This window comes from Streptomyces sp. MS06, assembly GCF_047200655.1.
Lineage (GTDB): Bacteria > Actinomycetota > Actinomycetes > Streptomycetales > Streptomycetaceae > Streptomyces.
Genome location: NZ_JBJZOJ010000045.1, coordinates 1 through 56,558 on the forward strand (window position 1 = coordinate 1; position 56,558 = coordinate 56,558).

Sequence of the window (56,558 nt, forward strand, 5' to 3'; positions counted from 1 at the left end):
GTATGTCCTATGGTTCCCTTGACGCCGGCTGGGTGGGGGTCCCCCCCCCCCCCCCCCTGGACCGCCCTGCCGTGCCGGTGGTCTGGGCGGGGGCGGGCTGCTGGGTGTAGGGGATGCGCGGGTCGCTGGTCGGCGTGTTCAGGGACAGGTCGTCGGCCGTGGTGTGCGGGTCCGTGACCGTCGTGGGCGGGGCGGGAGCAGGCGGCGGGGTGGCGGCTGCCTGGTTGCGTTTGATCAGGGCCAGGATCTCGCGTTCGGTGCGCTTCAGGGTCTCGCGCAGGTCGGCGGTGCGCTGGTCGCCGCGGGCCACGTTGCGGAGCGAGTCGAGCAGGGCCGCGCCTTCCGCGCCGAGCCCGGTGGCGAGTTCCAGGGTGTGCCAGGACGCCTCGGTGACGGCGCGGGCGACGCTGCCGGCCTGCTTGATCGAGGTGCCGTACCGGTCGGCGCTGACCGCGCCCAGGTCGAACCCGGCGAGCGCCTCGACGGTCTTCTTGGCCCCCGCCCCGCCCTGGACCGCCACGCCGGTGAGCTTGTCGAGGAGTTGGAGGGAGCGCCGGGCGAGGGCGAGGCGTCCGGTGTCGTCGGTCTCGTCGAGGCCGAGGAAGGCGGCGTGCTCCTCCAGTCGGCGGACGAGTTCGGCGGCGTCCTCCTTGTGGGTGCGGGCGGACTCGGTGATCTGGCGGGCGAACTGGTTGACCATGCGGCCACGCCGCAGGGTGGGTGCCTTCTCCCCGAAGATCGTCTCGTAGCGCTGCCGTGCGGTGGTCCAGTCGTCCTCGCCGGGCAGCGGCTGGCTGCGCAGCGCGTCGTGGTCCTTGACCGCCGACAGTTCGGGCGCGGGGTCGAGGACGGTGCCGCCGCGCACCCAGACCCGGTCGTCCGTCTCGGCGAAGGAGGCGACGACGAGGCGGGTGAGGAAGTCGGGCAGGCCGCGCGGCTCGGGCTGGTCGGTCCAGTCGGTGAGGGTGATCAGGGTGAGGTCGCCGGTGACGCCCTGTGCGCTGGCGAGCTGCCGGAAGTGGTCGCCCCAGTAGCGGGACAGCTCGAAGTACGCCTCCTTCTGCTGGCCGAGGCGCAGCGGGCCGGCGATGCGCTGCATCAGCCTGCGGTCGCCCGCCGGGACCTCGACGCGCCCGTCGCGTGCCTCGGCGGCGGCCCGTACGTGGGTGAACACCTTGCGCGCGTCGGCGGGCCTGACGGCGGTGCCGGTCGCGTCGGGGTCGAGGTCGGGGTGGGCCGGGTACTGGTGGGCGAGCAGCTTGCCCGCCACGTGCCGGATGCCGTCGTGCAGGGACTGGCCGAAGGAGAGTGTGAGGTCGTCGACGTCGGGCAGCGCCACCAGGTGGTCGTCGAAGTCGACGACCACGTCGGCGGTCTGCTTCTGCGCGAGCCCGTACGCCTGCTTGAAGGCTCCCTTGACCTGCTTGAGCAGGGCGTCGCGCTGGGTCTCCAGCAGGCCCTTGGCGCGGCTGCGGTTGTCGGCGTTGAGGTGGCCGGCGTACTGGGTGTCGAAGCGGTGCTCGTCGGCGAGGGCCTTGTCGATGACGACGAGGCGCCGGAAGTCCGCGAGGCGCTGCGCGGACAGGTGGGCGGGCAGCCAGGCGAGGGTGCGGGAGCGTTCGCCCTGCTGCCGTTCGCGTACCCGCTGCATGCGGTTGACGTCCTCGCGGGGGCCCCACTCCCCCTCGTCGAAGGGGAGGTCTATGGCGATCCGCCAGTAGCCCTCCTGCTGCGGCACCAGGTCGTGGTCGGGCAGCTCGTCCTCGTCGGCGACGTTGCCGAAGACGACCTCGGCGGTGCGGGCGGTGCCGCGCCAGGTGAGGTTCAGCTCGTCGGCGAACTGGCCGTGCTCGACGCCGAGTTCCTCGGAGAGGAGTCGGCGGGCGAGGGCGGCCCGGTTGCCGGGGTTGTCGTTGACCTGGGCGTTGGCGATGACGGAGTCGACGTCGACGCCGGACAGCTCAAGGCGGACACCCGGGTTGGTGTCGGTGCCGGTCTCCTTGATCTCGGGGAACCGGGCCGCCCACTCCGCGACCTTGTTCTTGATGATGCCGACCTCGCTGCCCGGGATCGGCGCGGTGACCGAGCCGTGGTTCAGCGCGCCGAGCCGGCGGATCGTGAGTTCGGAGAGCGCGGGCACGCTGGGCGCGAGGGCGGACAGGAGCAGCGTGCACACGAGCTGGTTGTCGCCGGCGAAGAGGCGGCAGCGGTTGGCGAGTTGCGGGTCGCCGAGGGTGTCGGGCCGGTGGAGGTACTGGTCGACGTCGTCCTCGGTGACGTCGTAGGAGCTGAGGAGGTACGGACGCAGCTTGGTCTTGTAGAGCTTGTCGGCGGCCTCGAAGACGACCTTGAGGCTGTCGGTGAACGGCTTGTCGCCGCCCTCCGCGATCACCGGGTACAGGTCGCCGACCGGGATGAGCTGGCCGAGGCGGATCTCGTCGCGGTGGTCGGCGAGGAGCTGCCCCATGAGCTTCAGACCGGTGCGGGAGCGCTGGAGGGCGGAGGAGATGTGGACGAGGGTGTCCATGAAGGCGGGCGAGAAGGGGTACGTCAGCCGGAACGACTCCGCGTCCGCGCCGGTCGTGCCCTTCTCGGAGCCGAGGAGGGTGTCCCAGACCTGGGTGCCGACCCGTTTGGTCTGCGCGAAGGCCGCGTCGACGAGGCGTTCCGCTTCGGCGTCCTTCGGCTTGAGGAGGCGGGCGTGGGCGATCTGCGGGAGGTTGCGGTCCTCCAGGGTGATCTTGTCGAAGCGGCCGGAGGCCAGGTTGAGGGTGTCCTGGATGGAGGACTCGGCGGCCCCGGACACTTCCTCGCCGACCAGTTCGCGCAGGTCGCGCTGGCGGGCGATGAACGACACGACGGGGATGGCGCGGCGGGCGTCGCCGCCCTCCACGAAGTTCGTGATCTTGCTGGCCTCGCGGGCGACGAACTTCTGGTCGTGGATGAGGGTGGCGAGCCAGAGGATCAGCTCGTCCATGAAGAGGATCAGCCCGTCGTAGCCGAGCGACTTGGCGTGCTCGGCGATGACGGAGAGACCGGCGTCGAGGGAGATGAACCCGTGCTCGTCCTCGGCGGCGTTCTTGGCGAAGCTCGGGGAGAGGTGCGTGATGGCGTCCTGGACGAGGCGGGCTCGCAGCTCGGAGGGGGTGGAGGGGGTGACCAGATTGAGCGCCTCACCGGCCTCGTGCACCTCTTCGGCGGCCAACGCCGTGTCGAGGAGTTCGGGGGTCCAGGTGAAGCTCTCGCCCCACTCGTCTTCGTCGTCGTCGGCACCTGCTGAGCCGAGGCGCCGGATGACGGCCTCGTCGCCGTAGCTGTCGCGGTCGGCCCGGATGTCGTCGAAAAGGCCGTCCGTCCGATACACCTGCGGCGTCGGCGCGTCGGGGTGCAGCCGCTTGACGTGCCGCACGTATCCACCGAGGACACGTTGTTCCAGGGCCTTCGCGCCGAGCATGTGGTACGGCACGAGCAGGAACGTCTTGCCCTCCGTGGCCAGCCACTCGTGCCTGGTCAGCAACGGGTCGAACTCGGTGCGGGCGCGGGCGGCCGGGTTGCCGCTGAGCAGTGCGTACAGCACGGCCATGAAGTGCGACTTACCGGAACCGAAGGAGCCGTGGAGATAGGCGGCCTTGGAGCGGTGCCCGTCCAGGGCTGCCTTGATCAGGTCGAGCGCCTCGTCGAAGTTCTCCAGCAGCCGCTCCGTGACGACGTAGTCCTTGAGCGCGTGTCCGGCGCCCTCGGGTGTCGTGGCCTCGGAGAGGGACAGCACGAAGTCCGAGGTGGAGATGGATTCCTTGATGTCGATGACATCGCGGAGGAGGGGCGGCTGCTGGGCCATTACCGGTCACGCTCTCCCTCTGGTGGCCTCCGCCACCGCTCGTACTCGATCGTTCGGGTGCCTGGGTGTCGGTCGGCTGCCCGATCGGCCCCTCGGTGGTCAACGGTATGGCAACCGAGAAGTACACCGTGACGCTTCCCGAGGAGCCCGCCGAGGCCATCCGGGCCGAGGTCGGCCCCGGCGGCTTCAGTCGCCACGTCACGCACCCCGCAGAGCGCCGGCGGGAGCCGGATCGTCCGGGGGAACCCGTCGACTGGCCGGAGGCCGAACACGGCCCGCCCCCTCTCACGGTCTGCGCTGGTCACCGCCTCCGGACGGCGACGACAGGACGCCTTCCGTGCCGGGAACGCCCGTCCGCCGAACGGGCGCCCGCTGTCCCTTACGCTGTATACCCCCTCGGTAACGATCGATCAACCGACAGCGTCCGCACCCTGGACGGCCGGAGCCCCGACCAGGGCCGTCGGACCGGTGCCGGGCCGGTAGGGCGGGCGACGGGTCACGCCCGGTGGAAGACGTCGAGTGGGCCGTAGGCGGTCGGCTTGCTGTCGGCCAGCTCGGGGTGGCTGCCCACGCGGTCCCGGACGATGCCGACGGTGTCGGGCCACACGGTGAAGTGCCCTCCGTCACCGACGAGGATGCGGATGGGCGCCGAGCGCGAGATCGAGGTCAAACACCAAGCTCAGGGGCTGGAAGCCAGGTGAACGCCGGTGCAGCCGCGCAGTTTCGCCTCGTGGGCGGCGAAGGTCTTCAGCGCCGCTCGGGCGAACTGGTCGGAGTAGTGAGTGACCGGGTAGCTGTCGGTCTCCCTGTCATAGAGGCGGTAGAGCACGAAGACCGCCTCCTGTGCGGAACGGGGGCAGTGTGCGGTGGCCGAGGCGTAGTCGTCCGTGTGCTCGAGGGAGTCGGAGGACTGGAAGTCCTTGGCGAGTGCTCCGTAGTAGGCGTACAGCCCGTAGCCCGGCTTCTTGTCCGGGGTGAAGAGGTAGCAGTTGACCTGTGGAGTGTCGGTGTCCTCGGGGTATGCGACGGCATCCGGCACCCCGGCTTCGGCCGCCTGGCCGGCGATTCCCCGAAGCCCGGTGCAGGAGCCCTGGGCCGTGGCGAGGCTCCGGGGAGCCATGCTTCGAGGCGGGGTCGGCTCCGAGACGTGGGTGAGCCGGGTGCCGCCCTTCGCCAGGCACCCGTACTTGTCCGCAGCCTTCTGAGCAGTCTCGGTGGTCACGCGGCCGAGCCCAGTGAGGACAGGGCCGGTCGCCTCGGCGTCCTCCGGCCAACGGATGAGGTCTCCGTATGCCAGCAGCGCCTTGCCCTTGGCGTTCTGGCAGTCGAGCGCCACCACGACCTGCGCGGTTCCGTCGTACCGGATGACGCCCGGCCAGCCGCTGCCGAGCGGTGCCGCCTGCCCCTTGACGCCGTTGGCGTTCTGACCGAACGGTGCGAGGGCCGCGAGAGTGGCCGACTGGTTGCTCCAGCGGAGCCTGATCTGCAGGGCGCCACCATGCTGACGGGTGTCCGGCCTGTTGATCAGGCAGGAGGCGAGGTAGTCCGGGTCATCGGCCCTGGCACGCGCATGCGTCGAGTTGAGGGCCGCATCGAGTCCTCCTTGAGCCAACGTGCCGTCGCACGCCGAGTCGAGGGAGCGCTGGTCGCGCCAGGAGGCGTACGCACCCGTGCTGTACAGAGTCAGTGCCGCAATCCCCAAGGCCGACAGGATGCCTCCCAGGGCCCAGGCGACCCGGCCCCTCCGACTCGCAATGATCTTCATTGTGCTCTTTCTCTCTCGAACGGAGCCAGGCCCCGGTGTCACCGGTCCGCGCGGAGGACATCGAGCGCGCGATCACGCCCCCAGTCGTAGTCACCCTGACCGGTGTGGACCAGATGTTTTGTCCACTCGCTATTGATGTCATGGCCACGACTGTTTCCCCAGGCCCTGACCAATTTCTCAACATCATGCTGACCGGCGCCGTAGAGTCTGACATTGTCGGCCGTGGCCTTGAGGTTCGCTTCGGCGGTGTGCTCCTTGTTGGATTCATACGCCCACACATCGATCGCCTTGGAGCCGAGGTCTCCCACGGGAGAGAGATCGGCCACGGGGTTGAACATCAGAGCCGTGCTGTACGCGGTGCCGATTCCGTGGTTGAAGTCGGCGGCCCACTGTGTTTTGTGGAACCGTTCGTCGAAGATGATGTCCGCGCGAACTCCGTCGTAGGCGCCCATGGCCCGCGAGCAGTCGCTGATGCGGTTCTCGATTTCCGTCTTCCCGGCTTCCTGCGGAATGGCCGCCAGTACGTCGTGAGCGTGGCGCTGTTCCGCCCCGTACACGTGCCCGAAGGCCGTGGGATCGTCGGCGATCCCCCGCATCACCTTGGTGAGGTGATCGCGCGCTACGGTGATGTGTGCCCCGTTCTCGTCGCTCCAGGTTGATCCCGCCGTTCCCAGAGGATTCTCGAAGCGGGAGTCGCTCTGTGCGTTGATCTCATGCGTGTCCGACGTGTATGACGTCAGGATGTGGGCCAGCGGGTGATTGAGGTTCGTCGGCAGTTTCTGTGCCAGGTCCTGCTTCGGGTCTGGCGAGTTCAGCGCGTCGATGGTGCTCTGCAGGATTCGTGCCTGCGGTTCGGTGTGCCGTCCGACCGGGTGATAGTAACCGGGGGTCTCCCCGGTCGTGGCGGCCTCCAGGGCCGCGCCGAAACCCTTCCGCACGTCGCCGTCCTCCGCCATGACCGGCGGGCCGATGGTGGTGCCCCCCGGCGGAGTCGCGAAGTGGTCGACGACGGTATCCCAATCCCGGCCGCGGAGCGCGTACTCCAGGTTGTCGCTGTGCGCCGGGTCAAAGTACTCGGTGCTGGTCTCGGGGTCCTTGGACATGATGCCCAGGACACCGTCGTACGGGTCGTTGGCGAACCAGCCGCGGTCCTTGCCGCTGAAGTCGTCACGCAGAGCCCAGATCGACTGGAGGTTGCCTTTCGCCTCGTAGGACTCCTCCGCGTGCCGGATGTCGTCCGCGGTATCCTCGAGGAACTGCCCGGAGTACCCGTGTCCCTGCTGCATCAGCGTGGCCAGGCTCTGATAGCCGCGAACCTTCTCGTCCGGAATCGGGCTGAGGCCGTCGATTTTGAAATGCCCCACCCCGGCCTCCTGCATCTCCGCACGGAAGTGCTTGTAGAAGGCCGAATGCGGGTTGCGGGTCGCGGTGGCGAGCGTCGTCGCGAGGCCGTGCTCGAGCTCGCCGTACCGTCCGGCGTGCTCCTTGTCTCCGTAGTGGCCCAGGCTGGTGAGGTTGTTGGAAAGCTTCAGCGTGCCGCGTGCGCCGAGTTCATCCAGCAGTGTCTGACTGAACGCCTTGCTGCCCGAGTTGTCGTCGAAGAGTCGCTTCAGTTCCTTGTAGTCGGCTGCCGTCGCCTTGCCGGAGTCGATGCGGGTGGCGATGTCCTTGGCTTCGTCCGCCTCGTACTTCTCGATGTCACCCTTGGCTCTGCCGTTGAAACCGTTCGTCGTGCCGTCGGTCGCGTCGGAGTCCTTCACGACGGCGGCAAAGGCCACCTGGACGCCCTCGTCGGCATCGCTCACGTTCTTGACGCACCCATTGATGCGCTGCTGCCAGGAATTGACGGACTTGCTGATGCTCTCCTGGTACTCGGGATCGTGTGCCAGGGCCTGATGCTCGCCCTGCGTGAACCCCGAGGTGTCATACGAGACGAAGCCTTGCTCCGACACTCTCATGCCGGCTTCCACGGCTTCATCTCGGGCCGTTTCCAACTTCTTGCGGAGGTCCACGAACTGCGTGTGCGCGTCTCGGAAGAGCGAAGCGATTCCCTTGGCCTCGGTCTGCGCGTTCTGGAACTCCTTGAGTGTGATGTCGAAGGTGCGACTCGCAACGTCCGCGCTCAGCCCCACCCAGGTCCGTCCCATGGATATGCCGTGCACGTCTCGCCGGTAGGCCTTCTCCTGCTTGTGGAACTCCTCGGCCATGCCGTCCCACCGCTCGGCCGCGGTAGTGAGTGTGGAGAGGTCGGTCGTCATGATCTCGTAGTAGGTCGGCATGATCCCCCTGGTGCTGCTCGTCGACAGTGAACTTCGGGCGGCTGGACTGATCGCTGTCAGAAGTCGTCCAGCGTTGACGAGGCGCGCACCTGCGAGCGCACTCCGAAATCCGTCCCCTGCAAGACGTTGTTGACACTGCGCAGGGCAGCCTTCTCCGATGCGAGCCGCTGCATAAGGCTCTCAACCTGGTCGCCCCACTTCCCGTGGGCCTTCTTGACTGCCGAGGACGTCACCCAACCGTGGCCGTCCTTGGCATCGAACGCCCTGACGACCTCGGCACTCTGCTCGTCAGCCCAGTTCCCGGCCTTCTTCGTGTCCGGCTCGATGTGCTGCTCGATCGCCCGGGCCGCGGCCTTCTTCTCGGCGGGCGAGGACGCGAGATCCTTCTGTCCCCCGGAAAACCCCGAGGGGCTGCCCTCGCTGCTCGGGTCGATCGGCACCTGGTTGAGCTTCATCTGCGTCGACTCGCGACCCGTTGTCATGGTTCCCTGCTCTCCACTGCCGTGTTGAACCTCGCAGGTTCGCTCGCATGCCTGTAGTGCCCTGGCCTGAACGGGCTCGTCGCCTGGAGCTGCCGGACCCCGACAAGAGCGCGCCCGACGGCGAACACCGGACCGCACCCGAGAGGGGTGCGACACAGTGGCGTCACTGCAGCCGTGCGACGTGCCCAGCCTCCGTCTCCCGCAGGCGTTGACCATGTGCTCACCGGGTGAGGTTGTCATGGAGGCCTGGGGACCGTACGGGTACTCGTTCGTCCGCGGACATCTGGGTGACGAGGTCCTCGATGGCGCCCCTCGCCCCTCGAAACTCCCCGAAGTCGAGGGCGACGAAGTCCCACCCCGCCCGCCAGACTCCCGCCACCGTCACGCTTCCCCCGTCATACGCCCGTTTCACAGTCAGGCGCCGAACCGACGTACGAATCTACAATACGAAACTCTCCCGAGAGTGGACAGCGGGTGTCCGAGTACGCACGGTGGTTCGCCGCGCCAACAGGGTGTCCAGGCGCAGTCCGTCGCGGCGACGCTCGATGAGCGAGCCGTGGTGCCTGTAGCGGCCCTCGTTGCAGGCGTCGCAGAGTGCCCACCATACGGGCGTGTCGAGGATGAGTTGGTGAACGCCGATGTCGACGAGTCTGCCGACTCCGAGGGGGACCTCCGTCACCACGGACCGGCAGGTGCACCTGACGAACTCAGGCTGCGATGACCTGCTGGGCCAGCAGCAGTGCCAGCGGTCCCCCTTGCAGCAGGAAGCGTCCTTCGGTGGCGGCCCTGATCGCGTCCGGCACAGGCCACCACATGAGTGTGAAGCCCTCCTCGCCGGGCGTGAGCTGTTGCGGGCCGCAGGTGAGACCTTCGGCCAGGTAGAGGTGGACGCGGGCCGTGGAGTTCAGGGTGATGGCGTAGGAGCCGAGGGGCTGCCAGGTCCGAGCGGTGACGCCGGCTTCCTCGCGCAGTTCGCGCCGCGCGCATTCTTCCGGTGTCTCGCCGTCCTCCCGGCGCCCTCCGGGCAGGAACACGTACTCGCCGCCGTGCTGGGGAAATTCGGCGGTCAGGACGGCGACCGTGCCGTCCGCGTCCCGGGCCACGATGACGGCGGCGTCGCGCATCGCCCCTCGTCGGGATGAGTCGGTCATGGACGGGGAGCGTAGCCGCCTACTCTGACAGCAGAGCCGCGAACGGCACGTTCAGCACGGTCGGGTGGGCGATGCCACGGCCGTGGTAGCCGTCCTCGCCGAAGGCGTCGCCGTGGTCGGCGTACATGATGATCAGCCATCTCTTCCTGCAGGTGAGCCCGTCGACCAAGCGGCCGAGGTGTTCGTCCGCGTACGCGAGCGCGGCGGCCTGGGACTACCAGGAGTCGCCGCTCTCACCGGTGTAGTGGCCGTGGGTGGCGGAGACGTTGACGAACAGGAACAGCGGCCGGTCGGCGTGCTGCTCGGCGACGGTCAGGGCGTGGTCGACCTGGTGGCGGGTGGAGTCGGGCTCCGGGGAGCAGAACTCGGACCGCCGGTCGTCCTCGTGGAACATGTCGGGCAGCACCGAACCGAGCGGCGTGTCCCGCGAGAAGTAGGTCACGCCGCCGATGGGGAGTCTCTCGGCCGCGTCCGTCACGGAGCGACCGCGCGAACGAGGAGCGTCCCGATGTGCCCGGGGTGAGGCGCGTCGAGAACCCGCGCGTCGGCTGTGGCGAACCCGGCCCGGGTGAGCAGGCGCTCCCAGACGGCCGGGCGGTAGCTGTAGCGGTAGGTGAACATCGCCTTTCCGGCGAACCCTCCCTTGTACATGCCCTGCGGCCCGTACGCGCCGGGGATGGCCGGGGGCTGCGAGAACACGAAGACGCCGCCGGGTTCCAGCCGCCGGCGGACGAGGGGGAGGAGACGGCCCGGGTCGGTGAACCACGCGGCTCCGAAGACCGAGTAGATCGCGTCGTACGTCTCCTCGTGCCCGCTCAGGTACTCCAGCACCTCGGAGCACACGAACTCCGCGCCGGTCCCGGCCCACTTCACGGTGGTCTTCTCGACCATGACGGGAGACAGGTCGACACCCCGGGTCGCGAGGCCGCGCTGAGCGAGGTGGGCGAGGGCGCGGCCGGTGCCGCAGCCGATCTCCAGCACGGTGCGCGGGTCGCCCAGTAGCTCCGGGCCGGGTCCGTGATCGGCGTACTGGGTCCAGCAGAAGCTCGGCTCCACATCTTCCTTGAAGGCGGAGGCGGCGAAGGTGTCCCACAGCTCCGTCTCGGCGGCGATGTCGTGTGGTACGGGCAAGGCGACTCCTCTTCGCAAGGGCCGGCCCCCGTCCTCCTGGGGACCGAGGACAGGGGCAGGGCCGTAGGGCCGGTCAGTGGCTGTCGGGGACCTTGTTGTCGCACGGCGAGCAGTCCGTGCCGTCGATCGCCCACAGCTCCTCGTCGATGTCGAAGCCGACGGACTTCAGGAAGTCCGCCGTGCGCAGGCACAGGCCGTCGCGGCGGCGCTCGATGAACGGGGCGTGATGCTTGTACCGGCCCTCGTTGTAGGCGTCGCAGAGTGCCCACCATACGGGCGTGTCGAGGATGAGCTGGTGAACGCCGATGTCGACGAGTCTGCCGACGCCCAGGTGGACCTCGGGATGCTCCATGCAGCCGATGGTGTACATGACGGCGTTGCCGAGGACGCGTTCGGCCATCTCGCGGACCATGGTGTGGTCGCGCAGCAGCAGGGCCACCTCGCGGTCCCAGAGAGTCATGCCACCGTCCAGCACGTTGATCGTCAGGTGCTTGATGCGCGGCTGGACGGCGTTGAGGAGTTCCTTCGGATCCCGTGTGCGGGTGCTTACGGGCCGGTCGAGTGTGACGGTCATGGATCACTCCTTCGGAAGCGGGTCGTGTCGTTCGGGTTGCAGCCCGTTCCGCTGCCGGCCTGCCTGGGGGCTTGACGCGCGGTTCGGGCGCCTTGCTGATGCCGTCCCGGCAAGAGCTACCGGGTGACCTGGCTGGAACGGGCAACTCGGGTGGTTCTCTGACGGTTGTAGCCGTGGCACAGGCAAGTGCAGCGGTGGACGAGCAGGAGTCCGACGGCGTAGGGCAGGGGAACGTCCTCCGTCTGGCGGCACCGTGCGTGCAGGTCCTCGTATCCGGGGCGGACGGCGACACCACATTCCGGGGACATGAAGGCGCTCTCGGCGTTCGCAGCGCTCATCGTCCTGCCCTCACGAACCGGTGGTGTGGGGACGCGCAGGCCGTGATCCCCTTCCGAAACAGGTCACTGTCCCGGCTTCGCCGCCCTCGAAGCCATGCCTGCCCGAGTCGCTCGGGACGCGGCCCGCACGGTCCACGGCCAGGAGGAGAGGACAAGTCGGCATCGACGGCGAACGGCGGCAGCACGATGTCGGCCTGAGAAGGGGCCGACCTCAGACACTCGGTAGTCACGGAGGGATCGGCGTCGCACGCCTGGTGAGCTCCAGCCATGAACCCGACGGTAGAGAAAAGCTGTTGTGCGGCGCCATGAGAGTTGCGCGAAGTTGCTCCACTCTTCGGCAAGGTTGCGTGCAGTTGCTGATTGGGCCAACCGAAGCCCGAGCGCAGGGCGGTCGTCCCGTGGAAGCCTGGGAGATCAGTCCCCGAGGGAAAGTGTGATCATGACTCGACGACTGCGTTTCAACGGCACGGGCAGCGGCGTCAACGGATGCCCGTCCATTCATGAAGACCTCGACACGGGCGAGGTCATCGTGCACGGCCCCGCCCTCACCGACCCCGACGACATCGCCCGGCTCCGGCACCTGGACGAGGGCGAGGTGCCTATCGTGGTGCCGCGCGAGCTGCTGGTCGACTTCGGCCCGAAGGAGGTCGTCCGCGTGCCGAACATCATCGGGCTGGAAGAGTTCGACCGACTCTTCACACAGTTCGAGCACACTGCGTGGCGCCTGGAGTCGCGCCGCCGATACGCGTCGGACGAGGTCACTGACACCTACGCCCAGTTCACGCGCGGTGAGCCCGTCAACTGGGAAGGGGTCAATGCGGAATGGTGCGCCGAGCGGCGCAAGCAGAGCGCGCTCGGCAAGCGGTTCGAGCGTGTCCGCATCGTCGACAACCCGCCTACGGCAGGCCAGCTGTATCTACTCGACAACGCGCGTCGCAACAGCGCCGTCGGTGAGAAGATCCTCAATCTGTGGCGAGAGGACGCCGACCGCCTCGGGCTACCCGGCGAAGATTTCTGGATCTTCGACTCCCGGCTGGTCGCGCTGCTCAACTTCGACGAGGCCGACAACCTGGTCAGCGTCGAGCTGATCACGGAGCCCGCTACGGTACTGCGGTACGCCATGACGCGCGACGCGGCGCTGCATCGCGCCGTCCCGTACGAGGAGTTCGCGGCACGGCTGACCGCGAAGGAGGACTGAGGCAGGTGCACTCCGGTGAGCACGGACTACCAGCAGGCACGAGAAGCACTCGGGGTACGGCTGCGCGAACTCCGGCTCTCCGCCCCTGGGGGCCGGCTCACCGGTACGGAGCTGGCCGAGCAGTACGGGTGGAACAAGTCCAAGGTCAGCAGACTGGAGAACGGCAGGCAGACGCCCACGCCCGATGACCTGTGCAAGTGGGCGGACGCTACCGGCCGGCCCGAGGCGTACGACGAACTGCTCGCGCGCCTGAGGGGCTTCGAGTCGCACATCCGCTCATGGCGGCGGCAGCTCGCCTCGGGGCACAAGGCCGTCCAGGACACCCACCTCAGCGCCCATGCCGACGCATCCGTGTTCCGTGGCTGGGAGTCCTCCATGGTCTTCGGGATTCTCCAAACCCCGGACTACGCGCGGTCGATCTTCTCGAGATACGCGGAGCTCCAGCGATCACCGCGCGACACCGAGGCGGCGGTGCGGTCACGTATGAAGCGGCAAGAGGTGCTGTACGACTCGTCGAAACGTTTCCACCTCATCCTGTGGGAAGCCGCCCTTCACGCTTTGATCTGTCCGCCGTCCGTGCTCGCCGCACAGCTCGACCGCCTCGCGGGAGCCGTCGGCCTGGACACGGTGGAGCTGGGGATCATCCCGCTGTCCGCTTCGCTCAAGGTGCCCCCCGCCACCGCCTTCTGGATCTACGACGACCGTCAGGTGATCGTCGAGAACTGGCACGCGGAGTTGTGGATCGACGACGAAGCCAGCGTGGACACCTATCTGCGCACCTGGAAGACACTCCGGGAGTCCGCCGTGTACGGCACTGACGCACACCGTCTCATCAGTGCGGCACGACGGGCGTTGCACTCACCGACCGGGACGACAGACCGCTCGGCAGAGGAACGCCGCTCATGATCACGCTCACCGACGCCCCAGCGGGGCGGCTCTTTCCCACACCGGACAAGAGCCCCGCCGCCCTCCGGGTTGCCGTCGCCCGCCTCAGCGCCGAAGCCCTGCCCAGGTTCGACACGCACCGGGCCGAAGCCATGAACCAGGCCCGCGACGCGTTCAGCCTTCTGTCCGGCCGCCATTCGTCGATCAGGTGAGCAGGGGCTCCCAGACGGCCTGGTGGTAGCGGTCCTCTTTGTAGGCGTCGCACCGGGGTGGTGCATGGACCACAGGCGGGCTTCAGGATGTCGGCGCCTCAGCATGCGGGACAGGGGAGGGCCGGGAGGTGCCTCCCCCTTCGCCTCTCACAGCGGGTGGGCTACGAGGACCGAGGACGCTCTGCGGTGAGGGCAGTCCCCTCCGAGGCACGGCTCTCGGCATGTTCGGCGACGAAGGACTCATGAACGTCCTCGGCTTCCACCACCACGATTCGGTACGTCGGCTTCGCCAGTTCCGAGTCGGCCAGGTGCTTCTTCAGCCGCTTGGCCATGGGACGGTAGGTGGCGAAGGTGAGCGTGCCGGACACAGCGGCCCCGACGACGGGGATGGCCTTCGAGACGCTCTTCGCGAAGGTCTGCTTCGTCATCTCGGCGCCGACGTAGGCCGCGACCTTCTTCACCACGGGGTAGATGACGCCCTTGGTGAGTGCCTTCTGGGGCAGCTTCTTGGCGACCTGCTTCGCCATCATCTCGGCGACCTTCCCCACGGCGGCGTTCGCCGTCTGGGTACCGAACATCACGCCGAAGAACAGCGTGAGCACCCCCATGGTCGCGTCGTCGACGTCATCACCGTCGTCGGCGAACAGGTCGGGCCAGCTGTAGAGGTAGGCGAGCTTCTGCGCGATACGCAGCATGTGGCCGAAGTACTGGGCCAGGTCGGCGGGCACGGTGGCGGGGAGGGCCATGAAACCGGGCAGTCCGGCGGCGGCGGAGAGCGCGCTGACCTTGGTGGTTTCGAAGCGGATGGAGTCGTTGGCCGCCTTGTCCAGCACGTCGACGGAGATGCCGGCCGCCGCGGGGGTCTCTTCGACGGCCACACGGATCTCGTCGTCGGAGCAATAGCGTGCCAGCGCCTTCCGGAGGTACGCCTCCCGGTGGATACGGACGCCAGGAAGCCTGGCCGCGCTCACCAGCGCCACAGAGAAGCGGGACTCGGGGTTCTCGCTCGCTTTGCCCTCATTCATAGCGGGAACTTACAGTAACTCCGCTCTCTGGGCGCCAAGTTGTACAAATCCGGTTCGAGCGGTCCCCAGAGGAGGCGCACACGTGCGGAGGCCCCGGCAAGCACCGCGCCTGCCGAGGCCTCCGCCCTGTCAGAGTGCCGCGAACTCGACGAACGCGGTCCACGCCGTGGGAGCCACAGCCAGTGTGGCTCGGGTGGTGTCCTTCGAGTCGCGGACGTGGACGCTGGCGGGGCGGGCGGCGACCTCGACGCATTCGCCGCCAGCCCCACTGCTGTAACTGCTCTTGAACCAGGCCGACTCAGGTACAGGCTGTTCGACGTTCATCTCTCTCCAAGCAACTTCTCGACGACGGCCAGCGACTCGCGCGGAGTGAGCGCTTGGGCCCGAAGGAGCCCGTACTGCTCCTCGATCTCCCGGACTGGCTTCCGCGCCGTGTAGAGGCGGCTGTCCTGCTGAGCCTCCACGTACGCGATCCTCCGCCCTTCCTTCGTCTCGATCAAGGTGAACGGACCAGCCAATCCTGCGTGCTCGTCCCGCTCGGTCGGCAGCACCTGAACTTCCACGTTACGCCGCTGGCCCTGGAGCAGGATCTGCTCCAACTGCCCCCGCATCACGCCCCACCCGCCCAGCGGCCTCCGCAGGACCGACTCCTCGATGACGAAGCTGATGGTAGGCAACTGCCTGCGGCAGAAGATCTCCTGTCGGGCCAGGCGCGCTGTCACCCTCTGCTCGACCACGTCTTCGTGCAGCAGAGGCCGCCAATTCGTGAACACCGCTCGCGCGTACTCTTCAGTCTGCAGCAGTCCAGGCACGGCCTGGTTGGCATATACGTGAAGCTCGACCGCCTCAGCCTCCAATTTGGCCGCGTCCCGGAAGAACGCCGGATACTGGGCCCGAGCCACCTCCTCCTTGCTCGCGCTCAGCACCCCGCCCGCTCCCAGCACCTCATCCGCCTGGTCGATGAACCTCGGGGGCGGAATACGTCTCCCTTGCTCGAACGACGCGATCGTTGCGGCCGAGTAGCCGGTCCGTGAACCCAACTCGGCACGGTCCATTCCGACCCGCACCCGGAACAGCTTCACCTGCCGCCCGAACACGCACAGCATGCCCGTCCCGACCTCGTACTCCGGCTGCTGAACCTCGTCGTCCACGCCGCAGCTCCTCCCGTACGACCACCACAGTCACCCGACTCCGCCCGCCCAACGCACGGCCCGCGAAACGGTCACGCCAACCACCAGGTACAAGCGCGCCGCCCACGTGTACAGCCCGCACCCGTCAGTACGTCGCTGCTGGTCAACGCTACGCACAGTCCGCGACCGTTGACCCCATGAAGTCAGCAACTCCCCCGAACGGGCATATGCCGGAGCACCTCACACCCGAACACGAGTTCACCATGCGCTTCACCTCGACCCCACGCGGTGCCCGCCTCGCTCGCCGACTGGTCACCCACCGCCTCAACAACTGGGGCTACCCGTACACGACGCCCGTCAACGAAACGCTCACCCTCATCACGGCCGAACTCTGCGCCAACGCAGTACGCCACGGCCACGTCCCCGGCCGGGACTTCCACGTCCACCTCACCCTGACCGAGGGGACGTTCCGCATCGACGTGACGGACACCCGCTCCGAGCGGCAGCCCCTGTCCGCTCCCCCGACCCCCGACTCCACATCCGAGTCCGGCCGCGGCCTGCTCCTCGTCGCCGCCCTCGCGGACGACTGGGGCGTCACGCCTCGCCCGGCCGCCCCCGGCAAGAGCGTCTGGGCTGAATTGCGCGTACAGCACAGGGGCCACCCACGCACACACCCGGTGGCCCCTGGTCCGACAGAAGTCGATCTACTCCTGGCTACCGCTTCGCTGCTGCGCGACGGCCCCGGGTAGCGGCCGGGGGCCGCCAGTTGCGGAGGTCGTCGTCGGTGAGTCCGTGCTCGCCCTGCTTCTGCTGGCGGTAACCGGCGAAGAAGTCCGCCGGGGAGCCGCTGTAGAGCATGTCGAACTCGTTGTGCCACTGGTACAGCCAGGGCTGGAGTTCCAGCAGGCCGGCGAGGAACGGGGTGATCTCCTCGGTGGTCAGCGCGGTGTTGGTGAAGTACGTCGCCAGGGCCTGCGCCTGCTCGCGGTGGTCCCAGCCGGCCCAGCCGTACAGCTCGGGGGTGGCGGCGTTGGTCTGCCCGTAGGAGACGAACCGCTCCTTGGGCACGTCCAGCTTGCCGCGCGCCCTCCAGAAGGAGGGGCGCAGGAAGTCGGCCGAGGTGTACTTCGGCGGCACGGGGATGGAGTCCCGGATCTTCCGCTTGGCCGACTCGTCGGGCGCGGCGTCCTCCTTGCGCTGGAGGTCCCACACCTCCTCCCAGTCCGCGCGCTTCTTCAGCCCGGAGGGCTTGTACCGCAGGGCGGAGAGGAACGGCACGTGCTCGTCGCTGATCAGCTCGGCGACGACCCTGGGGAGGTCCTTCCGGGGCGCGTACAGCTTGGCGACGGAGACGAAGTCCTCGTCGCGGGAGAGGGCATCGGTGAGGCGGGAGAGGGTGAGGATCGTCGGCTGACCGTTCTCGTCGAACCAAAGGTCGCGGTTCTCCATACGACCGAGCAGCCAGGAGCGCAAGGCCTTCTCCTGGAGGGCGTCCCACCCTTCGGTGGCCCAGCGTCGCTTGTACTCGGGCCGCTCGACCATGCCGATGGCCCGATTCGACTCGATGGCGTCGATCCGCTTCTGAACGACCTCACGGTAGGGGGCAGGCCAGTGGGCGGGGATCTCGGTGATGGGCGTGGAGTTATGCCGCTTGAACCACTCGTCACTGGCCTCGCCTGCGGCTACGCGGCGGGCGAGAACGATCTCGAAGGCACGCTCACCGAGGGCGAGTCCGGGGATGTTGGGATCGTCGGGGTCCTCGGATACGCGCAGGTCTTCGGGATGGAGATCGTAAAGGGAGTAGACCCGCCAGTCGAGTTCCTCTTGCAGGGCGATCATACGGGCACGGGTGGACTCCCAGCGTGTCTTGGCTTCGCGGAGAACGGTGGCGTTTAGGGTGGACTTGGTTGCCACTCCTGCAGGACTGGTGACGGTGAGCTGCTGGGTGAGGGTGTCGAGGGCAGCAGCAAGGCTGGCGGAGTGTCCGGCTGGGAGAGGGAACTCCTGGAGTTTGGTACCAGTGAACTCATAGAAACGCTCCCACACCTGCGACTTGTAGCCCTCATTCACGCCCTGACTGCCCTTGTCGTGGCTCACCATCTTGAGCCAGAACCCAGCCGTGGAGCTGTTCAGCAGCCCAAGCAACCGCAGGTGCTCCTCCTCAGTCGCCCCCTCCCGCAGCTTGATCACCGGCGCATGACGGTTGAAGACCTTCCCCCCACGTTCCAGCGCGAAATGGCTATGGGTAGAAACAAACGGAAAGGAAATACCGAGCGGAATCGAGTACCGCTCCGGATGCCACCGACTCCATTCGTACCAAGTGAGTCCAATTTCATCATGATTTCCCCCTGGCTCACGACGCTCGCGCAGCAGAACCCGAAAGCGCCAAAGCAGGGACGCGAGGCCTGGCGAAAGCTCCGCCTTGAGATCCTTTCCATACGGGAAAAGTGACTCAGTCTCAGCAGAAATGTCCCAGTCGCGCACCGCCTCTCCACTGACAAGTGGAGCAATATTTTCAGATTGCACACCGAACCGCCGCCATGTGCCGGTGGGAGCAAAATAGCCATCATCCAGCCCAGTGTGCGTGTAGCGACCGATGACCCTCTTTACGTCTGCAAGTCGTTCCACCTGCACGCACTTGAGCTGTTCGACCATTTCGAGGCCACCATCGGCCAGAATCCACGGCTGTTTATCGAAGAATCGCCCTCGCTCCAGATCGCCCACTGACACCCACTGACTCACCGAACCTGGCTTGTCAACTTGGTCCACGATGGCGTTCCATACAAGACCGTCCTCACCGTTCGCCGGCGCGGCAGGCTCTCCCTGGACGCTTCGCACGGTACGAATAGTCTGCGAACGCCCGCTGCCATCACGGCTCTTACCCACCAGGATGACCGTGGGGGTTCCGTGCCCCGGAATATAGGCACCGGAGGTGTCAATGACCTCCATCAACTCAACCTTGCGCGCGAAGAAGTCCTCGATTAGCTTCGTGCCGAATTCCCGCTTCATGAAGGAGTTCGCGGTGATCTGCCCGACCATGCCGTAGCCACTTCCCTCAGCGTCCCCGCGTTTAGCCAGCTCGAAGAACCTCTGAGCGAAGGGAACTGAGAGCGCGTACTGCATGGCGCATGCGTTGTACAGTTCCCGGTAGAGCGCGTTGAGTTTCTTGTCCTTCACAGTGATGTACGGCGGATTCCCCACCACCACGTGATACCGCCCCTGCTGCAAAATATCAGGGTGTTCGAAAACGTCTTCAACGACATATGTAAACGAGGCCAACTGGTCATCCACGCCGTCCGCGTCCAACGTCAGCTCCAACTGCCGAGCCTTCATGAGTGAGTCCCCCACCGCCAGATGAATCGGCCACTCATACTTGCCCGCCTCCCCCAGCGTACGCACCCCGCTCGCCGCCATCCCCGCCACCAGCAACCGGAACCGAGCAATAGCCACCGCGAACGGGTTGATGTCCACCCCGTGCACTGAATCCAGCGCTTCCCGCACCCGCTCGTGCACATCGCGCCCCGGCTGACCCTCCGCCCACAGCCGGACCAGCCGCCGAAACGCGCCCAGCACGAAGTGGCCCGACCCACACGTGGGGTCGATCATCTTCAGGCCTTCGTAGCCGAACTCCCGCACCGCCGGGTTCATTGTGCGGTCGAGGATGAACTCCTCCACGAACTCCGGCGTCTGGAGCAGCGCGTACGTCTTGCGCGCGGACTCGCTCAGGTCCTGGTACAGGTCGCCCAGGAAGCGCGTGTCCCAGCCCTCGGTGCCGTCCTCGTTCAGCGGATCGGTGAAGTCGTGGACGAGGACGCCCGACTCGTCCCGCTGCCGCCAGAACTCGACCAGTTCCCGGGCGCCGTCGTGTGACAGCGGGATCTGGTACAGCGGGTTGTGCCGCCTGTCGAAGAGGAGCCGGCCCGCCTGGCCCGCGCCCAGTTCGTCGAAGGCCTTCTCCAGCCAGCCGCGGTAGGTCGGGTCCTCCTCGGTCTCCACGTAGGCGTCGTACCGCGCCTCCGCCAGCTCGCGCCGGTCCCCGTCCGCGCCCGTCAGGTACGGCTCCGGGATCAGCCGGTTGTCCTCGCAGAAGCGGACGAACACCGTGCCCAGCACCCACGCCACCGCGACCTGCGTGACCCGCTCGTCCAGCCAGGAGTTCCAGGTCGCCGCCGTGCGCCCCAGTTTGCGCGCCCGGTCGTACTCGGTGCGCAGCCGGGCACCGATGTCGCCCAGCGCCCTGACCTGCTTGCCGAGGTCGGTCTCGACCGCCTTGACCTGCTGCTTGAGGTCGTCCAACAGAGCCTTGCGGTCGATCACTTCGCGTCTCCCTCGACACCGCGCGCCACTACCTTGCCGGAGCCTCGGTGGACGTTGTCCACCCAGGTGTCCGGAAGCTGGATCCACTCCCCCAGGCCGGCCTGGTACGGCACGGCCGCCTGCCCGAGCCGGGGCTCGCGCGCGGGGTCGCTCTGGGGAACGAGCAACCACAGTCCCCGGGCACCCTGCCGGGCCGCCGAGGCCAACCGGTCCAGGACGCCCATCGCGCCGTACCGGGCGAAGACCGCCGCCTCCGTCAGCAGCAGCGGTCCGCTTCCACCCGCCAGGCGTTCCTCGATGCGCGGGGCGACCGTGCCCCACGCCGTCTGGACGTAGTCGGCGAAACGCAGCGCGCCCGTGGAGCCGGGCTTGGCGATGTCCGCCTTGAGCAGCGTCTCCCAGGTCGGTTTGGTTCCCGGGGTGACCTGGGCGTGCAGGGCCTCGATGAACAGCCCGGTCACCGAGACGGGTTCGGCGCCCAGCCGTTCGCCGCCCAGTTCCCGCACGGCGTTCGGCACCAGGCGCCGGCTCACCGTCAGGACGCGGTAGCCGTCCCGTCGGGCCGAGGCGAGGAGCCGTTCCTCCGCGCGGACCGCGCTCGCGAGCAGTGGGTCGTCGGCGTAGCGCGTCACCGCGCCGGTGCGGGTGGACTGTCGCCAGGCGCCGGTCGTGAGGTAGCTGGACGCGTCGTCCACCCGCGTGGGCAGGTAGCGCGGCGTGTTGGTGTCCCCGCGGGTGCTGAGTGTCAGCTCGAAGCCGGCGTCGCGCAGGGCCTTGGTGAGCGGGCCGCCGGTCGGCAGGTCGTGGGTGAGGCCGCCGCGGCCGTCCGGTACGCCCAGTTCGGGGAAGCGGGCGCGCAGCCGCTCGTGGACCTCGTCGCCGGTCAGGCCCGGCTGGGTCGCCTCCGGCTTGCCCGGGATCCAGCGCACCAGGCCGGCCTGGGTGAGCCGCAGCGCCCGTACCAGCGACAGGTCGCGGGGGTAGATCTCCAGGCGCGGGGTCGCCGCCGCGTTCAGGGAGGCCGCGGCGGCCAGTTCGACCATGCGGCGCTCGTCCCAGTCGAGGGCGCCCGGTGGCAGCTCCAGGGCGCCCAGTTCCGCCAGGACCGTGGCGGCGGTCGGCAGGGTGTCCAGGCGGGCGAGCCGGTCGGCCGTGCGGCCGAGGCGGCTCGCGTAGTCCAGCAGGCCGGGCGCGGTGGGGGTGTCGGGGGCGTCGTCCTCGCGGACGTCCAGGGCCAGCAGCCCGGCCCCCAGCGCCTCCTCGGTGGCTTTGCGGTTGGGCTGGTGCTGGAACTCGGCCTCGTCCGGGACGAGTTGTTCGACCTCGACCACGGCCCGTACGGCAGCCAGTGCGAGCGCGCGGCGCTGCTCGCGGTCCGCGAGCTGGCTGCCGCGGCGGACGGCGAGGGCGTCCGCGATCTCCACCGCCGACGCCACCCGGCCCATGCCCGCCAGCAGTTCGAGGATCTCGGCGCGCAGGGCCTGGACGGTCCGGTCGGCCTTCCAGCGCTTGCGCTCCTCCTTGAGCATCTGCGGGATGCGGCCCGCGCTGAGGCCGAGCGCGGCGGCGACGTCCTTCTGCTTGGGCCAGACGCCGATCTCCGGCAGCAGGCCGTGCGCGTCGGGCAGGCGCAGCAGCAGCCGGACCATCTCGGCCTTGTTGCGGTTGGAGCCGTTGTTGTTGACGACGGGGACGAAGATGGTGGCCAGGGCATCGAGGCTGATGGAGCGCAGGGCGCGCGCCGAGAGGCCGCCGGCGGCGTCGCCGGTCGCCAGGTCGTCGGCGAGGGCGGATTCGGCGGCGGTGAGCTGGTCCAGTTCCTCCCGGGCATCGGCGCGGCCCTCGGGGGTGAGGGGTGAGGCGGGGGCCGCGCGCAGCTTCTCGCCCCACTCCCGCTGGCGCTTCTGCACCTCGTTGCGGGTCTTGGCGCCCAGGCCGGGGGCGTTGACGAGTTTGCGGCGGCTGTAGTCGAGGAGTTCGCCGACGGTGGTGATGCCGAGGCCGTAGAGGAAGGACTGGGCGGCGCCGGTGAGGCCGGAGACCGTCAGCGCGGTGTCGGGGCCGACCTTGGCGGCCAGGCGGTCGCGCTGCTGTTCCGCGGTCTCCGGCTCGGCGTCCGCGATGGCGCCGAGCTGCGCGGGCCCGCCGTCGGCCACGCCCGCAGCGCCTGCGCCGGGGGGCTTGGAGTGGCGGGTGCGGTGGCTGGACGGGACGGTCTGCGAGGCGTCGAGGAAGATCTTGCGCCAGGCGTCCCGCATGGGCTTCAGCTCGGGGAACCGCTTGCCGGCGTCCCGGTGCAGGGCCTTGTGGAAGAAGGCGACGAGGCCGTCCCGTACGGCGGGGTCGAACGCCTCGGCGGCGATCGTCGGGTACGGCCACTCCTGCGGGTCGGTCATCCGGGGCGGCACGCTGCCGTCGCCCCACTTGGGCAGCTCGCGGCCGGCCATCTGGTGCAGGGTGACGGCGACGGCGTAGCGCTCGGCGTGGGAGTCGTAGGAGCCGCGGGTGATGACGTCGACGAACGGGTCGAGGTAGCCCTCGGTGCCCGCGTCGGTGTTCCTGGCGGGGTAGCCGGCCAGCGAGAAGTCGATCAGGACCAGCTCGCGGGTGCGGTTGGGGCGGATGCGGATGGCGATGTTGTCCGGCTTGATGTCGCGGTGCCAGACGCCCTCGCCCTCCAGGAAGTCGACGGCGCCGAAGAGGTAGTCGCCGTAGGCCTCCAACTGGTCGACGGGGAGCCGGCCGTCCTCGCGGAGCTGGCGGGCGACGGTCTCCTCGCGGCGGCGCGGGGCCTTCCGCTCGCCGGTCGCGTCCGCGCCGTCGTCGCGCTCGTCGCCGACGTACTCCAGCGCGAGGACGGTACGGCCCCCGATGTTCAGCGGCTCGGGTTCGACGAGGCGGATGATGCCGGAGTGGGGGCGCAGGCGGCCCATCGTCTCGGCCTCGCGGATGAGGATGTCGCCCCGGTTGTCGGAGAGGGCGACCTTGAGGACGGCCAGCGGGCGCGTCCTGCGGGCCTCGGCCTCCAGGTCGCGGACGAGGAAGGCGCGGCTGGTGGAGCCGGTGCCGAGGCGGCGGCGGACCTCCCAGCGGCCGGCTAGCACGTCGCCGGGGACGGCGTCCAGCGGGTCCTTCTCCGGGGCGTCGGCCGTGTCGGCGGCGGTCGCGTCGGTGGCCGGGGCGGTGAGGGAGTCCTCGACGACCTCCAGCATCTCCAGGAAGTCGTCGACGCTGTGCAGGCGCTGGTGCGGGTTGTAGGCGGTGGCCGCCTGGACGAGTTCGTCGACGTCCTCGGACAGGCCGTCCACCAGGGAGCTGGGGCGCAGGCCCTCCCCCGCCTCCAGGCGGGCGCGCAGTTCGGCCTGGCTGGCGGCCGGGGCCTTGCCGGTGGCGAGGAGGTAGGTGAGGACGCCGAGGCCGTAGACGTCGAGGGAGACCGGGTCGGGGCGCAGAGCGGTCAGCTCGGGGGCGAGATAGGGGTCCTCGTAGTCGGCGAGGTGCATGGCGGACAGGGCACTCGGTGCGAGCCGCGTCGCGCTCTGCCCCTGGGAGGAGTCCCCGGTGCGCTGGGTGGCGATCTGCCAGTCGGAGATCTGCAGGCGCGGGCTGAGCCAGGCGGCCTCCTCGCCGATGGCCCTGCCGGGGCCGCCGTCGGGGCGGGGCAGCACGTGGATGGAGCGGGCGGCCAGAGCGCGGTGGTGGATACGGCTGGCGTGGGCGGAGCGCATGGTCTCGGCGAGCTGGCGGACCAGGGCCATCCGTCCGAGGATGTCCAGCTTCTCCCCGTACCGGACCAGGTACTCGTCCAGTTTCATGGTCCGGTCGTCGTGGTCGAAGACGAGGGCGGGGCCCGAGGGGTGGCCGGTCGGGAAGTACTGCCGGTAGGTGACGGCGCCGGGGTGGCGGAAGCGCTGCAGGACGGCCGCCTCACGGCGGGCGGCGTTCTCCACGGACTGGCGCAGGGAGGCGTCCGAGCCGCGTTCGCTGAGGTAGACGCGGACGCGGGCGCGCTCGGGCAGCTCGGTGTGCTTGGCCCGGTAGTCGGCCCAGGTCTCGCCGGAGTCGAAGGGGGTGCGGTCCAGCTCGTAGGGGCCGACCTTGTACTGGGCCTCGCTGCGGCGGATGCCGACGCGTTCCAGCGCGGCCTTGATCTCGCGGGAGCCGATGGCGGTGATGCGGCGCCGCTCGTCGCGCGGGGGCTGCTTGAGCGTGTCGACCAGCTCGGCGATCGTGTGGACGCCGTTCTGGTCGTGGGCGGGCAGGCGTACCCGCAGGGAGTCGTCGGTGAAGCAGACCGCCTCGCCGACCCAGACGCGGCGGGCACCGTGGCCCTGGCCGAGCAGGCCCGCCAGCTCCTTGGCCTTCTTGTTGACCAGGTGCAGCGCGTTGCCGTGGGTGCGGCGGCGGCCACCGGGCGTGGTCTGCACCCAGGTGCCGTTCTCGGAGGTGACCGAGCCGTGCCAGTCCTTCAGCTCGATCATGTACACCCCGCCGGGCGCGACGACCAGCAGGTCGACCTCGCGGACGTGGCCGGTGTTCGCGGTGAACGTGAAGTTCGACCAGGCGCGCCAGGGGTCGGAGTCCGGCAGCTGTTTCCTGATCGCTTCCAGGCCGCGGTGTTCGTGATCGAACTCGGACTCGGTGACCGTGACCCACCGGCCTTCCCGCATGCCTGTCCCCACTCGTCCCGTTCCTCTCAAGCCCGCCGTTCCCCGAGGTCGGGCCTGCCGCAGATCCTAATGGTTGCCTGGTACATGGGAAGAGTCCGTGAAGGACGGGACTACCGGACATTCCAGCCGCAGGAAGGGAACGGCCCGCTCCACCTGACGTGCATGCATGCGGCGGGGGCTACCCGGCCGGCAAACCGCGCACAAGGGGGCAAACCTCTACACCCTCGAAGCAGAAGCAGGTCAGCTTCACGGGCCCCTCCCGTTGTACGAAACGTGTCCGAGCGCACACACTACGCCCGACCGCGAGCCCGACGACACCGTCATCGGCACACAGGTGGGCCGAGCCTCCTTCCCTCGCGAACGTCATGAAGCGGGCCGTCCGGACGGACGGCAACCGCGAGTGCGGACCACACGCGTCGCAGCCGCGACCGCAGACGAAGCCGCAGCCTCAGCGCCGCGAAGACAGCGAGGGGGCACTCCTACTCCCCTTCGGCGGGCGGGCTACGTCCGCCTGTGCAGTGGGGCGTGCTCGGCGGTACCGCATCCGGCGTAAACAGGGACCGTTCGGGGGCTCGGAGCGCGGGGAGCGGGCACGGTGCGGGAGGTTGCTGAAGTTTTCCGGGGGACGGGGGAGATGCGATGACGGAACCCATGACGTACACGGTGGTCACTCTGGGGCCGTCCGGTGCCGGCAAGACGGTCTATCTGGCGGCGCTGTGGCAGGCGTTACGGCTCCAGCACCCCACGCTGTGCTGCTACCTGACGCTCGACGACCCGGAGCAGGAGCGGCGGCTGGTGCGCACGTACCAGCAGGTCGCCGGACCCGGGGAGTGGCCGCTGCCCACCGACGGCAGGGAGTTCCCCGAGTGGGTGTTCTCGGTGAAGGTGAACAACCAGCAGGGGCATTTCACCGCCATGCGCGTGCGCTACATCGACTACGCGGGGACCGGCTGACCGACCCCCAGGAGGGGAGTCCCGAGCAGCAGCGACTGGACGAGACGATGCGTCACGCCGACGCCTTGCTCGGCCTGCTGGACGGCCGGAAGGTGCTGGAGACCATGCGGGGCAACGGTGACTTCCTCGACCAGGACATGGCCCGGGTGTTCGGCCTGCTCCAGAGCTGCAGCGGCCCGATCCACTTCGCCATCACCAAGTGGGATCTGCTGGCAGGGCATTACTCGCTCAAGCAGGTACGTGACCGGCTCCTCGAGCATCCGGACTTCGACGTCCTGGCCACCGGGCGCCGGGACTGGAAGACGGCGGGCATGCCCGTGCCCCCGGGCCGGATCCGGCTGATCCCGATCAGCTCCGTCGGCAGCAACTTCGCCTTCCTCGGCGCGGACGGCGCCATGCACAAGCGGGCGAACGCCCGTCCCCGCCCGCTCAACGTGGACGTGGGCTTCGCGGCTGTGCTGCCCGACCTGCTCGCGAGGGCCGTGTCGGCGACGAGGGAGGAGGAGAAGCGGGAGAAGCGGGAGAGGCGAGCCGCTGACCGGGCGCGACGGAACGCTGAGCACCAGGGCCCGATGCGTGCCCTGACCAATGTCCTCGCCACTCCTGTCGCGGACCTGCTCACCTCCCGGGGGATCCAGGTCCCCGCACAGGCCCTGGCCGCGTTCGTGGTGGCCACCGTCGAGAGCGCGTCGGACATGATCAAGCTGCCGCCGAACGAGCTGCGCAGGGCACGGCATCTGCAGAAGAGCTTCCGCAGGCGGAGCGTGAACGCCGTGAAGGACGACGCCTCCGCCGCACAGTTCGTCACCCATAAACTGGTGGATCTGCTCGTGGATTTCGAGAGGAGTCCCCAGAACGATGGTACGAACCTCAGTTGACGCGCACGAGCCGACTCCCTTCTGGCCGTTCGTGATCAGTCGCGGACGGACCGCCACCTACCGGGTGGTCGTCGCCCCCGATTTCCTCTGCGAGGCGAGACTGACCGGCGTGCTCTGGGATCTGGCCGGCGGGGAGCCGACCGAACCGGGCCACGCCCGCTACCGCGTGGTCACCGGCACCCGCGCCGGGGACTTCGTGCTCATGTTCCGGGTGCTCCTCGCCAACTCGCTCGCCGATCCGGCGCTCGGCGCCCCCGGGCGCGACGAGCACGGGCGCCGCATCCCCGTCATCAGCGGAACGATCGAACGCGGCACCGCCTTCTCGTCGGAGACCCGCACCGGGGTACTGGACGAGGCACACCGGCGCTGCCTGCCGGCCCTGCGCGGGTTCTGGAGGAAGGACGACAGCGCGGTACGCCCCGAGCCGGCCCAGGCCTTCCTCGGTGCGCGGGGCGAGGGCGAGAGGGTCGCCTGGGAAGAGCTTCCCGCCTTCAGCATGCCGAGCGACGACACGGCATCGGACGACGGATGCGAGAGCAAGGGTCCCGGCTCTGACGAGAGCGACGGTCAGGAAGAGCCGCAGCTTGCCTCGGACCCGCGCCGCTACGGCCGGCGATGGCGGGTCGCGGCAGGGTTGGCGGCGGGGGCGGCGGCCGGTTGGGCAGCCGTCACCCGCCGGGGCTGGAGATGACCGACTCGGACGGCCGGATCCCGGGCTCCCGTCCGCGGTGACGGACACGCCGTTCCCGGCCCTGAGCAGGCACCGTCGTCGCCGCTCGGGCTGCGTGAGCCTTCCCGGCGCCTGAAGGTCGGGAAGGTTCGCGGCCTGCAAGGCCGGGGCACCTCGGCCGAGCCGGTGACGGTTCCGCACCCCACTGGCTGGTGGGGAGAGCGGCGCGAGGCGACGGCGGACGCACCCTCTGGAACGCGAGGGAGCGAGGCCGCATCCGCAGGGCGCCGACACCGCGAAGAGGACAGTGCAGTACGTCCTGATTTGCGGCATTCATGGCGCGATGCGGACGTGACTCCCCCGACCGCCCGAGGAGTTTTCATGATCGTCAAGAAGTTGCACGAGGCCGGTGTCCGCAGCGAGCACGCCTATCTGGCCGCTTCCGTGTCGATCGGTCTCTCCCTCGCCTCCTGGCTCACCTCCAGCAGGAACGAGAGCCTGGAGCGCGCGGACCGCTGGGGCATCTTCGTCGGCGAGTGGGCCCCGACGTTCTTCGGACTGGGCCTCGCCCTCGCGAACTACGAGGACGGGGGGCCGTCGGGCGCCGCCTCCTCCACCGGTACGGAGGTGTGATCATGGCTCGTCCGCTGCCTCCTCCCGGCGAGACTCCCCCGGCGGAGGGCTCGACCTCCGGAGCCCACCGCGAGCGCCCGGACGGCGGCGTCTGGGAGCACCCGGGTGCCTGGCTGGCCCTCGTCACGCTCGGCTGTCTGATGGTCGCCGGATTCTTCCTGCTGCGGCTGTTGTCCCTGTGAGGTGATCGCACACTCCGGCGTCGGCCCGCTCTCGTCCCGAGGGCGGGCCGGCGTACGTCTCGGACAGGGACGTCGTCTCGGAGGGTCAGACCCCGGCTGCCGCGTCGGACAGGCAACTCCCGGCTGCCGCGTCGGACAGGCAGCTCCCGGCTGCCACGGCTGCCACGGCGACCGCCGGTCGGGGGCCGGCGGTCGAGGGCCGCCGGTCGGGAGCCGCCGGTCGGGAGCCGGCGGTCGGGAGCCGGCGGGAGTCGGTCGGGTCGGCCGGCCGTCACAGGCAGGCGGCGGTCAGCGCTCCGTCGGCGGTCTCCGCGTACACGTCCGCGAGGGAGCGGGCCATGTCGGTCACCGAGAAGCGGCCGGTCACCGTGTCGTGCCCGGCGCGCGCCAGTCGGGCGCGTTCCGGCTCGGGCAGCGCGGCGAGTCGTCGCAGGGAACGGGTCAGCGCGGCAGGGGTGGAGGTGTCCAGGAGCAGGCCGTTGACGCCGTCGCGCAGGTAGTGGGCGACGCCGCCGCGGCGCGGTCCCGCGGCGGGAAGTCCGGCCTCCATGGCTTCCAGGACCGCGATGCCGAACTCCTCCTTGGCGCTCGGGCACAGGTACCAGCTGCGGATCCGGTGTGCCGGGTCGGCGAGGGCGTGCTCCAGGCGCCGCACCCGGTCGTTGGGCATGGCCGGCACGACGGCGAGGCGACGGGCGGCCGAACCGCGCTGCGCGACCAGGCCGCGCAGCCTCGCACGTATGCGCTGCTCGTCCGCGCTGGGACGCGCGACTGCGCCGCCGACCAGCACCAGGGTGGTCGTGCGCCACAGGTCCGAGGCGAGCCAGGCGTGCACGAGCTGCTCCTGCTGCTTGACCGGATGCAGACGGCCCACGCTGAGCAGCAGGGTCAGGTCCCGGTCGGCGGGAGCGAGCGTCTCCGGGCGGTCGCCCCCCGCGAACAGCTCCGCTAGCAGTGCCCGGCGGGCGCGGTCCTCGTCGTGCGCCGGGGTGTAGGGGGCGATGCCCTCGGACGGTGCCGGCGGCCCGGCGGGACCGTAGCGGGGGCCGAGCGTCGGGAAGTGCCGGACCAGTTCGCGGGGCCCTTCGGGGCCGGGTATCCCGATCACGGTGTCGGCGCGGTCGACGAGCCGGTCGGCGAGGAACACCCGGTGCAGGTCGTCGCGGAGCCGTTCGCCGCGGTCGGCGTCGCCCGGGGCCGCCGCGCCGTACGTCTCGGCGAGCCGCCGGTGCGGGTCCGGCGCGGCGGTGAAGACCAGGCGGGTGCCGAGCCGGTCGGCGGCCTCCGCCAGGGCGAGGCTGCCTTCGTCGGCGTACCGGACGTGCACGACGTCCACCGGCCGGCCGAGGCCACCCAGCAGCCGGGCCGCCCACCAGGCGAGCGCCGGGCGGTGCGCGGCCATCCGCTGCTGCGGAGGCGGTACGGCGGCGTCCACCGGCAGCCGGAGGACCCAGTGGCCCGGCCGGCGCTCACGCAGCAGTCGGGGGTCGGCCGCCAGGTCCTCGTGCCCGGCGGCCACCACGGTGATCACGCCGGCCACGCCGTCGGTGCCCGCGAGCGCCTCGCCCAGGGATCCGAGCAGTACGGACAGCCCGCCGCTCTGTCCCTGACCGGGCGTGTCCAGACAGCCGAGCAGCATGCTCTGCGCCACCAGCAGGCCCGGCCGGCCGGGGTCGACGGAAAGGGGGGCTCGCGGGCCGAGCAGCAGGGCTTCGTACGGGTCGGCCGCCGCGGCCGGCGGCGGGAGATGCGGATCACCGAACGGGTGGTCGTGCAGGTAGCGCCATACGGCGTGCCGGGTGGTGCGGTCTGCCCGCTCGGCCAGGCGGGCCGCCTCCTGCGGGTCGAGCGGCCGCAGTCCGGACGACGTGGCGAGGTCCAGCAGGAGCACCGTGCACGGCGTGCGGAGCATGGCTCCGGCGAGCGCGCCGCGCAGCGCCTCGCGGGCCCACTCCGGGCCGTGCGCGGCGACGGCGCCGGGCCACATCTCGGTGAGTGCCGCGGCGAGCCTCGGTCCGCCGTCCGCATGGGCCAGCAGCGCCTCCGGGGTGAGGGGGACGGCGAGTCGGCAGGCGTGCCGGAGCGAGGCGACCACGGCGTCCTCGCGGCCGAGGCCGGAGGCGGGCGCGGTGGCGGGCGCGGGCGGTGTGCACCGGGGGCGCGGCCCGTACTCGGCTCGGAGCAGGAGGGCGAGGTCGTCGCTCGCGGTGTCCGGCGGTTCCGGCGCGCCGGGGATACCGGCCGGGGACCGGGTGAAGAAGGCTTTGCGGGCGGCGACCAGCGGATCCTCCGCCGCGCCGTGTGGTGCCGGCACGGTGCGGTCGTGGGGCCACGGGGTTCCGGCGGACACGGCGACAGACACATCGGCTCCCTCGTTCGGGGGTGGTCGCCAACGTTTTCGCCCGCCGCGTACCGGCCGGATGCACCGCGGGGGCCATGACCGGCGGGTCCTGGGGACGGGGCGTCCGCCGCACCGATGCTTCCGGCCTGCGCGCCGTGCGGGATGCGGTCCATCGGGGCGCTGGACCGTGCATCCGGGGGTCAGCGTGCCGGAGAAGGGAGGGGCATGGCACGTGTCGTCGTCGTCAGCCCGCCCTTCTCCTCGCACGCCGTCCCGCTCGCGGACCTGGCGGCGGCGCTCGTCGCCGAAGGGATCGAGGTGCATTTCGCCTGCGCTCCCGCGTTCGAGGAGGTGGCCGCGCGGGCCGGCGCCGCCTTCGTCCCGCTCAGGGTCACCGCCAACGCCAACACCGGCGTGGCGGAGGCGACGGAGCAGGGCGCGCGGGAGGCGGCCCGGTTGGCGGAGTTCCTGGCGGCGACGCGCGGGGGTGCCGTTCGGACGCTCCTCACCCAGGCCCGCCACCGGCAGGCGGACCTGCTCGCCGATCCGAGCGGCGTCCACGCGGCCGTGCGCGGGGTGCACGCACGTCTGCGCCCGGACTGGTACGTCGTCGACCAGCTCAGCTACCCGGTGACGCTGGCCCTGCACTGCCTGGGACTGCCGTACGCCACCTTCTGCCCGGGCCACCCGACGTACGTGCTCTCCGGTTCCGAGGCGTTCTTCGGAGTCCCCTACGACTGGCCGGACGCGCTGCGCCCCGGCACGGCGCGGCTCACCGCGCTGGAGAACCTGGCCCGGGAGAACGATCTCCTGTTCAACGCCCTGTTCTCCGCCTTCGCCCGGGAACGGGCGCCCGGTGCGCCGGAGCCCGGCAGGGCGTTCGCGCTGACCTCACCGCACGCCGTGGTCTACGGCTATCCGGCACTGCCGTGGCTGCCCGGACGGCCCGACGGGCCCGTGCACCTCTTCGCCGGGCACATGGCCGGCACCGCGGGGGAACCGGACGCCGACTGGGCGGGGCGGCTGGCACGGCTGCGGGCCCGTGCCCGGCGGGTCGTACTGGTCGCGCTGGGCACGTTCCTGTCCGCCCGCGACGACGTGCTGCGCACCGTGGCCACCGGCCTGCTGGACGGCACCGACGACACCGCCGTCGTGGTGGCCGCCGGGAACCGCCGCGACGCGCTCGCGGACCTCGAGGGCGAGCGTGCCGTGGTCGTGCCGGAGGTGCCCCAGCGGCAGTTGCTGCCGCAGGTGGACGCGATGGTGCACCACGGCGGCAGCAACTCGTTCACGGAGTGCGTGGCGGCGGGTGTGCCGGCGCTGGTCCTGCCGATGTCAAGCGACCAGTTCAGTGTGGCGCGGGACGCCGAGCGGGCCGGACTGGGAATCGTGCTGGATCCGAACGCGCTCAGGCCCGATCGGCTGCCGGCGGCTTTGGACGCGCTGCCCGCGCACACCTCTTCGGCGCTCGCCCGCTGGACGCCCGAGGTACGCGGTCGGGGCCCGCGTTGGGCGGCGCTGCGGTTGCTCGACGCGATGGCCGAGCGCCCCGCGTACGGCGAGCGGGCCGCCGGCTGATCCGGGACCACCGGGGGTCTCGGGGTCGCCGACCGATCCGGGACCGGGGGTCCAGCGGATGGGGTCCGGGCAGACGGCGGTCCCGCACGCGGACGGCTTCCGCGTGCGGGACCGGTGCTCACCCGGAGGGAGCCTGGTGCGGGGTCAGCCGATCGTCAGGGCCGTGTCGTCGACGACGAAGCTGGTCTGGAGCGAGTAGTCCTCCACACCCTTGAACTTCAGGGTGACCGTCTGGCCCGCCAGCGAGGACAGGTCGAAGGTCTTCAGGTGGTACCCGGAGGCCTCGTCGAGGTTCGAGTACGTCGCCAGGGTGGTCGAACCCGCGGTCACCGTCAGCTTGTCGTACGCGGCGCTGCTGGTGTACTCGGAGGAGTCGATGTGCAGGTAGAAGGTGAGGGTGGCGCTGCAGCCGGCCGGGATGGTCACCGACTGGGACAGGGTGTCGGTGTGCGAGCTGCCGTACCCGTCGAGCCACGCCTTGTAGGAGCCGCTGCGGGCGGGCTCACCACTGGAGGTGGTGATGACACCGCTGGTGGCGCTCCAGCCGGAACCGCCCGACTCGAAGCCCGGGTCGGACAGCAGCTGGGACGAGGTACAGCCGCCGGAGGAGCTGACGGTCCAGGTGAACGACGTGGACCCGGAGGCGCCGGTGGAGTCGGTCGCGGTGACCGTGACCTGGTAGGTGCCCGCAGTGGACGCCGTGCCGGAGATCAGGCCGGTGGAGCTGTTGATGGAGAGCCCGGTCGGCAGGCCGGAGGCGCTGTAGTCGAGGCTCGCGCCGGCGCTGTCGGTGGCGTTGATCTGCAGGCTGACCGAGCTGCCGGCGGTGGTGGACTGGCTGCCCGGGTTGGTGACGCTGACCGTGTTGCCGCTGGAGGTGCCCGCGGTGAAGGCGGCGGTGCCGTTCGGGGTGCCCCAGCCGGTCGGGCCGTCGTATCCGGTGCCCGCGGTGCAGAAGTACGAGGTCGAGCAGGAGCCGTTGTTGCCGCTGGTGACGTCGTACAGGTTGCCGGTGTGCTGGTACGGGTACTGCGCCGGGTAGTCGCCGCTGCCCGGGGTACCGGCGAGGGCGTAGACGCCGGCGATGATCGGGGCGGAGGCGCTGGTGCCGCCGTAGACCGCCCAGCCGGAGCCGCCGTAGGTGTCGTAGACCGCCACGCCGGTGGCCGGGTCGGCGACCGCGGAGACGTCGGCCTCCATGCGGCGCGAGCAGCCGCTGTCGGTCTGCCAGCTCGGCTTCGGGTCGTAGGCCGAGCAGCCGGAGCCGGTGCCCTCGGTGGAGTTGGTCTTCCAGACCGACTCGCTCCAGCCGCGCGAGTTGGAGGACGTGGTGAGTGCGGTGCCACCGACGGCCGTCACGTACTGCGAGGTGGCCGGGTACTCGGCGCCGTAGGCCGAGTCACCGGAGGAGACGGTGATCGCGACGCCCGGGTGGTTGAAGTAGGCGGAGTCGTCGCTGGTCTGGGAGGAGGACTCGCCGCCGCCCCAGCTGTTGGAGACCACGTCGGCGCCGAGCGCGACCGCTTCGTTCTCGGCGGCGCCGAGGTCGGCCATGGTCGCGGAGTCGGCCTCGACCAGGATGATGTCGCAGTTGGGGCAGACGGCGCTGACCATGTCGATGTCCAGCGCCTCCTCACCGGCCCAACCGGAGTTGTTGGAGGGCAGGTTGGTGGTCGAGCCGGTCTGACTGACCTGCTTGAAGCAGCCGTTGGACTTGGTGCAGGAGGACAGGCCGAACTGGGACCGGTAGGTGGCGAGGTCCGACTCGGCGTTGGGGTCGTTGTAGGCGTCGACGATGGCGACCGTCAGGCCGGAACCGCCCGTGCTGGGCAGGTTGTAGGCACTGTGCAGGTTGGCCGGGGAGAGTCCGGAGGGCGCGGCCGCGAGGGCGGCGGACAGGCGCTGCTCGATGTCGGTGCGGCGCTGGGCGAAGCAGGACGCATGCCCCGGCGCGGCGGTGGCGCACAGGTGGGTCGTGGGGACCCGCTGGCCGGCCTTGCCGGTGGAGTGGTACGCCTGCCGCGCGGGGGCGGTCAGTGCCTTGGCGTTCTGCGCGGTCTTGGCCGCGTGGGGTGCGGGGGCGGCGGCCGGGGCCGCCCCTGCCGTCGGTGCGGCGACGAGGCCGGCGACGGTGAGCGCGAGTGCGGGGAGGGCGACGGCGGCGAGTCTTCGCAGACCGGGCCGCGGACTGCTCGGGTGGGGCTCACGCATGGGGTACTGCCTCCGGTTGACGTGGGGATTCGCACTGGATGGGCAGGCCCGTGACACGCGTAGCGGCGGCGAGACCGCGTAGTCATGAGCATGACATTCACGCCTGCATGTCGAGTGACTGAGACATGACAGGGCGTGCCAGGAACATAGTTCCGCAGCGCGCCGACCGGCAGTACCGCAGCGAATTCTTTGCTACTCCATAGGATGCGGTTGGCCGCTTCATTGGCTGGATCTGGTGTGGACTTGACGCGGTGTATCCGGGGGTCCGGCCGGCAGACCGGCCCACGGTGACCGCGAGCCGGTTCCGCGCCCCGCGTCAAGGACCGAGGTCCAGGACGGAGCACCGAGCACCGAGCACCGAGCACCGAGCACCGAGCACCGAGCACCGAGCACCGAGCACCGAGGAGGGTGACCGGACCGGCGTCCGGAATGCGTGCCGCGTCACCGGCCCCCGGCAACCCCCTCCGTCAACCTCGTCAACCCCGCACCGCGGGACGGGCAGTGTCGGCGATGAAGCGGTTCACCACCTCGGCGAACTCGGGCCCCCGGTCCTCCTGCAGGAAGTGCCCGCCGTCCTCGATGGTGGTGTGCCGCTGCCCGCGGGCCCCCGGGACCTGCTCCCGGAAGATCCGGTCCAGGCCCGACGTGATCGGGTCCTGGTCGCTGAACGCGCACAGGAGCGGCTTGTCGAAGCCGTGCAGGACCTCCCAGGCCTTGCGGTTCGGTCCGGCGGCGGGATCGTCGGGCGAGATCGGCACCAGGACCGGGAAGCGGCGAGCGCCCGCCTTGAAGGAGTCGTCCGGGAACGGCGCGTCGTAGGCCGCCGTCACCTCGGGGGCCAGGTCGCTCCGGCATCCGGAGTTCACGATGGATCCCACATGCAGCTCGGGCGTCTTCTGGCTGAACTCGCGCCACTTCAGGAACGCCTCCGACGGCTCGCCGTCCCCGGTGGGCAGGAAGGTGTTGGCCACGACGACCCGGGAGAACCGGTCGGGGTGCTCCGCCACCAGGCGGAGCCCGATGAGCCCGCCCCAGTCCTGGCACACGAGCGTGATGTCACGCAGGTCGAGACGGTCGAACAGGGCCTCCCGCATCCAGTCCACGTGGCGCTGGTAGGTGTAGTCGGAGCGGGCGGCCGGCTTGTCGGAGCGGCCGAAACCGACCAGGTCGGGAGCGACGCACCGATGCCCCGCCCGGCTCAGGGCCGGGATCATGTGCCGGTAGAGGTAGGACCAGGACGGCTGACCGTGCATCAGCAGCACCGTCTCGCCGGAGCTGCCGGCGCCCTCGTCCACGTAGTGGACTCGCAGCGTGTCGCCGCTGCCGTCCCCCGCCGCCACGTCGGCGTAGCCCGGAGCGAAGGGGTAGTCGGGCAGGTCGTCGAAGCGCGCGTCGGGCGTGCGCAGGATCTCCATGATCGGGGTGCCTCCTGTGGATTCCGGGTACAGCAACTCGCCGCAGGACAACCGGACAACCGGACAACCTGAACAACCTGACAACCGGACGACGGGCAACCGGCCGCCCGGACGCCCGAGCAACCGGATGCCTGGGCGGACACGGAGCGTCGGGCCGGCCGGCACCCGGAGCGTCGGAGCGGGTCGCCTCATGGAACGGCTCCGGGAACGACTCCTGGAACGATCGTTTCAAGATACAGGCGGCAGGGCGCCCGCACCAGGGCCGCCGAAGATATCCTGGAATCCTCAGTCCAGGATCGCGAGGTGAGACGTGCCGAACATCAAGCACTTCGACACGGAGGCGACGCTGGACACGGTGGTGCGCCTCTTCTGGCGCAACGGGATGGTCGCGACCGGAATCCAGGACGTGGTCACGGCCACCGGGCTCAACAGGTCCAGCCTCTACGCCACGTTCGGCGGCAAGCAGGAGCTGTACCGCGCGGCGCTGCAGCGCTACGCCGACCGGCTTTCCCGGCCGAGGTTCCGGCGCGTCGCCGAGGACGGGCGCGGACTTCCCGCGGTGCTCGACTTCTTCACCGAGCTGATCGAGGCGACCTGCCACGGGGAGTACGCCCGCTGGGGCTGCATGGTCTCCAACGCCCACGCGGGCACCGAGAGCAGCGACCCGGAGGTCCGCGCCCTCCTCGACCGCCAGTACGTCGAACTGCGGGACTCCTTCCACGCGGCGCTCACCACGGCGGTCCGCCTGGACCAACTGGATCCGGGCGTCGACCCGGGTGCCGTGGCGGAGGCCCTCGCTCTGCTCACCCACGGGGTGAACCTGCGCTCGCGGGCCGGAGTCGACGCCCGCACCCTGCGCGGCACGGTGGCCGCGACCCTGGACGCGATCGCCGGCCGCGGAACGGCCGGGGAGAACTTCACGGCGGACCCGCCGGCACCCGCCGGCTGACCTGGCGCCGGTCTGCCGACCGGGCAACGGTCCTCCCGCCGGCCGGGCAACGGCCGGGCAACAGTCCTCCAGCCGGCCGGGTATCGGTCGACCGTCCGGGGGAGCATGTCGGCCGTCCGGGGGAGCATGTCGGCCGTCCGGGCGGGCGAGCCTCGGCCATCCGGGCGGCCGCCCTCGGCGGTCCCCGCGACGCTACCGGAGCGGGGCCGCCCCGGACCGTAGACTTGCAAGGCCCGCCCGCTCGACGCCGGTCGCCGGCGGCGGAGCGGAAGCCGGCGGGTACACACCCCCACATGACACCGGGCGCGGCACCCGGCCGCGGAGCCCCGAGCGCACAGCCGAGCGGGCCCGCAGGCGGGGTCACCGCCGGCCCGCGACGCGAGGACGCCCCCGCATGACACACCCCCACCGCCCCTGCTGCCCACCGGCGACCGACTCCCCCGCCGAGCCGGCGATGCCGGCCCCACCGGCACCGGCTCCCGGGCCCGGTCCGGACACCCGGCAGCAATCGACCCGCGGCCAGGTCCGGCTGCCGGGCGGCGAGTTCTCGATGGGGGACGCGTTCGACGAGGGATACCCCGAGGACGGCGAGACCCCCGTGCACGAGGTACGGCTGGCCCCCTTCCACATCGACGAGACCGCGGTCACCAACGCCCGGTTCGCCACGTTCGTCAAGGCCACCGGCCATGTCACCGATGCCGAGCGCCACGGCTCCTCGGCGGTCTTCCACCTCGCCGTCGACGCCCCCTCGGCCGACCTGCTCGGCAGGGCCGCGGGGGCACCCTGGTGGATCAACGTGCGCGGAGCCCACTGGCGCCGACCCGAGGGTGCCCGCTCGAGCATCGCCGAACGTCAGAACCACCCCGTCGTCCAGGTCTCCTGGAACGACGCGACCGCCTACGCCCGGTGGGCGGGCAAGCGCCTGCCCACCGAGGCGGAGTGGGAGTACGCGGCCCGCGGCGGCCCGGCCGGCCGGCGCTACCCCTGGGGGGACGAGCTGACTCCCGGCGGCCGCTGGCGCTGCAACATCTGGCAGGGCGAGTTCCCCCACACCAACACGGCCGAGGACGGCTACCTGGCCACGGCACCGGTGAAGTCCTACCGACCCAACGGCTACGGCCTGTGGAACACCTCCGGCAACGTGTGGGAGTGGTGCGCCGACTGGTTCTCGCCCACCTACTACGCGCACTCCTCGGTGGAGGATCCCCGCGGCCCGGCGCAAGGGACGTCACGAGTCATGCGCGGGGGCTCCTACCTGTGCCACAACTCCTACTGCAACCGCTACCGCGTCGCCGCCCGATCCGCCAACACCCCGGAGTCCTCCTCCGGCAACCTGGGCTTCCGCTGCGCCAACGACGCCTCCGCCCCGGCGTAGCACGCCGGCGCGGCACAGCCGCCGCGGTGCGCCGCGCCGGACCGGACATCCCCTTCCCGGTTCAGCAACCGATGGGGTCGGGACCGACGGCGACATCGTCGAACCACAGCGTGTCGTCGCCGCCGCCGTAGCTCTCCCAGCCCAGGCGGAGGGTGGTCGGGCGCGGCGGGGTGGTGCGGCTGAGCCACTGGCTGTCGACGTCCTGCGTCGGGACGCCGTCCAGGTGCAGGCCGGGCACCTCGGTGTCGCCGAGGTAGGTGTCGGAGGACTGCTGCGTGGTGTCGATGCGGAAGCGCAGGCACACCCACTGCCCGGTGGGCAGCGGCCGGGACTGCGCCACCCCGGCCGGGCTCTGCACCGGGAGGGTCGCGTCGTCGGACTGCCGGTTCCACTGCAGGGCGCCGTTCTGGCCGCCCAGGCGCAGGTCCTTCCCGCCGTCGGCGGCGTCCGCCAGGGTGATCGCCGCGACGTGCGAGGCGGGCAGTGCGGTGGTGTGCCGCATCCAGAGCCGCGCGTACAGCACCGGCCGGATGCCGGAGACGTCCCGGGTGGTGGCGGCGAAGACGTGGTTGCAGTAACCGGCGTGCCCGTCGATGCGCAGCGAGCGCGTACCTGTGTGCGCCACCGAGGTGTCGATGACGGCCCGACCGCTGCCCTGGCAGTCGGGGGTGACGACCTGCCAGCTGCCGCTCGGCTCGGGGCCGGACTGGTCCTCGAATCCCGAGCAGACGACCGCGGTCCCACAGCCGGTGGGGGTCGGCGAGCCGGTCGGCTCCGACGGGCTCGGGGAAGCGGTCGGGTTCGTCGGGCTCGGGGAGGGGGACGGTGAGCCGCCGGGCGTGCCGGAGGGGCTGGGCGAGGCGCTCGGATCCGGCTGGCCGGGGTCGTTGCAGGAGGCGCCGTTGAGCGCGAAGTGGGCCGGCGGCGCCGCCGCTGTCCCGGTGCCCTGCAGTCCGAAGTCCACCGACCCGCCGGTGGGCAGGTCGCCGTTCCAGGCCGCGTTGGTCGCGGTGACGTCCCTGCCGGACTGAGTGACGGTGGCGTTCCAGGCCGCGGTGACCTGCTCGTCTCCCGTGTAGGTCCAGGTGAGCTGCCAACTTCCCGCAGCAGGACCGAGATTGGTGACGTGGATCTGCGCGGTGAAGGCACCGGTCGAGGGGTACGCGGTGTAGCTGACGTCGCAGCCCTGGCCGGCGGCCTCGGAGGCCGACGGCCGCAGCAGACCGGCGCCGAGGGCCAGCAGGGCGACGGCACCGACGGCTGTGAGACCGCGGAGCCGTGTGCGGATACGACCGAGGACGGGAAGTGGGGTGGACATGGTGGCGGATCTGCCTCCTGTCATGGATGCGCCGACGGTGGAGCTCGTGAGGGGTGCGCGCAGGCAGAACTGGGCGGGGGCGCTTCCGGCTGGAGACCCGGAGCGCAGACGCCCGGGGGAAAGGAACGCCCCGGAAGGTATTTCCGCGCTCGGCTGGCTCCCTGCACACTCACCGTGGAAGCGCTCCCACGCTCCTGAAGGTAGTGCAGCGGCACAGGCCCAGCAAGACCGGGAGAGGGGAAATTCAACGGTGTAATCGACATGTTCTCGAAGCGAATTGACGATGAGAACGGAAGGAATCCGCTCGGGCGTTGTGCAGGTGTTGCTGGAGCCCTTTCTGCCCCTTCCGCGAGGGTTGCCCCTTGTGCGGCAGCCGCATCCGGTCGACTTTGCCCGCACCGTGCGGGCACGCCTCGCAGCGGCTCGACGTGGCACGCGCAAGGGATGGGTGCGGGACGACCGGAAGGCGGTCGCGGAGAGGCTTTTCGGCGGGAAGGGAACGAAAGGCCCGCCGGCAGTGCGGGGAGTTTTGCCTGCACTGCCGGCCGGGTGGCGTGGAGGCGGTCAGAGGTTGGCGCGGAAGTGGTCGAAGACGGCCGCGCCGTCACGGCAGAGCTGCTGGTAGGCCTTGCCGAAATTGGTGCCCGCCGACCCGTCGGTGGTGTAGCCGGCCAGGCCTCCGGTCTCCATCAGCAGGAAGGTGGCGCCGTCGGAGAAGTCCGGGGTGCCGTCGGACTTCCGCTTGACCCGCAGATACTTACCGAGGCCGGTGTCCGGGATGCTGTTGTCGACGTGGCATTGGCCCTTCGCCTGGTCGACGAACTTCTGCCCGGCGGCACCGACCTCGACGAGGTCGATCCTGCCGGCGGCGGCCATATCGTGCAGGTAGGAGCAAGCGGCCCTGTCCTTGCTGCAGTTGTACTTGCCGGAGTAGCCGGGGCTGCTGACGGTCCAGTGGGTGACGACGCGCACCTTCGACAGGTCCGCGGGGGCGTGGGTCTCGATCCAGCGGACGGCGAGGGCGGTCTCCGTCATCGGGGCCCAGTTGAGGACGGTGAGCCCGCCGGCGCGAATCGCGTCGACGAGTTCGCCGACGGTCCCGGGCCTGGTGCCCTTGAGGCTGTTGTAGTCCTTCCCGCAGGTGGAGGACTTGGTGAGGGCGGGGATGCGGGACGCGAAGGCGTCGTGCGCATAGCGGTACGCGGCACCGCAGTCGATGTGCACGGTGGTCGAGCCGACGGAGACCTCGGCGATGTCGAAGTCGTCGGCGTAGGTGCCGAGAGCGGCCATGCTGACGATGTCGTCCTTGTCGGTCCCGCCACCGGGCACGCTCAGGTCGCTGAGCACCCACACCTTGGGGCGGGAGCCGGCGGTCGGTGTCGGTGGTGGCGTGGTGGGTGCTGCGGCGCGCTGGACGACAATGCGGCGGAGGCGGTCGTTGAGCGGTGTGCCGCACAGGTCGCGGTCCGCGGTGAGCGTCAGAGCGGGCCGGGTGGCGGTGGGGCTGTCGAACAGCAGGGCCCGGTAGCCGGGGGCGACGCGCACGGCGGAAACGTCGCGGTCGGCAGGGGTGCCCTGCAGGTCGTGGGCGCCCACCGAGAGCGAGCGGGGGTTCCACTGGGTGCCGCGGCCGAAGCCGCAGAGGTCGAAGATCCGCGCGGGCGCGGCGGCGGACCCGGACACCGAGGCGGAGACGGGCGTGGAGGCGGAGGCTGAGGCGGACGGCTGCGCGGCCATCGCGTAGGTGCCGATGCCGGCGAGGGCCAGGACACCCGCCATGGCCAGGGGCAGGCGGTGGCGGCGGAGACGATGACGTCGTCGGGTCATGAGCGGTTCCGTTCCGTTGGCTCGAAGGTGAGCGGGACGGACGCAGTGCCCGGCGAGGGCGGCCGTCCCGAAGAGCACACTCCGCGGTCCGGTCCGGGGTTTCGCCGGTGCGTGTCCCGGCGGCCCCCGGGTGGGACACGCACCGGCCACCAGACACGGGACGGGGGCAGCCAGGCGGACACGCGGGCCGGGAAACCGGTGCGCCGGGTGCGGAGTGTCGTTCCCGGACACCGAACGCGAGCGGCTGCCGGCGCGGCGGCCGACCCCCGTTCGGAACCTCCGACCGCCGACACCTCGGGCGCGCCCGCACCGGTTGCGGGCGCACCCCAGAAGCCAGGGAGTTCCCGCCATGCCCGACCTCCGCATGCGAAAAGGCATCCGGTCCACCACCGCCGGCCTGATCGCCACCGTCTTCCTCGGGGCGTTGGCGATGACGACGCCGGACCGCGCCGACCGCACGCCGCAGGCACCGGCGCACGCCGTCTCCGCCCCGCGAACGGCCCCGCCCGGGCCGCGCTCTGGGCCGCCGGCACCCGACTCGGCCTCGACGGAGGGCGCCGGAACGGGTCTGCGTTAAGGGAGCGTTGTCCCGTCCACTGCGCCGCGTTCACCCTGGCGGAACGCCTGGTCCCCGGCCACCGGGCCGGACAGGATCTCCCCGGACGGTGATCGTCCGCCCCTCCCTCCGCGGTGCCCGGGTTGCGCCTGACGCCTCGCTCACCGCGGAGGGCCCACAGGCCCGGTCCCTTTGCCCCGCCCCCCGGGAAAGGGACCGGGCCGCCGAAGCGGCCGGCGGCGTCGCGCCAGCGGAGAGACCGTACGCGAGGAGCATCGGGTGAGTGACCCAGCACACTTCGAGCAGTTCTACGCCACCACCTTCCGGCAGGTCGTCGGGCACGTCTACCGCATCACCGGGGACACCCACGCCGCCGAGGAGTGCACCCAGGAGGCGTTCTCCCGCGCGGTCGTGCGCTGGGACCGCGTCGGGGCGTACGACGCGCCCTGCGCCTGGGTGCGCCGGGTCGCCCACAACCTGGCCTGCACCCGCATGCGCCAGGCGAAACGCGCCAGGGCCGCCCTGGTCCGCCTCGGGCCCCCGGCCGCCCAACCTCCGGTCGGCGAGCACTCCGTCCTGGTGGTGGCCGGAATGCGCGCGCTGCCGTTGAAGTACCGTCAGGTGCTGGTGCTGCACCATCTGCTCGACCTCCCGGTCCGCGAAGTCGCCGAACGGCTCGGTCTTCCCGAGGCGACGGTGAAGACACGACTGGCGCGCGGCCGGCGCCACCTCGCCGACGTACTCGTCCACGACGACGATCCCCCGCACACCGCGGTGAACCGCGCCGCTCCCCGCGGCGCGGCGCGGCGCCTGACCGGGCACCGCGGGCGGGCGGGCCGGTGAGCGGGCCGACGGCGGCACGCGCCGGTGCGCGTGACGTCCCGCTGTGGGAGGTCTGCATCCCGACACTGCGCCTCGACGCCGGCCGTGCGGTGAGGGGCTGTCAGATCCGGGTGCTGCCGGCCGGCCGCCCGGTGGAGGCCGAGCGCATGGCGCTGGACCGGGCCATGGCCCCCGGCACCCTGCAGCACCGCAGGAACGCCGAACTCGAGGTCCGGCACCTGCTCGTGTACGCCTGGCGGAAGGGATGCTGAGCGGTCCCGGCAGGGCGTACGAAACCGTCTCCCTCTCCTCTACGGTTGCCGCATGTCCACGGTTCTGATCGTCGAGGACGACACACTCGTGCGCGACGCCCTCGCCCGGTCCCTGGTGACGGCCGGCTACTCGGTCACCGCGGTCGGCACCGCGATGGAGCTGATGCGCCGGCTCGTGCCGCAGTATCCCGATCTGGTGGTGCTCGACCTGGGGCTGCCCGACCTGGACGGCGGTCAGGTGCTGAGGATGATGCGGGCAGTCAGCAGGGTCCCCGTCATCATCGCGACGGCCCGCGCGGACGAGGCGGAGATCGTCCGACTGCTGCGCGACGGAGCGGACGACTACCTGGTGAAACCGTTCTCCGGTGAGCAGCTCGCCGCGCGCGTGCTCGCGGTGCTCCGCCGTGCGGGGCAGGCGCCGCCGGACCGGCTCCAGGTGGGCGACCTGGTCATCGACGTGACACGACGGGAGGTCTTCCTCCGGAACGTGCCCCTGGAACTCAACCGCCGGGAGTTCGACCTGCTCGCGTATCTCGCCCGGCGCCAGGGCGCCGTGGTCACCCGCCGCGAGCTGCTGACCGAGGTCTGGCGGGGCAGCGACGTCTACGACCGTGCCATAGACGTCCACGTCTACTGGCTGCGCCGCAAGCTCGCGGAGAGCGGCGGCTCGCCGGACTGGCTGCAGACCGTCCGCGGCGTCGGTCTGAAACTGGCGGCGCCGTCGACATGACGCTCCGGACCTGGCAGATGCGCCTCTCCCTCGGCATCGCGCTGCTGACCGCGCTCGCCTTCGCCCTCCCCCTGGCCTACGCGGCCCGGCAGCAGGCGGTGGACCGGGCCCAGACGCTGTCCGAGCGCCGGGCCTCGGCCCTGGTGACCGTCCTGGCGGCGACCCGCGACCCGGACGCCGTGCGGGCCGCTTGGCGCAGTACGGGGGCGGACGCGGTCTCCACCTGCGTCCGGCTGCCGGACGGCGTCGTCGTGGGGCGATGCCCGGCCCCGGAGTCCGCCGCCGTGGAGGCGACGGGGAGGTCGCGCGGGTTCCGGGCCGGTACGGCGGACGGGCGGCAGGTGCTCCTGCTGCCCGTGTCGCTGCCCGAGGGCGGCACCGCGGTGGTGGAGTCCCTCGTGCGTGAGGACGAGCGGCGGGACGGTGTCGCGGCGGCGTGGACGGTACTGGGGGCGGCGGTCGCCGCACTGACGCTGATCGCGGTCCTGGGTGCCGACCGCATCTCCCGGCGCCTGGTCGGCTCGTCCGCCGACCTGGTGCGCGCCGCGGGCGCCGTCGGCCAGGGGCGGCTCGGGGTCCGGGTGCGGGTCGGCGGACCGCGGGAGGTGCGGGAGGTCGCGACCGCGTTCAACACGATGACCGACCGCATCATCCAGCTGATGCAGTCGGAGAGGGAGTTCGCGGCCGACCTGTCGCACCGGCTGCGGACGCCGCTGACCGCGCTCAAGCTGGACCTCGACCTGCTCGGCGGACCGGAGGCGGACCGGCTGCGCGCCGCGGTGACCGCACTCGACCACGAGGTCACCCATCTCATCGGGCTCACCCGCGCGGGCATCACCGACCCTGCGGCCTCCGGCCCGCAGCACAGCGACCTGACCGCGGTCGTCGGAGCCCGGATGCCCTTCTGGGAGGCGCTGGCCCACGCCCAGGACCGGCCCTGCGAGGTGACCGTCGCCGACGGTCCGCTGGGGATCGGCCTCTCCGAGGAGGAACTCGTGGCCGCGCTGGACGCCCTCCTGGGCAACGTCTTCCAGCACACCCCGCTGGGCACCGGATGCGCGGTGTTCGCGGGTCTGCTGGACGGGGTCCCGGCGCTGGTGGTGGAGGACGCGGGTCCGGGCATAGCGGAGTACCTGACGGCACGTCAGCGCGGTCTGAGCGGGGGCGCGTCGAGCGGGCTGGGACTGGACATCGCGGCCCGGGCGGCCGAGGACGCCGGTGGTCGGCTGGTGATCGGAGGCGGCGGGCCCGGCGGGGCACGGGTCGAGCTCCGGCTCGGCCCCGAGCTGCCCGCGAGCGGGCGCCGCGGCCCCGGCGGCCGGAGGCGTCCGGAGCCACCCGCGACGGCGTGCGCACCGGCCTGACCGTGCGCCAAGAGGCCTGCCGGTCCTCCCCTTCGTGTCCCGCGGTGTCACTGCGGGCTCGTCCCCGACGGGTGGGGGTCGACGGCCACGTTGCCGGCGGCCGCCGTCAGGTCTCGGACTCCAGGGCTGCTCTGGTGGCGGGACCGTAGACCCCCGGGGGGTCGGTGCGCACGCCCCGGAGGGACTGGTAGTTCTGTACCGCCGCCTCCGTCGGCTGGTCGTACACGCCGCTGAGCGGTGTGGTGTCGATGCCGGCCTTCCGCAGGCGCTGCTGCAGGTCGTACACCGCCTCGCCCCGGTCGCCGCGGGCCAGTGTCCGGGGTTGGTCGTCCGTCGCGCCCTCCGCCCCCGGTCCGCCGTTCCCGATCGCCGTCGGTGAGGCGGTGGGGGCGGTGTCGCCCGGCACGGAAGGTGCCGGGCGGTTCGCGGGCGTACCGGAGCGGGACCGTGTCCCGGACGCCGCGGCGGAGGGATCCACGCCGTCCGAAGGGGGTTCGGTCCCGCCGGGCGGCGCGGTCGTCGACGCCCGCGGAGGCGGGGCGAGGAGCTGCGGCGGGTCCGGCGGATCAACCGGACGGCCGAAGAGCCCGACCAGCGCCACGGCGAGCAGGCCGAGGGTCCCGACCGCGGCCGCGATCCACAGACGGCTCCCGTTTCCGCGAGCCCGGCGGGCGGGGGCCTTGCTCGTGCGGTGCTGCGCCATGGCCGAGTGACCTCACCCTTTCCGGCGACGATCTGGTGGCCCCGAACGGAGGCCGGGCGAAACGCGGTTGGGCCGTCGCGCCGTCCGGCGATGCCGTGCGAGGGCCGGATGCGCTCCCGCCGAGAGGAGTCTAGCTTCGCGGGCTCCGGTGGCCGCGGTGGACGGTACGACCGGTCGGCGTGCCTCCGGCGGGAGCCTGCGTCATGCGGCCGGGGGCGAAACCCCGCCGGGTCGTACGGAGTGTCGTTGCCGGGGACGGACGGTCCGTCGTCCGCCCCGCTTCAGTCCTCCCGACGAAAGGTCACCCCCATGGCACGACACAACCGCCGCCCCCACCGTCGGCTGAAGGCGGCCGGGGCCGCCGCGGCCGCCGCCGCGGTGGTGGCGGCCGGTTCGGTCGCCCTCGCCAGTACGCCCGGACAGCAGCGCGCGGCCGGACCGGTGGTGGCGGGCGGAGTCGCGACCTACCGCTCCGACGCGACCATCGGGCACCTGACGGTGCCGGCGTCCTGGAAGAAGATCGTGATCGGCGCGGGGGTCACCCTCCGCGGCAACTTCCTCATCCCGTCCGAACGCACCGCCCCGCTGACCATCCGGGGCGAGAACGCCAGGACGTCGAAACTGGTGGGCGACGGCGGCCATGTCAAGGACCCGGACTTCGCGGCCGTCTCGACCGGCGCGAGCATCGATCTGACGCTGAGGAACTTCACCTCTCTGGACCCGCGCTTCTACCACGTCCTGGCGAAGCGGGCGAAGGTGCTGGCCTCCGGGATCCGCGTCATCGACGACCGCGACGACTACCACAACAACTCCGACGGCTTCGGAGGCGGGAGCGGGTCGGTGATCGAGAACTCGTACTTCGACACCTGGGACGACACGTTCAAGCTGTACAACGGGGACCTCACGGTGCGGAACACCACCGTCCTCCACAACGGCAACGGGGCCCCGGTGCAGATGGCGTGGGGCGACTACGGCCACGGCACGCTGATCGCCGACGGCCTCACGGTCGTGTCCCACTCCCCGAACCACTACAACCAGGGCGTGTTCTCCTGGGCCGGGGGGACGCAGCCGGACAGCCGGACGATCAGGCTGACCGGCGACGGACTGGTCCGGAGGACCGCGGCGGGCATGCGGACCGCGCCCCTGTACGTGTGGAAGGACGGTGTCAGCAACAAGACGATCCACGTGGTGGGCGGGGTCTGCTCCGAGCTGCGCAGCACCGCCGCCAACACCGTGCTCGGGAAGGGGGCGCGGAACGACAGGGTCCGCGTCACCGGCTGCGCCTGACGCCACCGCGCCGGGAGAGCGACCGCCCGTCCGCCCGCCCCGGGGAGAGCCTTCTCCCCGGGGCGGGCGGGTGCTACGGGCCCCCGGCGCCCGGACCGTGAAGCCCTGGACCGGGCCACGGTGCCCCGGACGGTGGAACACCGGTCAGCGGGGCTCGAGGCCCCAGGCCAGTTCGTCGCCGGCGTAGGCGGTGATGTTCGCCGCCTCGACGTAGGGACCCGAGGGGCCGTGGCTGTAGTCGTCGGTCTCGTCGAAGTCCGACCAGTCGGCCTTGCTCGCGCGGAGCTGGATGTCGCCGGTGTCCGCGCCCGGAGCGAGGGTCCCGCCGGTGAAGGAGACCTCGAGGTAGGCGTCGGCACCGTCGAGCGGCCGGCTCAGCGTCCGCACGGCCGGCTTCACGTCGGCGCAGCCCAGGGCCGCGTAGTCGCACCAGGCGTTCACCGGGGCGTCGCCGTCGCGGGTGAACCAGTAGCGGACCGTGACGCCGGCCAGGTCGACGGGCCGGTCACTGCTGTTGACGACGCGCAGGTGGGGGCGGAGGGCGCTGTCCCCGGTGGAGTCGTCGCCGCTCCGGTACAGCACGGTCAGGTCGCCGCTGGGGACGCCCGGCTCCTGCGTCGAGACGGTGAGAGGGGCCGAGGCCGCGGAGGTGTTGCCGGCCGCGTCACGCGCCTTGACGGTGTACCGGTGGGCGGTGCCGGCGGCGAGGTCGCGGTCGACGTAGCCGGTGTCCGTCAGTGGCCCGGCGACCTTGGTTCCGTCCCGGTAGACGTCGTAGCCGGTGACCCGGACGTTGTCGGTGGCCGGATGCCAGGCGAGGGTGACCCTGTTGGTGGTGGAGGTGGCGGACAGCCCGGTCGGGGCGGTCGGGGCTTCGGTGTCGGGCCCCGGCGCCTGGCCGGTCGCCTCGGACAGGCTGATGCCGGTGGTGCTGCCCTGGCCGCCGAGCGGCACCTGGTGGTCGAGGCTCACGAACTTGCCGTCCTGCTGCCACAGCGCGGGCTTGAGGAAGGCGTACTTCTCCTCGTCCCAGGTCGTCCAGTCGCTGTCGAGCAGGCCGCCGGTGTCACCGGAGTTGGGGTTGAGGCACCAGAAGGTGTGGCTGAGGTTCTCGTCCTCGATGAGTCCCCGCAGCGCGGTCATCCACTTCTGGTTGGGGCCGCCGTCCAGGTGGCCGCCCCACTCGCCGATCAGCAGGGGTGCGGTGTTCTGCTTGTGGAGGTAGAGCCAGTTGGGGTCCCACACGTCCCGTTCGAGCGTCCCGCGGTTCCAGTCGCCCTCGAACCAGGGCTGCGGGAACACCGCCGGCCCGTAGTCGTGGGGCGAGTAGACCAGCTGCGACTGGTGCGCGCCGAGGTCCACCGGGTGGTCCTTCGCACCGCGGAGGTTGCCGCCCCACCAGTCGTTGTAGAACGCCTTCGGGTCCGGCGAGTCCCAGCCGGTGCCGTCCTTGGGGTAGGTCTCGATGCCCTCGCACAGGATGAGGACCTTGGGGTTGACGGCGAGGATGCGGCGCCCCGCCGTCTGGCAGGCGTTCTTGAAGTTGTCGGTGTCGGTGCTGTCGTCCCACTTGGCGTGCGGGTCCTGGTCGGCCTTGCCGTGCGGTTCGTTCTCGATGTCCATCGCGACGACGGTGTCGTCGTTCTTGTACCGGTCGGCGGCCCACTCCCAGGCCTGGTAGAACTTCTCGGGGGTGATCGACCCCTTCCACCAGACCGGGTAGACGTGGCCGGAGTTGTCCGCCTCGGCGCTGTGGACGTCGAGCATCACCTTCAGCCCGTAGCGCTTGCACAGTTCCAGCCAGTGGTCGAAGATCTGCAGCGTGCTCATGCCGGCGAGTTCGGGATTGGCGGCCGCGTTGATGCCGGTGGCCGCGGACAGGTTCCCGGCCCGCCACTCGAGCAGCAACTGCGTGGAGATCGGCACCCGGACGATGTTGATGCCGCGCTCGGCCATCTGACGGGTGACCGTCTCGAGGTTGGCGGTCCACAATCCGTGGAAGACCCGTTCCGAGGTGTTGAACCCGAACCAGTTGACCCCGGTGAGGCGGACCGGCTTGCCTGCCTCGTCGACGATCAGACTGCCGTCCGCGTGCAGCCAGTCGCTCGCCGGTGCGGCGGCGGCCGCGGGCTGCTCCTGTGCGGGAGCCGAGGCGGCCGAGGCCGCGGTCGTGAGGGCGGGTGACGCTGTCAGGGCAAGGCCCAGCAGCACGGAGGCGGTGCCCTCCAGCACCCGCCGGACGTGCTTTGCGGCGGAGGGTGGCGCAGGCATGGGTGTCTCGCTTTCTGTCGGGTGACGGTGTTCTCGGTGGCGCGGACTCGGGCGGGCGAAGGGGCGCGTGCGGAGGCGCCGCCCGCGATGGGTGATCCGGGTGCCGCGCCACCCGCAGTGGGTGACCCCGTCAGGTGGGACGGCAGCCCGGCCCCGGCGCACCGGGGTTCCGCCGAGGCCGGCTCCGGTCCGCGGCGAGGCCGCGGTCGGACCGGTCCCCGGGCGGGCCGGAGGCAGGGGCGGGCAGCAGGGCAGCCCTGGTGCCGTCCCGGCGACAGGCGCCGGGACGGGGCCGGACGGCGGGTGGCGGGGCTGTGGAGTGGATCGGCGGAAGCGGCACACGCGGCACCCGGCGCGGGGGCGCGTGGTCCGGCGGCCCGGCACGGAGGGCAGCGTGTGCCCCCGTCGGCCGGGCCGGGAGGGTCGCCCGTCTCGGCACGGGGCGACCGGGTGAAGCGCCCACCGGCGAGTGAACCGGCGGGAGTTGCGGAACAGCGGAATCATCGCGGCGCGGTGACATGTAGCCAGTGGCGGTCGGCGGCTGTCAAGGGGCGCGCGGAAGATCGACCGCGCCCGGCCGCGGTACCTGCCCGGCCGCGGTACCGCCCTGTCCGGTGTCTTGACCGGGGGCTGCGCGGGCTACATGATGCAGAGCGATGGGAGCGCTCCCATAAGCGAGCGCCGATCCGCTACCCCACCGGAACACCGGGCGACCCGCAGTGGTGCCCGGCACGCTCCGCCGCCCCTCCGCACGAGGACCCGGCCGCGGAGCGCCCACCTCACCTTCCGGATGGATGAACGCACATGATCCGACGTCTGACGGCGGTGAGAGCCCTTACCGGCCTCACCCTTCTCACCCTCCTCATGGCCCTCCCCTTCGCTCAGCGAGCGGAAGCGCACGGCTCCATGATCTCCCCTGCCAGCCGGACGTACGCCTGCTACCAGGACGGGCTGCAGCCCAGCGGAGAGATCGACCCGGTCAACCCGGCGTGCGCCGCGGCGGTGGCCGTCTCCGGGACGCAGCCCTTCTACGACTGGTACGGGGTGCTGCGCTCGGACGGGGGCGGACGCACCCGCGGGTTCATTCCCGACGGGCAGCTCTGCAGCGGCGGCTCGCCCAAGTACGCAGGCCTGGACATCCCCAGCGCGGACTGGCCCACCCAGAACCTGCGCGCGGGCAGTGACTTCGACTTCGTCTACGCCGCCTGGGTGCCCCACCCTGGCAGCTTCCGGCTCTACATCACCAAGCAGGGCTTCGACCCCACCGAGCCGCTGCGCTGGGACGACCTGGAGTCCGCCCCGTTCCTCACGGTCGACCCGGAGCCCCCGCTCACCGACGGCTCCTACCACCTCAGGGGACACCTTCCGGACGGGCTGACGGGCCGCCACGTGATCTACAGCGTATGGCAGCGCTCCGACAGCACGGAGACCTTCTACAACTGCTCCGACGTGTTCCTCGGGGACGACGAGACGACTCCCCCGCCGCCTCCGCAGCCGGCCGACTGCTCCGCCTCGGTGACGGTGGACAAGAGCTGGCCCGGCGGTTTCCAGGCGAGCGTGTCGGTGACCAACGACGGTTCCCGGAGGATGACCGACTGGGCAGTCCAGTGGACGATGCCCGACGGGACCGAGGTGAGCGACGGCTGGAACGGGACCTTCATGCAGAACGGCTCGACGGCCATGGTGCACGCGCCCGACTGGCACCGGATCCTCGATCCCGGCGAGACCGCGACGGCCGGATTCAACGGCACCGCCGACCAGGTCCCGCAGTTCACCTCCGTCCGGTGCAGCTGACGTCCGGTACGGCCGGCTTCCGGCGCCGCCGGTCGGTGATGCAACCTATCCGGTGCAACCGGCTTCCGTTCACCGCGGCGCGGGCCGCTCCGCGGTGAACGGGGAAGTGTTAAGCGCGCGTTGTCCGGGGCTTGCCCGCGCCTTCGGTCGCGTTCGGGCCGTTGCCGATCCCGCCGGCGCGCTCCCAAGCTGATCACGTGGGGACGTGGAAGCGCCTCACCGCACGTCGGTGAGCCGGGTGCCCCACACCCGTTGCGGGACCGGCGCTCGGAACACGCCGGGACCGGAACGCACGTTGGTGATCGTGACGACGACCGCCCGGCGGACCTCCGCCGGGGGCGGTCCTGCGGAGGTCCGCCGGGCCGCCCCGGGTGGGGCGCAGGTCCGCCCTGCGGAGAGGGAGGGGGCCATGAAGTGAACGGGGCCGGCCCGAGCAAGTAGCGGATGCGGCGGGCCGGCCCGGCGTTCGACCCCGTGCCACCGTCGTGCCGGCGGCACGGGCACGCGGTGGGCGCGGGCCGTGCGGGCGATGCTCCGCCCGAACAGCCCGCGCCCACCGCCGGGACCTCCGCGCAAGCGGCCCCCTCGCGCCCGTCAGCGGCTGCGCAGGGCGGTGAGGGCGGCGTCCAGGTCGGCCGCGCGGGTCCGGTTGTGGGGCAGCTTGGAAAGGATCGCGGCCATACCGCAGGTGTTGGTCAGGGCGGAGAAGACCAGCCCGCCCGCTATGCCCGCCGACAGCAGCTGGAAAGCGGGGTGGATCAGCAGGCCGAGCAGCAGGCCCAGCAGTACGACGGTGCCCGCGGTGAAGCGGACCTGCCGCTCCATGCCCCAGACGGCCCGGGAGGCGCCCTGCGGACGGTGCAGGTCGTGGCCGTCGGCCGCCCAGGCGCCGGTACCTCCGGAGAGGGTGGCGGTGGTGATCCCGTTCTCGGCGAGGAGGCGGCAGGCGTTCTCGGAGCGGGCGCCGGAGGCGCACACCACGAGGACGTCACCGCGCTCGGCGGCCTGACGGATGTCGGGCAGCGCGCGCTGGAGCTGGTCGAGCGGGACGTTCAGCGCCCCGGGGAGGTGGCCACCGGCGTACTCACCCGGAGTACGGACGTCGATCACGGTCAGCTCGTGCAGCCGGTTGCGCGCCTCGTCCGTGCCGAGTGTGGTGGGCGTGGTCATGGCAGATGTCATCCTTGTCTGTCGTGGGCCCCCGGTGAAGGGAACCGATTGACCCCTGGGGGTATTTCTTGAGGAGTGGTGATGGAACTTGATCTTGCGGGCGCCGAACTGAAATCGGTGCTGAACCGGCTGCGCAGGGCACAGGGCCAGATATCCGGAGTGATCCGGATGATCGAGGAGGGGCGGGACTGCGAGGAGGTCGTCACCCAGCTCGCGGCCGCTTCGCGGGCGCTGGACCGGGCCGGGTTCGCCATCATCGCCACCGGGCTGCAGCAGTGCCTGACCGAGCCGGAGGACGGCGAGGGGGGCGCGGACGACGAGAACCGTGCCCAGATGCGCGGCCGGCTGGAGAAGCTGTTCCTCTCCCTGGCCTGATCCCGCGGCTCGCCGGCCTGATCCCCGCGGCGCCACCGGCTCAGAGGAGCACGTCGGAGAGCATGAAGGCGGCGACTCCCAGCAGCACGAACGCGAAGATCCGCTGCAGGGTCGTGCCCGTCACCTTCGTGGCCAGCCGCTTGCCGTCCCAGGCACCGAGGATGGCCGCTCCGGCGAACGGGCCGATCAGTCCCCAGCGCAGGTCTCCGTTGCTGCCGGTGCGGGCGGCGAGCGCGGCGAGGGAGTTGACGCTGATCACCAGCAGGCTGGTGCCCACCGCCTGCCGCATCCGCAGGCCGACCACGCTGACCAGGGCGGGGACGGCGAGGAAACCGCCGCCGACGCCGAGGAAACCGGTGACCGCGCCGAGCCCGGCGCCGGCGCCGGCCGCTTTCAGCGGCCGGACCGAGTCGGGACGCGCGGCGCCGGACGGCCGCAGCATCCGCACTGCGGCGAGCCCGGCGACCACCGCGAAGGCACCGGTGAGCACCCCCGCAGGCAGATCGCCCGCGACCGCACCGGCCAGGAAGGCCGGCACGATGCCCGCGACCGCGAACAGCGCTCCCGCCTTCCAGGCGACGTTCCCGTCCCGTGCGTGCGCGAACAGGGCGGTGAGCGAGGTGGCGGTGACGATGATCAGGCTTGCGGTGGTCGCCGCCACCGGGGTGAAGTCGAGCAGGTAGATCAGGGCCGGCACGGCCAGGACGCTCCCGCCGCCGCCGAGGGCACCCAGCGACAGGCCGATGACCGCTCCGGCGACCAGGGCGAGGATGAGTGCGCTCACGCTATCGAGCCGCTGTTCCCGCGCTCGTCGACGACCGGGTATCCGGCGGCGGCCCACGCGTTCATGCCACCCTTGACGTCCACCGCTTCCGCACCCCGGTCGGCCAGCAGCCCGGCCGCCCGCTGCGAGCGGTTGCCGCTGCGGCAGATCACCACCAGCGGCCGGCCCTTCGCCGCCGAGGGCAGCGCCCTGCCCTGGGACAGCCCGGACAGCGGAGCGTGCACGGCGCCGGGCGCATGGCCGGCCTTCCACTCCTGCTTCTCGCGGACGTCCAGCAGGACCGCCGCCGGCTGCTCGCCGCCGGTACGGGTTCGGGCCTCCTCGACGGACACCCGTCGTTCGTTCCTGCGAAAGAGGAACATCGTCGCAGTCACCTTTCTTCTCGCGATGAGATGGGGTCTTCGCCGGCCCCCGGCCGGCCGGTTCAGTGGGTGACGACGGTCAGACCGGCGTCGGGTGCGGCGTCGAAGGAGTCGTCGACGGCGACGACGTCCCGGCCGGCCGCGGCCAGCAGCGAGGCGGCGATCCCCGCCCGCATGCCTCCGGCGCAGTGCACCCACACCGTGGTGCCTTCGGGTACCTCACCGGCCCGCCGGTGAACCTGGTGGAGGGGGATGTGGACGGAGCCCTCGATCCAGCCCGCGGCGCGCTCGGAGTCGCGGCGGACGTCGAGCACGACGATCCGGCCGGTGTCCTGGGCGGCGAGGTCGGTGAAGCCGGCCCGCGGGAAGGAGGCCGGCCGCTCGCCCTCGCGCAGCCACTGCTCGGGGCCGCCGGTGGCGGCCGCGGCGGGGCGGTCGATGCCGACCCGGACCAGTTCGCGCTGGGCGGCGGCGAGCTGCTCGGCGGACTCGGCGAGCAGGGTGACCGGCTTGCCCCAGGGGATCAGCCAGGCCAGGTAGGTGGCGAGCTTGCCGTCCGCCTCGAAGTTGAACGAGCCGGCCAGGTGCCCCTCGGCGAAGGCGACCCGGTTGCGCAGGTCGACCACCCACTCCCCCGCCGCGAGCCGGGCGGCGATCTCGGCGGCGTCGGCGGGCGCGGGCGGCGTCAGGTCCACGGGGGCGGGGCCGGCGGCGTTGGCGGGGCCCATGTGGGCGTAGTAGGCGGGGACGTCGTCCAGGCCGGCCAGCAGCTCGGCCACGAAGGTGTCGACGTCGACGGTCAGGGCCGTGTTCGCGGCCTTCTCCTTGCCGATCGTGGTGGCGTCCCCGTCCGCCTGCGCGGAGGAGCAGAAGCTGCCGAAGCCGTGCGTGGGCAGTACCGCGGTCTCGTCGGGCAGGGCGTCGGCGAGGCGGTGGGCCGAGGCGTGCTGGGCGCGGGCGAGTCCCTCGGTCAGCCGGGGTTCGACCAGGTCGGGCCGCCCGACGGTGCCGATCAGCAGCGAGCCGCCGGTGAACGCGGCCACCGGCCGGCCGGCCTCGCTCAGCACGTACGCGGTGTGGTGCGGGGTGTGACCGGGGGTGGCCACGGCTGCGAGCGTCAGGTCGGCGTCGATGTCGACGGTGTCCCCGTCGGACACGGGCGTCCGTGCGAACGACACCCGCGCGGCGGCCGGGACCAGGTAGGCGGCGCCGGTGATCCGCGCCAGTTCCAGTCCGCCGGTGACGTAGTCGTTGTGGATGTGTGTCTCGACGACGTGGGATATCCGTACTCCCCGCCGCGCCGCTGCGGCCAGGACCTGGTCGATGTCGCGGGGCGGGTCCACTGCCACCGCCGTCCGCTCACCTCCGGCCAGGTAGCTGCGGTTGCCCAGGCCCTCCAGCTCGATGGCGTCAACGAAGAACACGCTGCTTGCTCCCTTCGCGGTTCAATTACCCCCCTGGGTATGACAACGACTCTAACACTCTTACCCCCGGGGGTATATTTCCGAGTGTGGTTCACGCCATGCGCCGCGGGCGGGGACCGGCCACGACCCAGCACGACGAGCGAGGTGGGACAACATGTCGTACGACCGCACCGTGGAACTGACGGGTTCCTTCGAGGAGGCCGTGAAAGCCGTCCGCCAGGCCCTGGCCGACCAGGGCTTCGGCGTACTCACCGAGATCGACCTGAGCGCCACGCTCCGGGCCCGGCTCGACCACGTCATGGAGCCGTACCTGATCCTCGGCGCCTGCAACCCGCCGCTGGCCCGGGAGGCGCTGGCGGCCGACCCCTCGGTCGGACTCCTGCTGCCCTGCAACGTCGTGGTCCGCGCCGACGGGGAACGGGTCGTCGTCCAGGCGATCGACCCCGGCACCATGGTCACCCTGACCGGCGTCGAGGCCATGGCCCCGGTGGCCGCGGAGGCCACCCGCCGCCTCGACGCCGCCCTGGCCTCCCTCACCGGACAGGACACCCGACCGCCGCAACAGGACGCCTGACCGCCGCACCGCAGCAGCGGCCGCACCCGCGGCGAGGGAGACCACCCGGCCGGCTCGATCACCGGCGCGCCCGGCACACCCGGCATGTCGGGCGCACCCGGCGCGTCGACCCGACCGGGCCCCTCGCCCAGGGTCGCCGCGGCGGGCGGTCGATCACCGCCGCCGGGGGAGGCACCGCAGGGTCCGGCGGCCGGGACCGGGCGCCGCCGCACAGCAGCGCGCACCGCGCCAGGTCGGCATCAGGTCGGCGGCGCACCCGGGCGTGGCGCCGGCGCCACGCGGGCGGGCGGCGGCGCACTGCGCTCCGCACCCGCCGGGCGGCGGAGCGGCCGGGCCCCTAGGGCCTGTCCGGCGGATCTTGGCTTGCGCCCGGTCGCCCCCCTCAGGTTGGAGTGGGGAACGTTGCACCTAGGCTTTGGCCATGCTGCTGGTCAACGGCGGAGAAGCCGTAGCTGACGCTCCCGTACTGCGCACGGGAGGAGTGCCACTCGTCCCGGATGGATTCGTCTGGCCGAACTGCCGTGAATGTGGCGAGCCCATGCAGTTCCTCGCTCATCTGCCCCTCGATCTGGGGGCGGTCGCGGTCTTCTTTTGCCAGAATGACCCGGGCATGTGTGACGACTGGGACGCCACCGCCGGCGCCAACCGCGCCTTCGTGTTCAAAGGTCAGCTATCGGCGGCCGCCGTCCCCGCCGAGGGCGAGACGCTGCTCGGTGCGGTGACCGCCTTGCACCCCCACCCAGC

Annotated in this window: 48 protein-coding genes and 1 pseudogene (1 of these 49 running past the window's edge); 21 read left to right on the plus strand and 28 right to left on the minus strand. The window is 71.1% G+C overall.

Translation table 11 applies throughout. The features are described 5' to 3' along the window. Positions 1 to 7: 7 nt before the first annotated feature. From pglY to ACL02U_RS22780, 12 genes and pseudogenes are all read right to left on the minus strand, one after another. Complete coding sequence (gene pglY / locus ACL02U_RS22725; protein WP_412792741.1) at positions 8 to 3,838, minus strand: BREX-2 system ATPase PglY; 3,831 nt, start codon at positions 3,836 to 3,838, stop codon at positions 8 to 10. Between the two features lie 496 nt (positions 3,839 to 4,334). After that, a complete protein-coding gene (locus tag ACL02U_RS22730; RefSeq protein WP_412792742.1) occupies positions 4,335 to 4,508 on the minus strand; it encodes a hypothetical protein in 174 nt (57 codons plus the stop codon). A 9-nt stretch (positions 4,509 to 4,517) separates the two neighbouring features. Continuing rightward, a complete protein-coding gene (locus ACL02U_RS22735; RefSeq protein WP_412792743.1) occupies positions 4,518 to 5,540 on the minus strand; it encodes a hypothetical protein in 1,023 nt (340 codons plus the stop codon). A 101-nt stretch (positions 5,541 to 5,641) separates the two neighbouring features. Further along, positions 5,642 to 7,882 (minus strand): hypothetical protein, encoded by a 2,241-nt coding sequence (locus ACL02U_RS22740; protein ID WP_412792744.1) that lies wholly within the window; start codon positions 7,880 to 7,882, stop codon positions 5,642 to 5,644. 56 nt (positions 7,883 to 7,938) lie between these two features. After that, positions 7,939 to 8,337 (minus strand): hypothetical protein, encoded by a 399-nt coding sequence (locus ACL02U_RS22745; protein ID WP_412792745.1) that lies wholly within the window; start codon positions 8,335 to 8,337, stop codon positions 7,939 to 7,941. Between the two features lie 247 nt (positions 8,338 to 8,584). After that, positions 8,585 to 8,749 (minus strand): hypothetical protein, encoded by a 165-nt coding sequence (locus ACL02U_RS22750; RefSeq protein WP_412792746.1) that lies wholly within the window; start codon positions 8,747 to 8,749, stop codon positions 8,585 to 8,587. Positions 8,750 to 9,071: 322 nt separating this feature from the next. Then, a complete protein-coding gene (locus ACL02U_RS22755) occupies positions 9,072 to 9,515 on the minus strand; it encodes an NUDIX hydrolase (protein WP_412792747.1) in 444 nt (147 codons plus the stop codon). A 19-nt stretch (positions 9,516 to 9,534) separates the two neighbouring features. Further along, a pseudogene (locus ACL02U_RS22760) lies at positions 9,535 to 9,711 on the minus strand (sulfatase-like hydrolase/transferase); the annotation flags it as partial. Positions 9,712 to 9,729: 18 nt separating this feature from the next. After that, positions 9,730 to 9,957, minus strand: coding sequence for a hypothetical protein (locus tag ACL02U_RS22765; protein ID WP_412792748.1), 228 nt, complete (start codon positions 9,955 to 9,957; stop codon positions 9,730 to 9,732). Positions 9,958 to 9,989: 32 nt separating this feature from the next. Continuing rightward, positions 9,990 to 10,646: a class I SAM-dependent methyltransferase gene (locus ACL02U_RS22770; protein WP_412792749.1), complete on the minus strand. Its 657-nt coding sequence runs from the start codon at positions 10,644 to 10,646 to the stop codon at positions 9,990 to 9,992. 73 nt (positions 10,647 to 10,719) lie between these two features. Beyond that, entirely contained in the window at positions 10,720 to 11,220 is a 501-nt protein-coding gene (locus tag ACL02U_RS22775) for a hypothetical protein (RefSeq protein WP_412792750.1), read from the minus strand. A gap of 116 nt (positions 11,221 to 11,336) precedes the next feature. Beyond that, a complete protein-coding gene (locus ACL02U_RS22780; RefSeq protein ID WP_412792751.1) occupies positions 11,337 to 11,558 on the minus strand; it encodes a hypothetical protein in 222 nt (73 codons plus the stop codon). Between the two features lie 439 nt (positions 11,559 to 11,997). Between ACL02U_RS22780 and ACL02U_RS22785 the strand changes: the two genes are divergently transcribed. From ACL02U_RS22785 to ACL02U_RS22795, 3 genes are read left to right on the plus strand one after another with little or no spacing between them, the layout of a single operon-like run. Then, positions 11,998 to 12,756, plus strand: coding sequence for a DUF6879 family protein (locus ACL02U_RS22785; protein WP_412792752.1), 759 nt, complete (start codon positions 11,998 to 12,000; stop codon positions 12,754 to 12,756). Positions 12,757 to 12,771: 15 nt separating this feature from the next. Then, complete coding sequence (locus ACL02U_RS22790) at positions 12,772 to 13,662, plus strand: helix-turn-helix domain-containing protein (protein WP_412792753.1); 891 nt, start codon at positions 12,772 to 12,774, stop codon at positions 13,660 to 13,662. Next, positions 13,659 to 13,853 (plus strand): hypothetical protein, encoded by a 195-nt coding sequence (locus tag ACL02U_RS22795; RefSeq protein WP_412792754.1) that lies wholly within the window; start codon positions 13,659 to 13,661, stop codon positions 13,851 to 13,853. Before ACL02U_RS22790 ends, ACL02U_RS22795 begins: the two co-directional genes overlap by 4 nt. Before the next feature lie 161 nt (positions 13,854 to 14,014). On the opposite strand, the gene ACL02U_RS22800 is transcribed toward ACL02U_RS22795, so the two are convergent. From ACL02U_RS22800 to ACL02U_RS22810, 3 genes are all read right to left on the minus strand, one after another. After that, positions 14,015 to 14,878, minus strand: a complete 864-nt coding sequence (locus ACL02U_RS22800) for a hypothetical protein (protein ID WP_412792755.1) — start codon at positions 14,876 to 14,878, stop codon at positions 14,015 to 14,017. Between the two features lie 129 nt (positions 14,879 to 15,007). Continuing rightward, complete coding sequence (locus ACL02U_RS22805) at positions 15,008 to 15,202, minus strand: DUF397 domain-containing protein (protein WP_412792756.1); 195 nt, start codon at positions 15,200 to 15,202, stop codon at positions 15,008 to 15,010. After that, positions 15,199 to 16,029, minus strand: coding sequence for a helix-turn-helix domain-containing protein (locus ACL02U_RS22810; RefSeq protein ID WP_412792757.1), 831 nt, complete (start codon positions 16,027 to 16,029; stop codon positions 15,199 to 15,201). Before ACL02U_RS22810 ends, ACL02U_RS22805 begins: the two co-directional genes overlap by 4 nt. A gap of 206 nt (positions 16,030 to 16,235) precedes the next feature. Here ACL02U_RS22810 and ACL02U_RS22815 point away from each other — a divergent pair, with 206 nt between their 5' ends. Continuing rightward, a complete protein-coding gene (locus ACL02U_RS22815; RefSeq protein WP_412792790.1) occupies positions 16,236 to 16,757 on the plus strand; it encodes an ATP-binding protein in 522 nt (173 codons plus the stop codon). Here the strand turns inward: ACL02U_RS22815 and pglX are convergent. Further along, on the minus strand, positions 16,723 to 20,325 hold the full coding sequence (gene pglX / locus ACL02U_RS22820) for a BREX-2 system adenine-specific DNA-methyltransferase PglX (protein WP_412792758.1): 3,603 nt from the start codon (positions 20,323 to 20,325) through the stop codon (positions 16,723 to 16,725). The genes ACL02U_RS22815 and pglX overlap by 35 nt on opposite strands. Further along, entirely contained in the window at positions 20,322 to 24,995 is a 4,674-nt protein-coding gene (pglW, locus tag ACL02U_RS22825) for a BREX system serine/threonine kinase PglW (protein ID WP_412792791.1), read from the minus strand. Before pglW ends, pglX begins: the two co-directional genes overlap by 4 nt. Before the next feature lie 639 nt (positions 24,996 to 25,634). Between pglW and ACL02U_RS22830 the strand changes: the two genes are divergently transcribed. The 5 genes from ACL02U_RS22830 to ACL02U_RS22850 all read left to right on the plus strand — a co-directional run bounded on the left by ACL02U_RS22830 (position 25,635) and on the right by ACL02U_RS22850 (position 28,312). Beyond that, positions 25,635 to 25,949 carry a hypothetical protein gene (locus ACL02U_RS22830; protein ID WP_412792759.1) on the plus strand — a complete coding sequence of 105 codons (315 nt, stop codon included), beginning with the start codon at positions 25,635 to 25,637 and terminating at the stop codon, positions 25,947 to 25,949. A 47-nt stretch (positions 25,950 to 25,996) separates the two neighbouring features. Next, complete coding sequence (locus ACL02U_RS22835; protein ID WP_412792760.1) at positions 25,997 to 26,827, plus strand: hypothetical protein; 831 nt, start codon at positions 25,997 to 25,999, stop codon at positions 26,825 to 26,827. Beyond that, complete coding sequence (locus tag ACL02U_RS22840) at positions 26,808 to 27,518, plus strand: hypothetical protein (RefSeq protein ID WP_412792761.1); 711 nt, start codon at positions 26,808 to 26,810, stop codon at positions 27,516 to 27,518. Before ACL02U_RS22835 ends, ACL02U_RS22840 begins: the two co-directional genes overlap by 20 nt. A gap of 360 nt (positions 27,519 to 27,878) precedes the next feature. Then, positions 27,879 to 28,130, plus strand: coding sequence for a hypothetical protein (locus ACL02U_RS22845; protein ID WP_412792762.1), 252 nt, complete (start codon positions 27,879 to 27,881; stop codon positions 28,128 to 28,130). Between the two features lie 2 nt (positions 28,131 to 28,132). After that, the gene (locus ACL02U_RS22850) at positions 28,133 to 28,312 is read left to right on the plus strand and encodes a DUF6480 family protein (protein WP_412792763.1); all 180 of its coding nucleotides are present in this window, start codon (positions 28,133 to 28,135) and stop codon (positions 28,310 to 28,312) included. A gap of 271 nt (positions 28,313 to 28,583) precedes the next feature. Here ACL02U_RS22850 and ACL02U_RS22855 read toward each other — a convergent pair whose 3' ends face one another. Beyond that, entirely contained in the window at positions 28,584 to 30,674 is a 2,091-nt protein-coding gene (locus ACL02U_RS22855; RefSeq protein ID WP_412792764.1) for a glycosyltransferase family 4 protein, read from the minus strand. 204 nt (positions 30,675 to 30,878) lie between these two features. Here ACL02U_RS22855 and ACL02U_RS22860 point away from each other — a divergent pair, with 204 nt between their 5' ends. After that, positions 30,879 to 32,231, plus strand: a complete 1,353-nt coding sequence (locus ACL02U_RS22860; protein WP_412792765.1) for a glycosyltransferase — start codon at positions 30,879 to 30,881, stop codon at positions 32,229 to 32,231. 144 nt (positions 32,232 to 32,375) lie between these two features. Here the strand turns inward: ACL02U_RS22860 and ACL02U_RS22865 are convergent, their stop codons facing one another. Next, the gene (locus ACL02U_RS22865; protein WP_412792766.1) at positions 32,376 to 34,442 is read right to left on the minus strand and encodes a putative Ig domain-containing protein; all 2,067 of its coding nucleotides are present in this window, start codon (positions 34,440 to 34,442) and stop codon (positions 32,376 to 32,378) included. Between the two features lie 476 nt (positions 34,443 to 34,918). After that, positions 34,919 to 35,857, minus strand: coding sequence for a haloalkane dehalogenase (locus ACL02U_RS22870; protein WP_412792767.1), 939 nt, complete (start codon positions 35,855 to 35,857; stop codon positions 34,919 to 34,921). A gap of 310 nt (positions 35,858 to 36,167) precedes the next feature. Here ACL02U_RS22870 and ACL02U_RS22875 point away from each other — a divergent pair, with 310 nt between their 5' ends. Further along, entirely contained in the window at positions 36,168 to 36,806 is a 639-nt protein-coding gene (locus tag ACL02U_RS22875; protein ID WP_412792768.1) for a TetR/AcrR family transcriptional regulator, read from the plus strand. Positions 36,807 to 37,200: 394 nt separating this feature from the next. Further along, positions 37,201 to 38,181 (plus strand): formylglycine-generating enzyme family protein, encoded by a 981-nt coding sequence (locus ACL02U_RS22880; RefSeq protein WP_412792769.1) that lies wholly within the window; start codon positions 37,201 to 37,203, stop codon positions 38,179 to 38,181. Between the two features lie 61 nt (positions 38,182 to 38,242). Here the strand turns inward: ACL02U_RS22880 and ACL02U_RS22885 are convergent, their stop codons facing one another. Beyond that, positions 38,243 to 39,499 (minus strand): cellulose binding domain-containing protein, encoded by a 1,257-nt coding sequence (locus ACL02U_RS22885; protein WP_412792770.1) that lies wholly within the window; start codon positions 39,497 to 39,499, stop codon positions 38,243 to 38,245. Between the two features lie 564 nt (positions 39,500 to 40,063). Beyond that, the gene (locus tag ACL02U_RS22890) at positions 40,064 to 41,326 is read right to left on the minus strand and encodes a hypothetical protein (protein ID WP_412792771.1); all 1,263 of its coding nucleotides are present in this window, start codon (positions 41,324 to 41,326) and stop codon (positions 40,064 to 40,066) included. Positions 41,327 to 42,161: 835 nt separating this feature from the next. Between ACL02U_RS22890 and ACL02U_RS22895 the strand changes: the two genes are divergently transcribed. Genes ACL02U_RS22895 through ACL02U_RS22910 form a run of 4 tightly spaced genes read left to right on the plus strand, consistent with a single transcriptional unit; the run spans position 42,162 to position 45,070 of the window. Beyond that, positions 42,162 to 42,725 (plus strand): RNA polymerase sigma factor, encoded by a 564-nt coding sequence (locus ACL02U_RS22895; protein ID WP_412792772.1) that lies wholly within the window; start codon positions 42,162 to 42,164, stop codon positions 42,723 to 42,725. Further along, complete coding sequence (locus tag ACL02U_RS22900; protein WP_412792773.1) at positions 42,722 to 42,976, plus strand: hypothetical protein; 255 nt, start codon at positions 42,722 to 42,724, stop codon at positions 42,974 to 42,976. The genes ACL02U_RS22895 and ACL02U_RS22900 overlap by 4 nt, the downstream gene beginning before the upstream one ends. A 52-nt stretch (positions 42,977 to 43,028) precedes the next feature. Beyond that, on the plus strand, positions 43,029 to 43,706 hold the full coding sequence (locus ACL02U_RS22905; RefSeq protein ID WP_412792774.1) for a response regulator transcription factor: 678 nt from the start codon (positions 43,029 to 43,031) through the stop codon (positions 43,704 to 43,706). Then, positions 43,703 to 45,070 carry a sensor histidine kinase gene (locus ACL02U_RS22910; protein ID WP_412792775.1) on the plus strand — a complete coding sequence of 456 codons (1,368 nt, stop codon included), beginning with the start codon at positions 43,703 to 43,705 and terminating at the stop codon, positions 45,068 to 45,070. Before ACL02U_RS22905 ends, ACL02U_RS22910 begins: the two co-directional genes overlap by 4 nt. 106 nt (positions 45,071 to 45,176) lie before the next feature. Here the strand turns inward: ACL02U_RS22910 and ACL02U_RS22915 are convergent, their stop codons facing one another. Continuing rightward, positions 45,177 to 45,773, minus strand: coding sequence for a peptidoglycan-binding protein (locus ACL02U_RS22915; protein ID WP_412792776.1), 597 nt, complete (start codon positions 45,771 to 45,773; stop codon positions 45,177 to 45,179). Positions 45,774 to 46,082: 309 nt separating this feature from the next. On the opposite strand from ACL02U_RS22915, the gene ACL02U_RS22920 reads away from it, so the two are divergent. Beyond that, positions 46,083 to 47,060 carry a hypothetical protein gene (locus tag ACL02U_RS22920; RefSeq protein WP_412792777.1) on the plus strand — a complete coding sequence of 326 codons (978 nt, stop codon included), beginning with the start codon at positions 46,083 to 46,085 and terminating at the stop codon, positions 47,058 to 47,060. Between the two features lie 144 nt (positions 47,061 to 47,204). Here the strand turns inward: ACL02U_RS22920 and ACL02U_RS22925 are convergent, their stop codons facing one another. Next, a complete protein-coding gene (locus tag ACL02U_RS22925; RefSeq protein ID WP_412792778.1) occupies positions 47,205 to 49,331 on the minus strand; it encodes a cellulase family glycosylhydrolase in 2,127 nt (708 codons plus the stop codon). 804 nt (positions 49,332 to 50,135) lie between these two features. Between ACL02U_RS22925 and ACL02U_RS22930 the strand changes: the two genes are divergently transcribed. After that, entirely contained in the window at positions 50,136 to 51,125 is a 990-nt protein-coding gene (locus ACL02U_RS22930) for a lytic polysaccharide monooxygenase (RefSeq protein ID WP_412792779.1), read from the plus strand. Between the two features lie 594 nt (positions 51,126 to 51,719). Here the strand turns inward: ACL02U_RS22930 and ACL02U_RS22935 are convergent. Further along, entirely contained in the window at positions 51,720 to 52,295 is a 576-nt protein-coding gene (locus ACL02U_RS22935) for a rhodanese-like domain-containing protein (RefSeq protein WP_412792780.1), read from the minus strand. 81 nt (positions 52,296 to 52,376) lie between these two features. Here ACL02U_RS22935 and ACL02U_RS22940 point away from each other — a divergent pair, with 81 nt between their 5' ends. Beyond that, positions 52,377 to 52,670: a metal-sensitive transcriptional regulator gene (locus ACL02U_RS22940; protein ID WP_412792781.1), complete on the plus strand. Its 294-nt coding sequence runs from the start codon at positions 52,377 to 52,379 to the stop codon at positions 52,668 to 52,670. 40 nt (positions 52,671 to 52,710) lie between these two features. On the opposite strand, the gene ACL02U_RS22945 is transcribed toward ACL02U_RS22940, so the two are convergent. From ACL02U_RS22945 to ACL02U_RS22955, 3 genes are all read right to left on the minus strand, one after another. Further along, a complete protein-coding gene (locus tag ACL02U_RS22945; protein WP_412792782.1) occupies positions 52,711 to 53,454 on the minus strand; it encodes a sulfite exporter TauE/SafE family protein in 744 nt (247 codons plus the stop codon). After that, entirely contained in the window at positions 53,451 to 53,816 is a 366-nt protein-coding gene (locus ACL02U_RS22950; protein WP_412792783.1) for a rhodanese-like domain-containing protein, read from the minus strand. Before ACL02U_RS22950 ends, ACL02U_RS22945 begins: the two co-directional genes overlap by 4 nt. A gap of 62 nt (positions 53,817 to 53,878) precedes the next feature. Then, complete coding sequence (locus ACL02U_RS22955; protein ID WP_412792784.1) at positions 53,879 to 55,240, minus strand: MBL fold metallo-hydrolase; 1,362 nt, start codon at positions 55,238 to 55,240, stop codon at positions 53,879 to 53,881. A 154-nt stretch (positions 55,241 to 55,394) separates the two neighbouring features. On the opposite strand from ACL02U_RS22955, the gene ACL02U_RS22960 reads away from it, so the two are divergent. Beyond that, complete coding sequence (locus tag ACL02U_RS22960) at positions 55,395 to 55,814, plus strand: DUF302 domain-containing protein (protein ID WP_412792785.1); 420 nt, start codon at positions 55,395 to 55,397, stop codon at positions 55,812 to 55,814. Positions 55,815 to 56,235: 421 nt separating this feature from the next. Beyond that, positions 56,236 to 56,558 carry the 5' portion of a hypothetical protein gene (locus ACL02U_RS22965; protein WP_389454396.1) on the plus strand. 229 nt of this gene lie beyond the right edge of the window, so only the first 323 of its 552 coding nucleotides appear in the window; the start codon lies at positions 56,236 to 56,238; the stop codon falls past the right edge of the window.

Excerpts from the sequence above, each read along its gene's own strand:
- pglY (WP_412792741.1), bottom strand. The coding sequence starts at position 3,838 with ATGGCCCAGCAGCCGCCCCTCCTCCGCGATGTCATCGACATCAAGGAA.
- ACL02U_RS22740 (WP_412792744.1), bottom strand. The coding sequence starts at position 7,882 with ATGCCGACCTACTACGAGATCATGACGACCGACCTCTCCACACTCACT.
- ACL02U_RS22745 (WP_412792745.1), bottom strand. The coding sequence starts at position 8,337 with ATGAAGCTCAACCAGGTGCCGATCGACCCGAGCAGCGAGGGCAGCCCC.
- ACL02U_RS22755 (WP_412792747.1), bottom strand. The coding sequence starts at position 9,515 with ATGACCGACTCATCCCGACGAGGGGCGATGCGCGACGCCGCCGTCATC.
- ACL02U_RS22775 (WP_412792750.1), bottom strand. The coding sequence starts at position 11,220 with ATGACCGTCACACTCGACCGGCCCGTAAGCACCCGCACACGGGATCCG.
- ACL02U_RS22780 (WP_412792751.1), bottom strand. The coding sequence starts at position 11,558 with ATGAGCGCTGCGAACGCCGAGAGCGCCTTCATGTCCCCGGAATGTGGT.
- ACL02U_RS22785 (WP_412792752.1), top strand. The coding sequence starts at position 11,998 with ATGACTCGACGACTGCGTTTCAACGGCACGGGCAGCGGCGTCAACGGA.
- ACL02U_RS22795 (WP_412792754.1), top strand. The coding sequence starts at position 13,659 with ATGATCACGCTCACCGACGCCCCAGCGGGGCGGCTCTTTCCCACACCG.
- ACL02U_RS22800 (WP_412792755.1), bottom strand. The coding sequence starts at position 14,878 with ATGAATGAGGGCAAAGCGAGCGAGAACCCCGAGTCCCGCTTCTCTGTG.
- ACL02U_RS22805 (WP_412792756.1), bottom strand. The coding sequence starts at position 15,202 with ATGAACGTCGAACAGCCTGTACCTGAGTCGGCCTGGTTCAAGAGCAGT.
- ACL02U_RS22815 (WP_412792790.1), top strand. The coding sequence starts at position 16,236 with ATGCCGGAGCACCTCACACCCGAACACGAGTTCACCATGCGCTTCACC.
- pglW (WP_412792791.1), bottom strand. The coding sequence starts at position 24,995 with ATGCGGGAAGGCCGGTGGGTCACGGTCACCGAGTCCGAGTTCGATCAC.
- ACL02U_RS22830 (WP_412792759.1), top strand. The coding sequence starts at position 25,635 with ATGACGGAACCCATGACGTACACGGTGGTCACTCTGGGGCCGTCCGGT.
- ACL02U_RS22835 (WP_412792760.1), top strand. The coding sequence starts at position 25,997 with ATGCGTCACGCCGACGCCTTGCTCGGCCTGCTGGACGGCCGGAAGGTG.
- ACL02U_RS22840 (WP_412792761.1), top strand. The coding sequence starts at position 26,808 with ATGGTACGAACCTCAGTTGACGCGCACGAGCCGACTCCCTTCTGGCCG.
- ACL02U_RS22845 (WP_412792762.1), top strand. The coding sequence starts at position 27,879 with ATGATCGTCAAGAAGTTGCACGAGGCCGGTGTCCGCAGCGAGCACGCC.
- ACL02U_RS22850 (WP_412792763.1), top strand. The coding sequence starts at position 28,133 with ATGGCTCGTCCGCTGCCTCCTCCCGGCGAGACTCCCCCGGCGGAGGGC.
- ACL02U_RS22860 (WP_412792765.1), top strand. The coding sequence starts at position 30,879 with ATGGCACGTGTCGTCGTCGTCAGCCCGCCCTTCTCCTCGCACGCCGTC.
- ACL02U_RS22865 (WP_412792766.1), bottom strand. The coding sequence starts at position 34,442 with ATGCGTGAGCCCCACCCGAGCAGTCCGCGGCCCGGTCTGCGAAGACTC.
- ACL02U_RS22870 (WP_412792767.1), bottom strand. The coding sequence starts at position 35,857 with ATGGAGATCCTGCGCACGCCCGACGCGCGCTTCGACGACCTGCCCGAC.
- ACL02U_RS22880 (WP_412792769.1), top strand. The coding sequence starts at position 37,201 with ATGACACACCCCCACCGCCCCTGCTGCCCACCGGCGACCGACTCCCCC.
- ACL02U_RS22885 (WP_412792770.1), bottom strand. The coding sequence starts at position 39,499 with ATGTCCACCCCACTTCCCGTCCTCGGTCGTATCCGCACACGGCTCCGC.
- ACL02U_RS22890 (WP_412792771.1), bottom strand. The coding sequence starts at position 41,326 with ATGACCCGACGACGTCATCGTCTCCGCCGCCACCGCCTGCCCCTGGCC.
- ACL02U_RS22905 (WP_412792774.1), top strand. The coding sequence starts at position 43,029 with ATGTCCACGGTTCTGATCGTCGAGGACGACACACTCGTGCGCGACGCC.
- ACL02U_RS22910 (WP_412792775.1), top strand. The coding sequence starts at position 43,703 with ATGACGCTCCGGACCTGGCAGATGCGCCTCTCCCTCGGCATCGCGCTG.
- ACL02U_RS22915 (WP_412792776.1), bottom strand. The coding sequence starts at position 45,773 with ATGGCGCAGCACCGCACGAGCAAGGCCCCCGCCCGCCGGGCTCGCGGA.
- ACL02U_RS22920 (WP_412792777.1), top strand. The coding sequence starts at position 46,083 with ATGGCACGACACAACCGCCGCCCCCACCGTCGGCTGAAGGCGGCCGGG.
- ACL02U_RS22925 (WP_412792778.1), bottom strand. The coding sequence starts at position 49,331 with ATGCCTGCGCCACCCTCCGCCGCAAAGCACGTCCGGCGGGTGCTGGAG.
- ACL02U_RS22930 (WP_412792779.1), top strand. The coding sequence starts at position 50,136 with ATGATCCGACGTCTGACGGCGGTGAGAGCCCTTACCGGCCTCACCCTT.
- ACL02U_RS22935 (WP_412792780.1), bottom strand. The coding sequence starts at position 52,295 with ATGACCACGCCCACCACACTCGGCACGGACGAGGCGCGCAACCGGCTG.
- ACL02U_RS22940 (WP_412792781.1), top strand. The coding sequence starts at position 52,377 with ATGGAACTTGATCTTGCGGGCGCCGAACTGAAATCGGTGCTGAACCGG.
- ACL02U_RS22950 (WP_412792783.1), bottom strand. The coding sequence starts at position 53,816 with ATGTTCCTCTTTCGCAGGAACGAACGACGGGTGTCCGTCGAGGAGGCC.
- ACL02U_RS22960 (WP_412792785.1), top strand. The coding sequence starts at position 55,395 with ATGTCGTACGACCGCACCGTGGAACTGACGGGTTCCTTCGAGGAGGCC.